Source organism: Stenotrophomonas lacuserhaii (assembly GCF_014836545.1).
GTDB lineage: Bacteria > Pseudomonadota > Gammaproteobacteria > Xanthomonadales > Xanthomonadaceae > Stenotrophomonas > Stenotrophomonas lacuserhaii.
Genome location: NZ_JACSQS010000002.1, coordinates 237,632 through 295,141, shown reverse-complemented (window position 1 = coordinate 295,141; position 57,510 = coordinate 237,632). Strand labels below are relative to the sequence as shown.

General features: G+C 66.0%; 50 protein-coding genes. 30 read left to right on the top strand and 20 right to left on the bottom strand.

Going from position 1 to position 57,510, the window contains the following annotated elements; translation table 11 throughout:
- Positions 1-33: 33 nt before the first annotated feature.
- Genes recD through recC form a run of 3 tightly spaced genes read right to left on the bottom strand, consistent with a single transcriptional unit; the run spans position 34 to position 8,872 of the window.
- A complete protein-coding gene (recD, locus tag H9654_RS04155; protein WP_191769248.1) occupies positions 34-1,881 on the bottom strand; it encodes an exodeoxyribonuclease V subunit alpha in 1,848 nt (615 codons plus the stop codon).
- Positions 1,878-5,528, bottom strand: coding sequence for a UvrD-helicase domain-containing protein (locus tag H9654_RS04150; RefSeq protein ID WP_225211860.1), 3,651 nt, complete (start codon positions 5,526-5,528; stop codon positions 1,878-1,880). Before H9654_RS04150 ends, recD begins: the two co-directional genes overlap by 4 nt.
- Positions 5,525-8,872: an exodeoxyribonuclease V subunit gamma gene (gene recC, locus H9654_RS04145; protein ID WP_191769246.1), complete on the bottom strand. Its 3,348-nt coding sequence runs from the start codon at positions 8,870-8,872 to the stop codon at positions 5,525-5,527. Before recC ends, H9654_RS04150 begins: the two co-directional genes overlap by 4 nt.
- A 217-nt stretch (positions 8,873-9,089) precedes the next feature.
- On the opposite strand from recC, the gene H9654_RS04140 reads away from it, so the two are divergent.
- The 6 genes from H9654_RS04140 (at position 9,090) to H9654_RS04115 (ending at position 13,223) form a co-directional block, all read left to right on the top strand.
- Positions 9,090-9,878, top strand: a complete 789-nt coding sequence (locus tag H9654_RS04140; protein ID WP_042612193.1) for an ABC transporter ATP-binding protein — start codon at positions 9,090-9,092, stop codon at positions 9,876-9,878.
- Positions 9,878-10,627, top strand: coding sequence for an MlaE family lipid ABC transporter permease subunit (locus tag H9654_RS04135; protein WP_042612164.1), 750 nt, complete (start codon positions 9,878-9,880; stop codon positions 10,625-10,627). Before H9654_RS04140 ends, H9654_RS04135 begins: the two co-directional genes overlap by 1 nt.
- 99 nt (positions 10,628-10,726) lie before the next feature.
- Positions 10,727-11,260, top strand: coding sequence for an outer membrane lipid asymmetry maintenance protein MlaD (gene mlaD / locus H9654_RS04130; RefSeq protein WP_191769293.1), 534 nt, complete (start codon positions 10,727-10,729; stop codon positions 11,258-11,260).
- Positions 11,257-11,916: an MlaC/ttg2D family ABC transporter substrate-binding protein gene (locus tag H9654_RS04125; RefSeq protein ID WP_191769243.1), complete on the top strand. Its 660-nt coding sequence runs from the start codon at positions 11,257-11,259 to the stop codon at positions 11,914-11,916. The genes mlaD and H9654_RS04125 overlap by 4 nt, the downstream gene beginning before the upstream one ends.
- On the top strand, positions 11,906-12,220 hold the full coding sequence (locus tag H9654_RS04120; protein WP_182656608.1) for an STAS domain-containing protein: 315 nt from the start codon (positions 11,906-11,908) through the stop codon (positions 12,218-12,220). Before H9654_RS04125 ends, H9654_RS04120 begins: the two co-directional genes overlap by 11 nt.
- Position 12,221: 1 nt before the next feature.
- A complete protein-coding gene (locus tag H9654_RS04115; RefSeq protein WP_191769242.1) occupies positions 12,222-13,223 on the top strand; it encodes an MlaA family lipoprotein in 1,002 nt (333 codons plus the stop codon).
- 562 nt (positions 13,224-13,785) lie between these two features.
- Here the strand turns inward: H9654_RS04115 and H9654_RS04110 are convergent.
- From H9654_RS04110 to H9654_RS04095, 4 genes are all read right to left on the bottom strand, one after another.
- Positions 13,786-14,328: a glutathione peroxidase gene (locus H9654_RS04110; protein ID WP_101116046.1), complete on the bottom strand. Its 543-nt coding sequence runs from the start codon at positions 14,326-14,328 to the stop codon at positions 13,786-13,788.
- 63 nt (positions 14,329-14,391) lie between these two features.
- The gene (locus tag H9654_RS04105) at positions 14,392-14,775 is read right to left on the bottom strand and encodes a hypothetical protein (protein ID WP_191769240.1); all 384 of its coding nucleotides are present in this window, start codon (positions 14,773-14,775) and stop codon (positions 14,392-14,394) included.
- A 54-nt stretch (positions 14,776-14,829) separates the two neighbouring features.
- A complete protein-coding gene (gene rmuC / locus H9654_RS04100; RefSeq protein WP_191769238.1) occupies positions 14,830-16,392 on the bottom strand; it encodes a DNA recombination protein RmuC in 1,563 nt (520 codons plus the stop codon).
- A gap of 314 nt (positions 16,393-16,706) precedes the next feature.
- Positions 16,707-17,714, bottom strand: coding sequence for a zinc-binding alcohol dehydrogenase family protein (locus H9654_RS04095; protein ID WP_191769237.1), 1,008 nt, complete (start codon positions 17,712-17,714; stop codon positions 16,707-16,709).
- Between the two features lie 93 nt (positions 17,715-17,807).
- On the opposite strand from H9654_RS04095, the gene H9654_RS04090 reads away from it, so the two are divergent.
- From H9654_RS04090 to H9654_RS04080, 3 genes are all read left to right on the top strand, one after another.
- Positions 17,808-18,728: a LysR family transcriptional regulator gene (locus H9654_RS04090; RefSeq protein ID WP_191769235.1), complete on the top strand. Its 921-nt coding sequence runs from the start codon at positions 17,808-17,810 to the stop codon at positions 18,726-18,728.
- Positions 18,729-18,865: 137 nt separating this feature from the next.
- Positions 18,866-19,498 (top strand): leucine efflux protein LeuE, encoded by a 633-nt coding sequence (leuE, locus tag H9654_RS04085; RefSeq protein WP_191769233.1) that lies wholly within the window; start codon positions 18,866-18,868, stop codon positions 19,496-19,498.
- Positions 19,499-19,634: 136 nt separating this feature from the next.
- A complete protein-coding gene (locus H9654_RS04080; protein ID WP_191769231.1) occupies positions 19,635-21,062 on the top strand; it encodes an amino acid permease in 1,428 nt (475 codons plus the stop codon).
- Between the two features lie 59 nt (positions 21,063-21,121).
- On the opposite strand, the gene H9654_RS04075 is transcribed toward H9654_RS04080, so the two are convergent.
- Both H9654_RS04075 and H9654_RS04070 read right to left on the bottom strand, forming a co-directional pair.
- Complete coding sequence (locus H9654_RS04075) at positions 21,122-22,351, bottom strand: dipeptidase (RefSeq protein ID WP_191769229.1); 1,230 nt, start codon at positions 22,349-22,351, stop codon at positions 21,122-21,124.
- Positions 22,352-22,526: 175 nt separating this feature from the next.
- Positions 22,527-23,693: a class I SAM-dependent rRNA methyltransferase gene (locus H9654_RS04070; RefSeq protein WP_191769227.1), complete on the bottom strand. Its 1,167-nt coding sequence runs from the start codon at positions 23,691-23,693 to the stop codon at positions 22,527-22,529.
- Positions 23,694-24,045: 352 nt separating this feature from the next.
- Here H9654_RS04070 and H9654_RS04065 point away from each other — a divergent pair, with 352 nt between their 5' ends.
- The 3 genes from H9654_RS04065 (at position 24,046) to H9654_RS04055 (ending at position 26,377) form a co-directional block, all read left to right on the top strand.
- On the top strand, positions 24,046-25,002 hold the full coding sequence (locus tag H9654_RS04065) for a TerC family protein (RefSeq protein WP_191769225.1): 957 nt from the start codon (positions 24,046-24,048) through the stop codon (positions 25,000-25,002).
- A 136-nt stretch (positions 25,003-25,138) separates the two neighbouring features.
- Positions 25,139-25,915: a rhomboid family intramembrane serine protease gene (locus H9654_RS04060; protein WP_191769223.1), complete on the top strand. Its 777-nt coding sequence runs from the start codon at positions 25,139-25,141 to the stop codon at positions 25,913-25,915.
- Positions 25,916-26,212: 297 nt separating this feature from the next.
- The gene (locus H9654_RS04055; protein ID WP_225211858.1) at positions 26,213-26,377 is read left to right on the top strand and encodes a hypothetical protein; all 165 of its coding nucleotides are present in this window, start codon (positions 26,213-26,215) and stop codon (positions 26,375-26,377) included.
- Positions 26,378-26,381: 4 nt separating this feature from the next.
- Here H9654_RS04055 and H9654_RS04050 read toward each other — a convergent pair whose 3' ends face one another.
- From H9654_RS04050 to rpmH, 7 genes are all read right to left on the bottom strand, one after another.
- Positions 26,382-27,473, bottom strand: coding sequence for a glycerophosphodiester phosphodiesterase (locus H9654_RS04050; protein ID WP_191769219.1), 1,092 nt, complete (start codon positions 27,471-27,473; stop codon positions 26,382-26,384).
- Between the two features lie 71 nt (positions 27,474-27,544).
- Positions 27,545-27,727 carry a hypothetical protein gene (locus tag H9654_RS17755; protein ID WP_406833452.1) on the bottom strand — a complete coding sequence of 61 codons (183 nt, stop codon included), beginning with the start codon at positions 27,725-27,727 and terminating at the stop codon, positions 27,545-27,547.
- On the bottom strand, positions 27,702-27,905 hold the full coding sequence (locus H9654_RS17970) for a DUF1016 N-terminal domain-containing protein (protein WP_225211871.1): 204 nt from the start codon (positions 27,903-27,905) through the stop codon (positions 27,702-27,704). Before H9654_RS17970 ends, H9654_RS17755 begins: the two co-directional genes overlap by 26 nt.
- A 169-nt stretch (positions 27,906-28,074) precedes the next feature.
- A complete protein-coding gene (gene mnmE / locus H9654_RS04040) occupies positions 28,075-29,436 on the bottom strand; it encodes a tRNA uridine-5-carboxymethylaminomethyl(34) synthesis GTPase MnmE (protein ID WP_406833451.1) in 1,362 nt (453 codons plus the stop codon).
- A 66-nt stretch (positions 29,437-29,502) separates the two neighbouring features.
- Positions 29,503-31,200 carry a membrane protein insertase YidC gene (gene yidC, locus H9654_RS04035; RefSeq protein WP_191769215.1) on the bottom strand — a complete coding sequence of 566 codons (1,698 nt, stop codon included), beginning with the start codon at positions 31,198-31,200 and terminating at the stop codon, positions 29,503-29,505.
- Positions 31,200-31,694: a ribonuclease P protein component gene (rnpA, locus tag H9654_RS04030; protein WP_083492029.1), complete on the bottom strand. Its 495-nt coding sequence runs from the start codon at positions 31,692-31,694 to the stop codon at positions 31,200-31,202. Before rnpA ends, yidC begins: the two co-directional genes overlap by 1 nt.
- A 5-nt stretch (positions 31,695-31,699) precedes the next feature.
- Positions 31,700-31,840, bottom strand: a complete 141-nt coding sequence (gene rpmH / locus H9654_RS04025; protein WP_006404565.1) for a 50S ribosomal protein L34 — start codon at positions 31,838-31,840, stop codon at positions 31,700-31,702.
- A gap of 254 nt (positions 31,841-32,094) precedes the next feature.
- On the opposite strand from rpmH, the gene dnaA reads away from it, so the two are divergent.
- The 16 genes from dnaA to H9654_RS03945 all read left to right on the top strand — a co-directional run bounded on the left by dnaA (position 32,095) and on the right by H9654_RS03945 (position 50,628).
- Positions 32,095-33,450, top strand: coding sequence for a chromosomal replication initiator protein DnaA (gene dnaA / locus H9654_RS04020; RefSeq protein ID WP_042612144.1), 1,356 nt, complete (start codon positions 32,095-32,097; stop codon positions 33,448-33,450).
- Positions 33,451-33,725: 275 nt separating this feature from the next.
- Positions 33,726-34,826 (top strand): DNA polymerase III subunit beta, encoded by a 1,101-nt coding sequence (gene dnaN, locus H9654_RS04015; RefSeq protein ID WP_191769213.1) that lies wholly within the window; start codon positions 33,726-33,728, stop codon positions 34,824-34,826.
- Between the two features lie 792 nt (positions 34,827-35,618).
- Positions 35,619-36,713, top strand: a complete 1,095-nt coding sequence (gene recF, locus H9654_RS04010; protein ID WP_191769211.1) for a DNA replication/repair protein RecF — start codon at positions 35,619-35,621, stop codon at positions 36,711-36,713.
- Positions 36,714-36,822: 109 nt separating this feature from the next.
- Entirely contained in the window at positions 36,823-39,282 is a 2,460-nt protein-coding gene (gene gyrB, locus H9654_RS04005) for a DNA topoisomerase (ATP-hydrolyzing) subunit B (RefSeq protein ID WP_182656596.1), read from the top strand.
- A 69-nt stretch (positions 39,283-39,351) separates the two neighbouring features.
- On the top strand, positions 39,352-40,200 hold the full coding sequence (locus H9654_RS04000; protein ID WP_191769209.1) for a CPBP family intramembrane glutamic endopeptidase: 849 nt from the start codon (positions 39,352-39,354) through the stop codon (positions 40,198-40,200).
- Between the two features lie 106 nt (positions 40,201-40,306).
- On the top strand, positions 40,307-41,113 hold the full coding sequence (locus tag H9654_RS03995) for a M48 family metallopeptidase (RefSeq protein ID WP_191769207.1): 807 nt from the start codon (positions 40,307-40,309) through the stop codon (positions 41,111-41,113).
- Positions 41,114-41,246: 133 nt separating this feature from the next.
- Positions 41,247-42,464, top strand: a complete 1,218-nt coding sequence (locus H9654_RS03990; protein ID WP_191769205.1) for a tetratricopeptide repeat protein — start codon at positions 41,247-41,249, stop codon at positions 42,462-42,464.
- A 144-nt stretch (positions 42,465-42,608) separates the two neighbouring features.
- Positions 42,609-43,277, top strand: a complete 669-nt coding sequence (locus H9654_RS03985; RefSeq protein ID WP_455233756.1) for an energy transducer TonB — start codon at positions 42,609-42,611, stop codon at positions 43,275-43,277.
- A gap of 88 nt (positions 43,278-43,365) precedes the next feature.
- Positions 43,366-44,124 (top strand): TonB-system energizer ExbB, encoded by a 759-nt coding sequence (gene exbB, locus H9654_RS03980; RefSeq protein WP_042612136.1) that lies wholly within the window; start codon positions 43,366-43,368, stop codon positions 44,122-44,124.
- Between the two features lie 55 nt (positions 44,125-44,179).
- Complete coding sequence (locus H9654_RS03975; protein ID WP_042612135.1) at positions 44,180-44,605, top strand: ExbD/TolR family protein; 426 nt, start codon at positions 44,180-44,182, stop codon at positions 44,603-44,605.
- A gap of 3 nt (positions 44,606-44,608) precedes the next feature.
- Entirely contained in the window at positions 44,609-45,022 is a 414-nt protein-coding gene (locus tag H9654_RS03970) for an ExbD/TolR family protein (protein ID WP_057509018.1), read from the top strand.
- Positions 45,023-45,130: 108 nt separating this feature from the next.
- Positions 45,131-46,591 carry a cardiolipin synthase gene (gene cls, locus H9654_RS03965; RefSeq protein WP_191769289.1) on the top strand — a complete coding sequence of 487 codons (1,461 nt, stop codon included), beginning with the start codon at positions 45,131-45,133 and terminating at the stop codon, positions 46,589-46,591.
- A 46-nt stretch (positions 46,592-46,637) separates the two neighbouring features.
- Complete coding sequence (locus tag H9654_RS03960; protein WP_191769203.1) at positions 46,638-47,381, top strand: pyridoxine 5'-phosphate synthase; 744 nt, start codon at positions 46,638-46,640, stop codon at positions 47,379-47,381.
- Between the two features lie 357 nt (positions 47,382-47,738).
- On the top strand, positions 47,739-48,851 hold the full coding sequence (locus H9654_RS03955) for a PA0069 family radical SAM protein (protein WP_191769201.1): 1,113 nt from the start codon (positions 47,739-47,741) through the stop codon (positions 48,849-48,851).
- Positions 48,852-49,230: 379 nt separating this feature from the next.
- Complete coding sequence (locus tag H9654_RS03950) at positions 49,231-49,935, top strand: hypothetical protein (RefSeq protein ID WP_191769199.1); 705 nt, start codon at positions 49,231-49,233, stop codon at positions 49,933-49,935.
- A 375-nt stretch (positions 49,936-50,310) separates the two neighbouring features.
- On the top strand, positions 50,311-50,628 hold the full coding sequence (locus tag H9654_RS03945) for a helix-turn-helix domain-containing protein (RefSeq protein WP_191769197.1): 318 nt from the start codon (positions 50,311-50,313) through the stop codon (positions 50,626-50,628).
- A gap of 315 nt (positions 50,629-50,943) precedes the next feature.
- Here the strand turns inward: H9654_RS03945 and H9654_RS03940 are convergent, their stop codons facing one another.
- The 3 genes from H9654_RS03940 to H9654_RS03930 form a co-directional block, all read right to left on the bottom strand.
- A complete protein-coding gene (locus tag H9654_RS03940; RefSeq protein ID WP_191769195.1) occupies positions 50,944-51,651 on the bottom strand; it encodes a 2OG-Fe(II) oxygenase family protein in 708 nt (235 codons plus the stop codon).
- Positions 51,652-51,776: 125 nt separating this feature from the next.
- The gene (locus H9654_RS03935; RefSeq protein WP_191769193.1) at positions 51,777-52,793 is read right to left on the bottom strand and encodes a class 1 fructose-bisphosphatase; all 1,017 of its coding nucleotides are present in this window, start codon (positions 52,791-52,793) and stop codon (positions 51,777-51,779) included.
- Positions 52,794-52,929: 136 nt separating this feature from the next.
- A complete protein-coding gene (locus H9654_RS03930) occupies positions 52,930-54,132 on the bottom strand; it encodes an amino acid aminotransferase (RefSeq protein ID WP_191769192.1) in 1,203 nt (400 codons plus the stop codon).
- 164 nt (positions 54,133-54,296) lie between these two features.
- Here H9654_RS03930 and H9654_RS03925 point away from each other — a divergent pair, with 164 nt between their 5' ends.
- Positions 54,297-56,417 (top strand): TonB-dependent receptor family protein, encoded by a 2,121-nt coding sequence (locus H9654_RS03925; RefSeq protein ID WP_191769190.1) that lies wholly within the window; start codon positions 54,297-54,299, stop codon positions 56,415-56,417.
- Positions 56,418-56,506: 89 nt separating this feature from the next.
- On the opposite strand, the gene H9654_RS03920 is transcribed toward H9654_RS03925, so the two are convergent.
- On the bottom strand, positions 56,507-56,872 hold the full coding sequence (locus tag H9654_RS03920) for a hypothetical protein (RefSeq protein ID WP_191769188.1): 366 nt from the start codon (positions 56,870-56,872) through the stop codon (positions 56,507-56,509).
- A gap of 144 nt (positions 56,873-57,016) precedes the next feature.
- Between H9654_RS03920 and H9654_RS03915 the strand changes: the two genes are divergently transcribed.
- Complete coding sequence (locus tag H9654_RS03915) at positions 57,017-57,421, top strand: hypothetical protein (RefSeq protein WP_191769186.1); 405 nt, start codon at positions 57,017-57,019, stop codon at positions 57,419-57,421.
- The last annotated feature ends 89 nt before the right edge of the window (positions 57,422-57,510 follow it).

Here is a 57,510-nt window from a genome sequence, read left to right as displayed (position 1 = left end):
AGCGCCGGGCCATGCTCGGCGTGCATGAAGGCGTTACAGCGGCAGTTCGCCCTGCACCGCCTGTGCGCCCAGCCGCCATGCCAGCCCGGACAACCGGCTGGCGTGGCGCTGCAGGGCCTTCTCCAACACCTCCGCAGGCCCCGCCAGGTGCAGCCGCGTACGCGCCCGGGTCAGCCCGGTGTAGACCAGTTCGCGCGACAGCACCCGGCTGTCATGCCGTGGCAGCTGCAGCCACACTTCGTCGAATTCCGAACCCTGCGCCTTGTGCACGGTCATCGCGAATGCGCTTTCGTGCGCCGGCAGGGCCGCCGGGTGGAACGCGCGCGGATTCGCCAGGTCATCGCCCGGGAACCAGGCGGCAAGACCGCCGTCGGCATCGCGCAGGCAGATTCCCACGTCGCCGTTGAACAGGCGGTGGCGGTAGCTGTTCTCGGTCACCAGCAGCAGCCTGCCGTGGAAGTAGCCGGCGTTTGCCCCGGCCAACAGGGTTTCGATGCGATGGTTGAGCCCGCGCGCGCCCTGCGGTCCTTCGCGCAGCGCGGTCAGCACCCGCAGCCGGCCGGCCTGGGCCAGCGCGGTCGCCGGATCACCGCTGTCGGCAAGCGCGCGCCACTGCGCCAGCAGGTGCTCACGCTGCTCCAGCAGGGGATCCAGCAGGCCTTCGTGGAAGCTGACACCGGCCAGCGTGCCCTGCCGCAGCAACGTCAGCGCCGACACGCTGTCACCCTCGCGTACCGCCGTGGCCAAGGGGGCGAGGTCCAGCGCATCGCTCTGCCGGTAGCCGCGCTGCAACTGCACCCGGCGGCCGGCAAACGGGGTGGGCGGTGCTTCCGGTCGCAGCGTGGCCGCCGCCAGCAACGGCTGCAGCGCGCGTGCATCGTCATGCCGCGTGCCCTCGCCGTCGCCGCTGGCACGCAGGATGGCGCTGAGCACATCGCCCGCCTCCACCGAAGGCAGCTGGTCCGGATCGCCGAGCAGGATCAGCCGCGTCCCGCTGCCGATGGCCTCCACCAGCTTGGCCATCATCGGCAGGTCGATCATCGACGCTTCATCGACCACCACCACATCGAACGGTAGCGGATTGTCGGAATGGTGGCGGAAGCGCGGGGAATCCGGGATCACGCCGAGCAGCCGGTGCAGGGTGGTGCCACTGCTGGGCAGGGCCGTGCACAGCCCAGGCGCCAGGCCTTCGGCCTGCAGCCGCCGCACCGCCAGACGCAGGCTTTCAGCCATCCGTTCGGCGGCGCGCCCGGTCGGTGCGGCCAGCGCCACGCGCGGCGCCGGTTGGCCCGCCTGCACGGCGTGCGCGACCAGCAGCAGCAACAGCCGCGCGATGGTGGTGGTCTTGCCGGTACCCGGTCCGCCGGTCACCAAGGCCAGCGGGTGGCGCAGGCTCACCACCGCAGCGCGCGCCTGATGGTCGACACGGGCGGCGGCCTGCGGGAACAACTGCGCGAACAGCGGCGCGATCGCCTCCAGCGCCACCGCCGGCAACGGGTGCCGGCCGATGCGCTGCAGCCCTTCGGCCAGCTGCCTTTCATATTCGCGGTAGCGGCGCAGATAGACCAGGCCGTTTTCCAGCACCAGCGGCGCGTCAACGCTGATCGCATCGGCCTGCTCCGGGCGTGACACCCACGGCGAGTCGTGCAGCTCCTGCAACCACTGGCCGGGGCCCGGCCAGGTGAAACTGCCTTCTACCAGCCGCTGCGGTTGCCCCGGATCGAAGCCGGCGTGTCCCTGCGACACCGCCAGCGACGCCAGCGCGGCGGCGACCAGGATGGAAGGCGGGGTCTCCGGCCGCAGCCGCCCGAGGCTGAGCGCCAGCGCATGGTCCAGCGTGCGCAGCTGGCCGGCGTTCTTCAGTTCGACCAGCAGGCTCATGCCACGCCCCCCACCACGCGGGCGACCAAGGCCGCTTGGGCGGCGTCACCGCCGGCGAACAGGGCGTCCAGTGCATCCACCAGTGCAGGCTCGAAACGCGCTGCATGCACGCCCTCGCCGTCCACGCCCAGCCCGCGACAGAACAGGTAGCGGATGCCGCCCATGTCGCGCGCGTAGTCGTAGCGGCTGCCCAGCCGGAAACGCAGCCAGCGATGCAGGGCGAGGGTGTAGATCAAGGCCTGCAGGTCGTATTCGCTGTGGCGCATGGCTGCGCGCAGCAGCTCCGGCGTATAGCCCGGCAAACGGTTGGATTTGTAATCGAGCACGTACCAACGCCCTTCGCGCACGTAGGTCAGGTCGATCTTGCCGGTCATCAGCCCTTCCAGCTGGCGGCGCAGGCCGAAGCCCCGGCGCGCCGGCACGATGCCGAAGCGATGCAGCAGCTGCAGCAGGGCGGGCACCGCGGTGGGCTGCATGGCGAAGTGGAACTCGATTTCCGCGCGGCGCTGGGCAGCCGGAAGATCGTGCAGGGCACCGCCCTCGGGCAAGGGCACGGTCAGGGTGTGGCCGACCAGCGGTACCAGTACCTCGACGCCGTCGTCGAGGTCGGCATCGGCGTAGCCTTCCTCGCGCAGCGCCTTGCGCAGCACCGCAGCCTGGCCTTCCGGCGCCTGCTGGCCCGGCTGCCAGCCGCCCCAAGCGGCGAAGTCGGTGTTCTCCAGCGCGTCGTGCAGCACGTTGCCGAAGCGGCTGCCCATGAAACGCGGATCCACCGCGATGGTGTCCGGCTCACTGCCGGCCGGCAACGCCGGTTCCAGGGGAAGTTCGGCACCGGCCGGTTCGTCGGCGGCGGGCGCGGGCACTTCGGTGGCGGCCGCATCGATCTCCTGGCCGGCATCGGCGTTGGCCAGCTGGGTGAAGCTGTACACCCACCAGTCGTGTGGCACCCGCCGTTCGATCGAACGCACCGGCGGCAGCTCGCCTTCGTCTTCCATCGCCAGCTGCGCAGGCCGGGTTGCCGGCGCGCGTTCATCGACCAGGATATCGGCGTGGGTCGCCAACGCCGACAGGTCGCCCAGCATCGGCGCCAGCCGGGTCTTCGCCAGCCCGGCCAGGTCGCCGACGGCGATCCACAGCGCTTGCTCGGCGCGGGTCAGTCCCACGTACAGCAGGCGCGCATCCTCGGCGCGCTGCTCCTGGTCGCGCAGCGAGGTGGCCGCGTCCCAGGCCGCGTCCTTGTCCAGCTTCCAGTGCAGTACGCGGCGATCCTGCGCGTGCACGGTGCAGTTGCTGGCGGTGTTCGGCGCGCCGCCGTCGATGCCGACGAACGGCAGGTAGACCAGCGGGTATTCCAGGCCCTTGCTCTTGTGCAGGGTGATGATCTGTACCCGGCGCGCGTCCGATTCCAGCCGCAGCAGCTGCTGTTCGTCGTTCTGGTCGGCATGCGCCATCTGGCCCTGCAGCCAGTCCAGCAGGCCGTGCATGCCCAGCGCCTGGGCCGACGCCTCCTGCAGCAGCTCGCCCAGCTGCAGGTAATTGGTCAAGCGGCGTTCGCCATCCAGCAGCGCCAGCAGGCGTTCGGCCTGGCCGGCGCAGGCATCGGCGATCACCGCGAACGGTCCGCCGCGGGTCCAGCGTTCGCGCCACTGCAACAGCTGCGCCTGGTAGCCGCGCTGCACATCGCCGTCGCGTTCCATGCCGGCGATCGCTGCGGCGTCCTGGCCCAGCAGCACCGTCGCCAGTGCAGCGCGCAGGCGCCCTTCATCGGCCGGCTGCAGCAGGGCCATCAGCAGCGCGCGCAGGTCCTGCGCTTCGGTGGTGGCAAACAGGCTCTGCTTGCCCGCGGCAACGGCGGGAATACCGGCCGCGGCCAGTCCCCGCTGCACCAGGGTGGCTTCGCGGTGCGAACGCACCAGCACCGCGATGTCGCCCGGCTGTACCGGGCGACCGCGCAGTTCGGCGCGTCCGGCGCGTGCGTCCACCAGCACCTGGTGGATGTCGGCCACGCAGGCGGCGCAGGCCACCTCGCGTGAGGGATCGGCGTTGAACGGGCGCCCGCCTTCGTTGCGCAGCACGCGCAGGGTCAGGCCCGGTGCCGGCTGGCCATCGCGCAGGTAGTCCGCGTCGATGCGCACGCCACCGGCGGCCACCGGTTCGAACGGGATGCCCTCGTCCAGGAAAGCGGTGGGCCCGGCGTTGTCGTACAGCGACTGCAGCGCACGCAGCACGCTGGGGCGCGACCGGAAATTGCGGTCCAGCGCCGGCGCGACCTGCGCCCCGCGCTTGGCCTTGAGATAGGTGTGGATGTCACCGCCGCGGAACCCGTAGATCGCCTGCTTGGGGTCCCCGATCAGGAACAACGCGGGCGCCAGCCCGGCCTCGCGCGTTGCGGCGCTGTCGCCGAACACGGTATGGAAGATGCCCCATTGGCGATCATCGGTGTCCTGGAATTCGTCGACCAGCGCGATGCGGTACTGGCTGCGCAGCTGCCGCACCAGAGTGTCGCGGTGCGGGCCGGCGAGCGCGTTGGCCACCCCATCGATCAGGTCGTCATAGGTCTGCACGCGACGTACGCGCTTGAGCGCATCCAGCCGCTGGCGCGCTTGCGCACGCAGGCCGTGCAGGAAATTGATCGCGCGGCCACGCAGCCAGTCCAGCCGCGCCTGACGGGCCTGCAGGTAGTCCTGCAGCGCAGGCTGCAATGGCGATGCCGGCGTGCGGCCGGCATGCGCCTTGTTGGTCTTGCCTTCCAGCGCCGCGGGCAGCAGCGCAGCCAGGCGTTCGCTGTCGAGCACCGTGGCCGGCCCGTCGTGCAGCGCCCAGTCGCGCAGCTGCGAACACAGCGGCTGCAGCCAGGTCAGTCTGTAGGAGGCGCCGTTGAGCCACTTGGCATCCACCGCTTCGCACAACGCTGCGAAGAAGGCATCACCGTGATCGGTGATGGCCTGGCGCAGCGCATCGGTTACCTGTTGCAGCCGCGGCGTCGGATCCTCACCGATCACGGCCGCTGGCGGCAGCAGCGGCAACGGCTTCAACAGGTCAGGCAGGTCACCGGCCAGGGCTTCGGGGTTCTTCCACAACCAGGTCAGCGCGTCGATCGCGGTGGCATCACTGGCATGCACGCGCCACAGGTCGGCGGCCAGCTCTTCCAGCAGCGCACGCTCGCTGGCCAGCAGCTCGGGGGGGTCGAAGGTATGCCCGCTTTCCAGCGCATGCTCGCGCAGCACGCGGGTGCAGAAGCCGTGGATGGTGAAGATCGCGGCGAGGTCGATCTCATCGGCGGCAACCTGCAGGCGGCGCTGCAGCGCCGCGGCGCTTTCAGTCCCGGTCTCCAGGTGTCGCTGCAGCACCCAGCGGGTCAGCAGCACGTCCGGGGTATCGTCGTCGGCCGGGGCGCGGTCCACCAGCTGCGCGGCCAGCGCCAGCCGTTCCCGGATGCGCTTGCGCAGCTCCTGGGTGGCCGCATCGGTGAAGGTCACCGCCAGCACCTGGCCGATGCGCAGGCCCTGTTCCACCACCAGCCGGGTGAACAGCGTGGCCAGGGTAAACGTCTTGCCGGTGCCGGCGCTGGCTTCGATCAGCTGCACCCCGTGCAGCGGCAGCGCCAGGTACGGATCATCGTGCAGCGTGTCCATGTCGTTGTTCATGCGCCGCCCTGCCCGGCTTCATCGCGCAGCGCGCGGCCTTCGCGCACCGCGCTGAACACCACGCGGCTGATATGCAGCAGGTCGGCGAAGCTGGCCTCGTCCTTGAACGGATCCTGCCCGCGCAGTGCAAGCTGGATCGCCTCGCCCTGCGCTTCGCCCCAGCTGCGCTCCGAGCCGTGCCAGCGCTTGGCGCCTTCGCTGAACTGCTTTTCCGCAGGCGTCGTGTGCAGGGTCCAGCCGGTGTAGGGGCCGAATGGCAGCGGCTCACGCAGGCCGCGCGTGCGCAGTTGCAGCAGGCTGCGCAGTGCATCCCGTGCCTGGGCGGGCGGCAAGGCGGGCAACAGGTGCGGGCCCACGCCGTTCTCGCCTTCATCGTGGAACTGCACCAGCGGCAGTGCATCGCCGGCAGCGTTGGCCAGCAGCCAGTCCAGCCCATGGCGGATCGCCGCATTGCCGTTCAGGCTTCCGGTGCGCAGGCGCACCAGGCCTGCGGGGTGGCGGTCAGCGACCCGGCCGTGCAGGCGCACACCGTCGATGTCGACCTCGTAGCGGCGGCTTTCCAGCGGTGCATTCCCCAGCCACTCGCGCAGTGCCAGCGCGTACGGGCGCGCCTGCGCCTGCAGCGCATCGAAACCGCGCTCGCCCAGTGCACCGGACGGCAGCAGCGCACGCGCGCGCAACCGCGGGTACAACGGTACGTCGTCCTCCTGCAGCGTGGCCCGCACCACCGCCAGCTGCACGCTGCGCGCTTCGGGGCTGCGTTCGGACAGCACCAGCGGCTCCACGTCGTCGGTTTCCTGCAGGTCGCCGGGCAGGCGCAGACCCAGCGACAACGACAGGAACTGGCCGGCGGGATCGACCAGGAAGCGGCGCAGTTCATCCAGCGACAGCCGCGACTCCAGCGGTTCGGTGGTCGCCACCGGCGCGGGCAGCGGCGTGCTGATCCAGGCCGGCAACTGGCCACGGGCGCCGCCGACGGTGGCCGCGGCGGGATGCCATTGGCGGCGATAGCTGAAACGGCGCGGATCGCCGCCGCCGAACGCGGCCGGCGAGAACGGCTGCAGGGCGTGCCGCACCACGAACTGCCGGGCGGCCTCGCGCGGTTCGGCGTGGTACTGCATCGCCGCCTCGATCAGTTCACTGACCAGCACCGAGGGCTCGCGCACGCTGCCGTCGCGCGGGTCCGCGCCGAGGTAGCTCAGGTAGAACGCATCCTGCGCGGCGGCGAACAGCTGCAGGAACAGGAAGCGATCATCCTCGCGCAGCGAACGGTCGCCCGGGCGGCGGCGCGCGCTGTCCAGTTCGGCGGTGAGCTGGTTCAGTCCGGCCGCCGGGTCGCGTCGCGGGAAGTCGCCATCGTTCAGGCCCAGCACGCAGATCACCCGGAACGGCAGCAGGCGCATCGGCACCATGCGACCGAAGCTGATGCCACCGGTAAGCAGCGGCGCGCGCGTATCGGCCTCGGCCAGGGCACCGGCGAAATGCGAGCGGATCACCTCGGCCGGGACGCGGCCGTCGAATCCGGCCTTGTCCGCGTCTTCGGCGAACTGGTTGATCAGCCGACGCAGGCGTTCCAGCGCACGCTGGCTATTGGGCGAGGACGGCGGGGTCGGCAGCAGCGCGTCGAGCAGGCCCAGCAGGCGCTGCCGCCACTGCGCCGGTGACAGCGCTTCACCCAGCCGCTGCTGGTACACGGCCAACACGCGCAGCAGGCGCAGCAGCCGGTCCAGCGCCTCCAGCGCACTGCCTTCGAGTTCCGGCCACGGGGCCACGCCGGCGATGTCGCCGTCGCTGCCACTGGCGTGGCCGAGCAGCAGGCGGTCCAGCGCGAACTGCCAGGTGAAGGCATCGTCGGCCGGCGCCAGATGCTGGCGGCGGTGGTCCGCGCTGAGTCCCCAGCGCACGCCCGCCGCCTGCAGCCAGTCATGCAGGCGATCGAATGCGGCGGCATCCAGTCCGGCTGCTTCGGCCAGCGGCGCGCTGGCCAGCAGGTCCAGCACTTCGTTCAAGCCGAAGCGCGACACCGGCAGTCCCAGCAGGTGCACGAAGACATCGGCCAGCGGCTCGCCGGCCAGCGGGCTGGTGTCGGCCAGCGCATAGGGAATATGGTCTTCGCCGCCGCTGCGACCGCCGAACACCGCTTCCAGGTAGGGCACGTATGGATCGATGTCCGGTGCCAGCACGGCGATGTCGCGCGCCTGCAGCGGTGGGTCGAAGCGTGGATCCTGCAGCAGGCCCCGCAGCTGGTCATGCAGCACCTGCAGTTCGCGCAGGCGGGTATGGCAGGCATGTACCTGCAGGCTGGGATCGTCCAGCCGCAACGCCGGCAACGGCGGGCCCGAAGGCAGGCCACGGCGGTGGAAGAGGTCGCGCTGCAGCCGGTGCAGCAGGCTGTCGGACAGGCCGCCCTGGTCCATCGGCGGGCGCACGTCGTCCTCGGGATCATCGTAGGCGCCGATCTCCCCGGACGGATGCACCACTTCGTAGCTGCCCAGCACCGCCATGAAATCGCGCCCGGCCGCACCCCAGGCTTCCAGCAGGCGGTTCTCGCCGGCGGCCTCGCCGAACGGATCCGGCGCGCCGCTGCGCAGCTTTTCGCCCAGCGTCTGCAGGTCGCCCCAGTAGGCCTGCACCGGCGTGGGCAGGTAGAAATGCAGCTCGCCCACGCGCGCCTGGGTGGCCATCACCCGCAGCACGTCCGGCGAAATGTTCAGCGTGGCGAACGCGGACAGGCGCAGTGGCAGGCCCTGCGGCAACGGTTTGCCGGCGCCTTCGAACTGCTCCAGGTAGGCCTGGATGCGGCGCGCGCGGTAGCCGCGTCCCTGGGCGATGGCACGCCACAGGATCGCCTGTGGATCCTGCCGATCGGCACCGGCGTCCCAGCGCAGCAGCCAGTCGCGGCGCCACGCCTGGTATTTCTCGAACACGCCGGCCAGCTCGCCGGCCAGCGCCCACGGCTTCAGCGGATCGCCGCCGGACAGGTAGCTGTGCAGCGCGCGCATCGGCGGCTGCGCCATCAGATGCTCATCGCCAAGCGCGGCATACAGGCGCCAATGCAGGGCCGCCGCGTCCAGGTCCTCGGCCTCGCCGGGAACGTTGGCGTTCAACGCGCGCGCCACGAACTCTCCGGGGGTCAGGAACTCCAGGTTGGCGGCCACGCCGTATTCGGCCGCCAGGGTGGACTGCAACCAGCGCCGCATCGCCACCTGCGGGATCAGCACCACTTCCGGGTCCAGCAGCGGCTGGCCAGGCAGCGGCGCGCGCACGTGCCGCGCCAGCAACGCGGCCAGCACGTCCAGCGAGTTGGAATGGTAAAGACGGAAATCGCTGGAGGGGTCGCTCATTGCCTACAGTTTGCCGTAGCAGCGCGGTAAATGAATGCCCGACGCATCCGCGCTGCCGATCGCCTCCTGCGGATTGTTCCGCCGGGCTGCTTCGACTGTCCCGGAGCGGCTGCGCCCCTACCGCAACGACGCATGCGACAATACTGGACGGTCCAGTACGCTTATGTTCAGCGCCACGCCCTGATCCTTCACGTTGGAAAATTGTTAAATGGTGCCCATGCAGGCTTCCACCACTCCTCTGGTGCAGTTGACCAACGTCCGCATCGAGCGCGGCGGACGCACGATCCTGCGCGATGTGTCGCTGCAGGTCCCGCAGGGCAGCATCACCGCCGTGCTCGGTCCGTCCGGCAGTGGCAAGTCGACCCTGCTGGCCGCGCTGACCGGTGAGCTGCGTCCGGTGCAGGGCGATGTCACCCTGTTCGGCAAGCCGATCCCGACCGGCAACCGCGACCTGCTGGAAATGCGCAAGAGCGTCGGTGTGCTGCTGCAGGGCAACGGGCTGCTGACCGACCTCACCGTGGGCGAGAACGTGGCGCTGCCGCTGCGCGCGCATACCCGGCTGCCGGTCGCCGTGCGCGAGCGCCTGGTGCAGATGAAGCTGCATGCGGTGGGCCTGCTGTCGGCCGGTGATGCCTGGCCGCGTGAACTGTCCGGCGGCATGGCACGCCGCGTCGCGCTGGCCCGCGCGCTGGCACTGGACCCGCCGCTGATGATCTACGACGAGCCGCTGACCGGGCTGGACCCGATTGCCTCCGGGGTCATCATGAGCCTTATCCAGCGCCTCAACCACAGCCTGGGACTGACCAGCATCATCGTCAGCCACCACGTGCACGAAACGCTGCCGATCTGCGATCAGGTGATCGCCATCGCCAACGGTGGCGTGGTGTTCCAGGGCAGCCCGGCCGCGCTGGAAGCCAGCCAGGATCCGTTGCTGCAGCAGTTCCTGCACGGCCGTCCGGATGGCCCGATCCCGTTCGACGCCGCGCCCCGCGCGAGGACTGCCTGATGCCCTTCGTTGCCGCCACCCGCTCGCTGGGCCGCGCCGGTCTGTTTTCGTTGACCGTGCTGCGCGGCTCGCTGCCGACCGCCGATTTCCTGGCCGAACTGACCCGCGAGATCTACAAGATCGGCGCGCGCTCGCTGCCGATCATCGCCGTCGGCGGGGCCTTCGTCGGCCTGGTGCTGACCCTGCAGGGCTACCGCACGCTGACCACCTTCGGCGCTGCCGATGCACTGTCCACGCTGCTGGGCCTGTCGCTGTACCGCGAGCTGGCGCCGGTGCTGACCGCGTTGCTGTTCATCGGCCGCGCCGGCAGTTCGATCGCCGCCGAACTTGGCCTGATGCGCGCCACCGACCAGATCAAGGCGCTGGAGCTGATGGCCATCGACCCGATCGCCAAGGCCGTGGCCCCGCGCTTCTGGGCGGCGGTACTTACCGTGCCGCTGCTCACCGGGGTGTTCTGCTCGCTGGCGATCTCGGCCAGTTACTTCGAAGCGGTACACCTGCTGGGCCTGGACAACGGCGTGTTCTGGTCGGCGCTGCGCAACAGCGTGGACTTCTGGAACGACTTCGGCGTGGCGATGCTGAAATCGGCCATCTTCGGCGGCACCGCGGCGCTGGTGGCTTCGTACGTGGGCTTCCACGCCGAGCCGACCATCGAAGGCACTTCCGTCGCCACCACCCGCGCGGTGGTCAATGCCTCGCTGCTGGTGCTGATGTTCAACTTCGTGCTGTCGGCCATGCTGTTCCAATAACTGTATTCCTTCCTGGTTCCGGCGCTTGCCAGCGCGGGAACGACCTGAAACTTCCGCCCTGGATATACCGGGGCACTTGTCAAAAATGGTGAAATGAACATGGCCATCCGCGGTCCCAGACTGGAATTTTCCGTCGGCGCCTTCCTGCTGCTGGCACTGGCCTCGCTGTTGGTACTGGCGGTCGCTTCGACCAACCAGCGCTGGGGCCTGGGCGGTAGCGGCTACGAGTTGAAGGCCCGTTTCTCGCAGATCGGCCAGTTGCGCAAGCAGGCGCCGGTGAAGATCGGCGGGGTCAACGTCGGCCAGGTGGCGGCCATCGACCTGGATCCGGTCAAGTTCGACTCCATCGTCACCATCAAGATGGACGGCAAGTTCAAGGACCTGCCGGCCGACACCTCCGCCGGCATCTTCACCAGCGGCCTGCTCGGCGAGAGCTATATCGGCCTGCAACCGGGCGGCGATCCGGACGTACTGAAGGCCGGCGATGAAATCGTGTTCACCCAGCCAGCGGTAGACCTGATCCAGCTGGTCGGCAAATACATGTTCAGTGGTGGCGGCGCCGGTGGCGACGCAGCACCGTCCAACCCATCCCACGACGGCGCGCCCGCGCCCGCTACGGAAACCCAACCATGAGAATGAAACTGCTCCCGCTCCTGCTCGCTTCGACCCTGCTGGCCGCCGCTCCGCTGATCGCATCGGCGCAGGCGCCTGCCGCTGCCGCCGCCACCCAGGGCCAGGCCGGCAAGACCGTGATCGATGCCAGCACCCGCATCATGACCACCCTGCAGCAGCGCAAAGCCGAGTTCAGCAAGGACCCGACCGCGCTGCGCAACTTCATCAACAGCGAGCTCAACCGCACCTTCGACCGCGATTACGCGGCACGCCTGGTGCTGGGCGCGCATTCGCGCGGCGCCTCCGATGCGGACATCAAGCTGTTCGCCGATGCGATGGCCGACAACCTGATGCAGCGTTACGGTTCGGCCCTGCTGAACATCCAGGGCCGGCCGAGCTTCCGCCTGAAGGGCGAGAGCCCGTTGCCGGGCAACCGCGGCGTGCGCGTGGCCACCGAACTGGTGCGCTCGGGTGACCAGCCGACCCCGGTCGAGTACCTGATGCGCAACACCGATGGCCAGTGGAAGATCTTCGACGTCAACATCGAAGGCATCTCCTACGTGCAGACCTTCCGCAACCAGTTCGACGCCCCGCTGCGCCAGAAGGGCATCAAGCAGGTCGCCACCGAGCTGCGCAGCGGCACCATGCAGGCCGGAACCCCGGGCAATGGCAAGTAACAGCGCCCAGGCCCGGCTGGACCAGGGCACCCTGCATCTGTCCGGCGTGCTGGACCGCAGCGCGGTGATCGCGCTGTGGCCGCAGCTGCAGTCACTGGGCGATGCTGCACAGGCGCTGGACCTGACCGATGTGCCGCGCGTGGACAGCGCCGGCGTGGCCCTGCTGGCCGAACTTGCCGCGCGAGCGCGGCAGCAGGGACGGACGCTGGCCATCAACGGCTCGCCGGCCGGCCTGACCGAACTGGAGGCGGCCTATCGGCTGTCTGCAGACCTTGATTTCAATGCCCCTTCTGCCGCGAGCTGACATGAACGTCGTACGCATACTCCCCCTGTTCGTCCTGGTCGCCACGCTCAGTGCGTGTGCGGCCAAACCGGCCCGTGACAGCGCCCCCAGCGCCGGCACCGTGGTCCCTGCAACCCAAGCGCCGGTCGCCGATGCAGCTCCCGCCCCGGTCGTCGACGATGCGTCCGCCAGCGCCGACGCCGCGCCGGTCGCAGGGTCGCCGACGCCCGCCGCCGCGGCGCGGCCCTCGGTGGATGCCGATGGTGATGGCACGCCCGATGCCACCGAAGACGACTTCGCCGCGCTGTACGGCAGCGATGGGGTCAGCGGTGGATCCGCAGCCGCCTACGATCCGTGGGAACCGCTCAACCGCCGCGTGCACCGCTTCAACGTGGTGGTGGACAACGCCGTCGCGCGTCCACTGGCCACGGCCTACACCAACGTGGTGCCGCGCTTCGCACGCACCGGCGTGAGCAATTTCTTCAGCAACATCCGCTCGCCGGTGACCATCGTCAACCAGTTCCTGCAGGGCCGTCCGGACGATGCCTGGGACACCATGGGCCGCTTCCTGATGAACAGCACGCTGGGCATCGGCGGCCTGTTCGATCCGGCCAGCAAGGCGATGATCGCCAACCGCAAGGAAGACTTCGGCCAGACGCTCGGTGCGTGGGGCTGGCGTCCGTCGCGCTACGTGGAACTGCCGTTCTTCGGGCCGCGTACCGTGCGTGATGTGTTCGGCCTGGCCGGCGACATTCCGCTTTCGCCGATCCGCCAGATCGAAGAAGACAAGGTGCGCATCGGCCTGCAGGGCCTGCAGCTGGTTGACGCGCGTTCGCAGCTGCTGGCCGCTGATGACATCCGTTCCAGCGCCGTGGACGAGTACGCCCTGGTGCGTGATGCGTGGCTGCAGCGCCGCAACTACCAGATCGAGAACGATCTGCGCGGCAAGCATGCACGTGGCAAGGACGATCTGGATTCGCCGATCCCGGTGGATGCGATGCCGATGCCGCAGTGGGGCAACTGACGGGCATTGCAGCGAACGGCTGAGCCCCTCGTGGCGGTTCGCTTGGGGCGGTTTACGGTGTGGGGGCCGGGCAATGGGCTTGGTCGGGGGACGGCAAAAGCCGCATCCTGCGGGCCTCGTTTCACGGGTTCACGCCATCGCATTCGCGCTGCCGCTCCCACGCTTTGCTGCGCAAACCGTGGGCCCCGTCTCACCACTATCCACACCCCGCCGCTTCGCGGCCGCCCCTGACTCAGGGGCTCCCTCCACCAGAGGGGCCACGGGGACCTCCGGTAGCGCCGACCCATGGTCGGCGGAATGTTCCCGCCAACGGCCCGCTGCGCTCGCCGACCATGGGTCGGCGCTACTGCTTTTCTTTCTCTCTTCTACGTGGCGGGACGCGCGCGCGGACGGTCAGGGCCGGGTGGGAGGGGTTGGTGGGGGCGTGGAGCGCCAGGGATGGCGCGACACGAGGCCCGCAGGAGCGGCTCTTGCCGTCCCCCACCAACTCCTCCCGCCCGGGCCCAGCCCAACAAACCGCGCAGTTCGCGCCCCACCACGAGGGGCTGCGCCGTTCGCGGACTCAGGCCGCCAATGCGGCGTCCACGGCTTCGCGCACGCGTGCGTCGTCCGCGGTTACATCCGGGGCGAAACGGGCGATGACCTGGCCGTCGCGGCCGATCAGGAACTTCTCGAAATTCCACAGGATGCCCGGTGCCGGCCGGGCCAGGTCCTTGGCCGCCAGGCGTTCGCGCATCGGACCTTCGCCGATCGCCTGCGGTTGGGCGGCGATCAGCTGCTGGTACAGCGGATGCACGTCATCGCCGGCCACGCTGATCTTGGCGAACATCGGGAAACTCACGTCATAGGTCAGCTGGCAGAACTGCTGGATGTCCGCTTCGCTGCCCGGCTCCTGGCCGAGGAAGTTGTTGGCCGGGAAACCGAGGACTTCAAGGCCCTGCGCCTGCTTTTCCACGTACAGCTTCTGCAGGCCTTCGTACTGCGGGGTCAGGCCGCACTTGGAGGCGACGTTGACCACCAGCAGCACCTTGCCGCGGTAATCGGCCAGCGAGGCCGGCTGGCCTTCGATGGTGGTGACGGGAACATCCTGGATCGACTGGGTCACGGCGGACTCCTGGTTGGAGGTTGAAAGGGAGGCATCACGCAGGGGACGCGCGGCAGCGCGCGCTCAATCCACGCAGATCGTGCCCTGGGCAACGCCGCCGTCGATACGCTGGCGGCAGCCGAAGTTTTCGCTGGCATCGCGCTGGCAGACACCGGAGGCCGGCGAACCGGCAACCACCTCACCGATGGCCAGGCACTGGCCGCTGCAGTCGGCCTTGGCATTGCACGTCTTGCCGGCATCGGCATACGGCACGACGCACTGCACGCGCTGCAGGCGACCCAGCGGGCGCAGCTCGCCGCCCTTGGCGGTACAGGCGGCGGCGTCCAGCGCGGCCACGGCCGGTACCGTGTCGGCGGCCGTCGTGGCAGCACCCGGGCGGCTGCCACCGAAAGCACAACCGGCAAGGGAGGTCACCAGCAACAGGCTGGCCAGCAGGGAAAGGCGCATCGGCGGTATCCATGAGGGTGCGAGTGAGCCGCCGAGGATACCGAAGCGATGTGTCTACTCCCCGTCAGGCGCCACCAGTTGCTGCACGGTGTCCGGCTGCAGTTCAGGCGGCAACGCCTTCTTGGCCTTGCTGCCGAGCTCGGCCAATCGTCGCGCGCGGCTGATCGCCGAATGGCGCGAATCCTGCAGCCGGTTGCGCGCATTGGAGAAGGCGGCGGTGGCATCTTCGAGCTTCTTGCCGACGTTGTTGAAATCGGTCAGGAACGCCATCAGCGCGTCCAGCACCAGGCCACCGGCATCGCTGATCTGCAACGCCTGCTTCTGCACCTTGTCGCGCGTCCACAGCCGTTCGGCCACGCGCAGCAGCGCCATCAGCGTGTTGGGCGAAGCGAACACCACCTTGTTGTCGAAGGCATAGGTCTGCAGCGAAGGATCGGCCGACAGCGCCGCCGACAAGGCCCCTTCGATCGGCACGAAGGCGATGGTCACATCCAGCGTCTGTTCTTCGCCCATCGCCTTGGGATAGTTGCGTACGCCGAGGTCGCGCACATGCGCGCGCAGCGCGGTGGCATGCCGCAGCAGCGCTTCGCCGCTGGCTTCGGGGGTCACTGCGTTCATCGCTTCCTGCCACGCCACCAGATTGACCTTGCTGTCGACCACGATGCTGCGCTGGTCCGGGAAGTTCACCACCACGTCCGGGCGCAGGCGTTCGCCTTCGTCATCCACCACGTGCTGCTGGCGCTTGTAGTGCACGCCTTCTTCCAGCCCGGAGCCGCGCAGCACCGTTTCCAGCATCAGCTCGCCCCAGTCGCCGCGCACCTTCGCATTGCCCTTCAAGGCGTTGGTGAGGGCTGCGGCCTGCGAGGCCATGTCCTGGTTGAGCGTCTTCAGTTCGCCCACCGCGCCGAGCAGGCTGGCGCGTTCGCGGGCTTCTTCGGCGTACAACACGTCGACCCGGCCGCGGAACTCCTGCAGGCGTTCGGTGAAGGGTTTCAGCAGGTTCTCGATGTCCTGCCGCGACTGACCGGTGGCATGGCGTACGTTCTTCTCGAACTGTTGGCCGCGTTCTTCGAAGACCTTGCCGGCCAGTTCGGCGAAGGCGCCGCTCAGCTTCTCCTTGGCGCTGTCCAGGTAGGCGCGCAGTTCGTCACTGGCCTGCTGGGAGTGCTGCAGGTTGGCCTGCAGGCGGGTGTGCTCGCCGTGCAGCTGCTGGTAGCTTTCGCGCTGGGCCTGCAGCTGCTGCTGCGTTTCAGCCAGCTGTGCCTGCAGCTGCTGCAGGGCGTTGCCACGTTCGACCAGGCGGGTGTCACGCTCGCTGGCCAGTGCGGCGTCGCGTTCGATGCGGCCCTGTGCCGCGCTGAGTGCCTGCTGCGCTTCCAGTCCACGCCGGCGTTCGCCTTCGATGTCGTCCTGCAGCGACTGCAGGCGTCCACGCAGCTGGCCGGCGTCCACCTGCGCGGCCAGGCTGCGGTCGCGTTCTTCGGCCAGCGCCTGGCGCAATGCATCCAGCTCGTGGGTGTCGGTACCACCGCCGGAGCGGCGCAGCACCACCACCAGCAGGACAAGGATGACGGCCAGCAACAGCACGGCCAGTAGAGCAAGCGTCTGGGTTTCCATGCGCCTAGTTTAGGCGGGTGCCGTCTCATGCGCTGCGCCGGGGGGGTCGAACGGGTTGGACCCCCTCGCGGCTGGCAGCTTTCAAGCGGGATGTCGCGATCGGGCCCGGGCGGGTGGGGTTTGCAGGACACGCCGCAAGTACGTCCGTGTAGGCTGCGTCGCCGCATCCATGCGGCTCAGCGTCCTGCAAACCCCACCCGCCCGACCCGCTGACGGTTCCTGCGTGGTGCCGGCCGCGTTTGAAGAAGAAGAGAGAGGGGTCAGAGTCCTTTTGCGCGCAAAAGGACTCTGACCCCGGATGCATGGCGACGGGCTTACCAGCCTTCCAGCACGATCTTGCCCTTGGCTTTCTGGCTTTCGATCAGTGCGTGCGCGCGGCGCAGGTTGGCGGCGTTGATGCGGCCCAGGTTTTCGCCCAGCGTGGTGCGCAGTACGCCGGCATCGATCAGGCCGGCGACGCGGTTGAGCAGGGCGTGCTGCTGCTGCATGTCGGCGGTCTGGTGCAGCGGCCGGGCGAACATGAACTCCCAGTGCAGCGAGGCGCATTTGCGCTTCAGCGCCATCACGTCCAGTTGGCCGGGGTCGTCGATCAGGCCAAGCTGGCCCTGCGGTGCCAGCGCTTCGATGATCTGCGCGTAATGCTGGTCGGTGTGGGTCAGGCTGGCTACGTGCTCGACGTGCGCGATGCCAAGCCGCGCCAGGCCTTCGGACAGCGGCTGGCTGTGGTCGATGACATGGTGCGCGCCCAGCGCGTACACCCAGTCCTGGGTTTCCGGGCGCGAGGCGGTGCCGACCACGGTCAGCCTGGTCAGCTGGCGTGCCAGCTGCACCAGGATCGAGCCGACGCCGCCGGCCGCGCCGATCACCAGCAGGGTCTGGCCTTCGCCGGTGCCCTCGGCGATGCGCAGGCGGTCGAACAGCAGTTCCCAAGCGGTGATCGCGGTCAGCGGCAGCGCCGCAGCGCTGGCATCGTCCAGGCTGGACGGCTTGCGGCCGACGATGCGCTCGTCCACCAGCTGGTATTCGGCGTTGCTGCCGGCACGATCGATGGCGCCGGCGTAGTAGACCTCGTCACCGGGCTGGAACAGGGTGACCTCACTGCCCACCGCATCCACCACGCCCACGGCGTCGAAGCCGAGCACGCGCGGGCTTTCGGTGGCGGCGCTGCGGCGCACCTTGGCATCGACCGGGTTCACCGCCACTGCCTTCACTGCCACGCGCAGGTCGCGTGGGCCCGGGGTGGGGGTGTCCAGATCGATATCGACCAGCGATCTGGCGTCGTCCGGCGACAGGCCAGCGTGGGTATAGGCAACAGCGCGCATGGGGTGACTCCGCAGCGGGGGGAATACGCTCAGGATGGACGCTGCAGGTGACGCTGGAAAGGCGCAGAATCAGGCATCACTTTCTCTGTTGTGGTGAAAATGGTCCGGTTCGACGACCTGCAGCTTTTCGTGCGCACCGCGGCGCTGGGCAGTTTCAGCCGTGCAGCGCGCGAGGTCGATCTGCTGCCCGGTCAGGTGGCTGCGGCGATCGCGCGGCTGGAGCGCGAGCTCGACCTGCGGCTGTTCGTGCGCACCACCCGCAGCCTGCGCCTGACGGCTGAAGGCGCGCAGTACCTGCCTTATGCGCAGGAAGGCCTGGCAGCGCTGCGCGAAGGCCAGGCGCGGGTACAGGGTGAAGCCGCCGAACTGGCCGGCACCCTGCAGGTGGCGGCGCCATCGGACCTGGGCCGCAACGTGCTGCTGCCCTGGCTGACCGCGTTCCGCCGCGCGCATCCGCGGCTGCAGCTGCATCTGCAGCTTTCCGACCAAGTGGCCGACGTGTTCCGCGATCCGGTCGATATCGCCTTCCGGTTGGGCCGCTTCGACAACGCCAGCTATGTCGCCCTGCCGCTGCTGGCGGGCAACCGCCGCGTGCTGGTGGCGTCTGGCGCCTACCTGCAGGCGCACCCGGTACCGGACAGCCTGGATGCGCTGAAGGACCACGCCTGCCTGCTGTACCAGCTGGGCGGGCGCACCCACGACCGCTGGAGTTTCGAACAGGATGGCCGCCGCAGCGTGGTGCCGGTGCGGGGTGCGCTGCTGTGCGACGACGCCGACGTGGTGCGGCGCTGGGCGGTGGCCGGGGAAGGCATCGCCTACAAATCGTGGCTGGATGTCGGCGATGACGTGCGTGCAGGACGCCTGGAGGTGCTGCTGGACGGCCAGGGCGAGAGCCTGCCGTTGAACCTGGTCTGCCCGCACCGCAAGCAGTTTTCGCCGGCGGTGCGGCAGTTGCATGGGTTCCTGGGTGAGCGGCTGACGCCGTTGCTGCAAGGGTTGCCCACCGCCCGGTAGTGACGGCCGCTGGCCGTCACCGTGCTGCCGCTGCGCTCGCCGAGCATGGCTCGGCGCTACCGATCCCGTTGCCGCGGTAGTGACGGCCGCTGGCCGTCACTACAATGAAGCCCCCTGCGTTGAACGAGTAAGCCGCCATGCCGTGGATGGGCATCCAGGACCTGTGGACCTTCCTGGTCGCCGTTCTGGTGTTCCTGGCCCTGCCGGGTCCAGGCACCTTCACCCTGCTCACCGCCACCGGGCGCGGTGGCGTGCGGGGAGGCTACACGGCGTTGGCCGGCCTGCTGGTGGGCGACCAGATCCTGATGTGGCTGGCGTTGGCCGGCGTGGCCGCGCTGCTCAAAGCCAATCCGACCGTGTTCCATGCCGTGCAGTACCTGGGCGCGGCCTACCTTGTGTGGGTGGGCATCAGCCTGCTGCGCACGCCGAAAGCCGACGGCAGCGACCTGCCGGGCAGCGTGCGGCTGGCACCGGGCCACTATTTCCGCCAGGCGATCCTGGTCAGCCTGCTCAACCCGAAAGCCATCCTGTTCTACATGGCCTTCCTGCCGCTGTTCATCGACCCGCGCCAGCACCAGGGCGTGGCCACCTTCGCGGCACTGGCCGGGATCATCTTCGTGGTCAGCGTGGCGTACTGCTCGCTGCTGATCGGGGCAGGCAACCTGGCTCGCCGTCGGTTGATCCAGCATCCGCGCATCAGCGACTTGTTGCGGCGCGTGGCCGGGGTGTTCCTGCTGGGCTTCGGCATCCGGCTCGGACTGAATGGCTGAGGCATTGTGCCGATTCCGGCAGCGGTTGCCGGGTGCAGCGCCAAGCGGTTTGTCAATGAGCGTCCGTCAGTAGTAATGCTGCGCCGCATTCGGTCACACTCGGGCTCTTGTCGTTCCCAGTCACCACGAGGCCCGAATGTCTTTGCTCCGGCGCAAATCCCTGGATACCGTCACCGTCCATGAAGCCGGAAGGCAGCTGGTCCGCACACTGAGTTGGCCGCACCTGATCGCGCTGGGCATCGGCGCCATCGTCGGCACCGGCATCTATACGCTGATCGGTGTGGGCGCCAACCTGGCCGGCCCGGCGGTGTTGATCTCCTTCGCCATCGCCGGTGCGGTCTGCGCCTGCGCCGCGCTGTCCTATGCCGAGCTGGCAACGATGATGCCGGCCTCGGGCAGTGCCTATACCTACAGTTACACCGCGCTCGGCGAAATCTTCGCGTGGGTGGTCGGCTGGAGCCTGATCCTGGAGTACTCGCTGGTGGTGAGTACCGTGGCGGTCGGCTGGTCCGGCTACTTCGTCGGCTTCCTGGAATGGGTGAACAACCAGATGGGCATCGACATCCGCCTGCCGCTGGCGCTGTCGGCGGGTCCGCACGTGGAAGGGGGGTTGTTCAATCTGCCGGCCGTGCTGATCACCTGGCTGGTGGCGGGTGGCCTGATGCTGGGCACCAAGGAAAGCGCCACGCTCAACGCGGTGCTGGTGGTGTTGAAGATCATCGCGCTGGGCGTGTTCGTGGCGGTGGCGCTGCCCGCCTTCGACAGCGCCAACCTGCAGCCGTTCATGCCATATGGCTTCGCCAAAACGCTGGGCCCGGATGGGCTGGAGCGTGGCGTGATGGCGGCGGCGGCGATCATCTTCTTCGCTTTCTACGGCTTCGATGCGATCGCCACCGCCGCCGAAGAAACCAAGAATCCTGGCCGCGATCTGTCGATCGGCATCATTGGTTCGATGGTCGGCTGCACCATCATCTACATGCTGGTCGCGCTGGCCGCCGTCGGTGCGATGAGCTATGCGGTGTTCGGCAGCAGTGCCGAGCCGCTGGCGCTGATCATGCGCCAGCTGGGTCACCCGACCGCCGCGCTGATCATCGGCATCGTGGCCATCGTGGCCTTGCCCACCGTGCTGTTGGCTTTCATGTTCGGCCAGAGCCGGGTGTTCTTCGTCATGGGCCGCGACGGCATGCTGCCGCGCCGCCTGTCCAATGTCAGCAAGCGCACCGGCACGCCGGTGGCGACCACCTTGTTCAGTGCCCTGCTGGTATCGGCACTGGCCGGCGTGGCGCGGCTGGATGAAATCGCCGCACTGGCCAACGCCGGCACGCTGGCCGCCTTCACCGCAGTGGGCGTGTGCCTGGTGGTGATGCGCCGCCGTGAGCCGGACCGCGCACGTACCTTCCGCACGCCGCTGGCCTGGATCGTCGGCCCGGCGGCCGCGCTGGGCTGTGTGTACCTGTTCTTCAGCCTGCCGCAGAGCACGCAGTTGTATTTCCTGATCTGGAACATGATCGGGCTGGCGGTGTACTTCCTGTACAGCCGCCGCAATGCGGTGCTGGGCCGGTAGGTCATGCCGGCCGCTGGCCATCCATCCGGTGACGGCCAGCGGCCGTCACTACCGCGTGGTCAGGGGCGGGCGTAGTCCTGCGCCTGCTGCATCACCCGCAGCAGGTTGCCGCCCCAGATGCCGGCGATCTGCTTTTCGTCGTAACCGCGGCGCAGCAGCCAGGCGGTGATCTTCGGCAGCTGGCTGACATCGCGCAGGTCGGTCAGGCCGCCGCCGCCGTCCCAGTCCAGGCCGATGCCAACGTGTTCGGGGCCCACCACGTCGAGGATGTGGGCCATGTGCGCGAAGAAGTCATCCAGGCTGGCGTGGCGCATCGGGTACTGCCTGTCCAGCGCCTCTTCCCCGCGCTGCAGTTCCTCGCCCTGCGCGATGCTCATGCCTTCCCAACCGCCCAGCCGCTTGCTCAGCGCGTCTTCGGCGTCTTTGCGCTCGGGGCTTTTGCCGGGATCCACCAGATAGCCGCCATAGGCGTTCACCTGGATCACCCCGCCGGCCTTGGCCAGTTGGCGCAGGCGCGCATCGTCCAGATTTCGCGGGTGGTCGTGGATCGCCCTGGCTGAACTGTGCGACAGCACGAACGGTACCGGCATCATCGCGATGAGCTGGTCGAACACTGCATCGGACGCATGCGACTGGTCGATGACGATGCCCCGTTTCACCGCCTCGTTGACCAACGCACGGCCGGCCGGGCTCAGTCCGTTCCACTCCGGGCCCTTCGGGTTGGTGGCCGAATCGGCGAACTCGTTGGTGGCGAAGTGCACGGTGCTCAGCATGCGCAGCCCGGCCTGGTGGTAGAAGCCCAGCAGGCTGGGGTCGGCCACCAACGGACTGGCGTTTTCCATGCTGATGAACACCACGCGCTTGCCGCCGGCCTTGATCCGCACGGCATCGGCCGGGGTCAGCGCCAGCGCGAAGCGGTCGCCGTTGGCGGCCAGCATGGTGCGGATATCGAGCAACCGCTGCAGGCCGGCATCGCGGTCACGCTGATGGGCCGCGGCACTGCGGTCACCCTGGCCGGTGTAGATCGCCCAGAAGCCACCATCCAGCGCCCCTTCCACCATGCGCGGGTAATCCACCTGGGACAGCGCGTTGTGGTCATGGCGGTTGTCGATGTCGAAGCCATCGCGGGCGAAGTTGGCCGGCGTATCCAGATGGCTGTCCAGAGTCAGCAGGCGCTGCTGCAGAGACTTGGCGCGCTGCAGTTCGGCGGGGCTGAAATCGATGGCATGGACGGACAGCGGCGTGCTGAGCGCCAGGGCGAGCAGCAGCGGCAGGCGACGCAGGATCATGCAGGTCTCACCGGGGACGGGGAGACCTGACGATAGCCTGCGCGCCTCGGCGGGTCCATGTGACGACCAACGGTCGTCACCCACCGGGTTTGGTCGTCACCCACCGGGTTTGGTCGTCACCCACCGGGTTTGGTCGTCACCCACCGGCGTTGGTCGTCACCCACCGGGTTTGCGGTTACAGCACGCGGCAGAACACCGCCTTGAGGTAACGCGATTCCTGCACGTGGGCCATGAACGGATGATCAGGACCGGCGCCGGAGACCTTGAGGATCTGGATGGTGCGGCCGGAATAGAACGCCGCACGTCGCAGCATGTCCAGGAACTGGTCTTCGGCCACCAGGCCGGTGCACGAGAAGGTGGCGAACAGGCCACCCGGCTTGACCACGCCGAGCGCCAGCTTGTTCATGTCCAGGTACTTCTTCAGCGCGCTGATGACCTGGTCGCGGTCACGGGTCATCTTCGCCGGGTCCAGGATCACCACGTCGTACTGCTCGCCGCGGTTGGCCGCGTCGCGCAGCCACGGGAAGATGTCGGACTGCACGAACTTGGGCCGCAAGTTGTTGAGCTTGGCGTTGCCCTTGGCGATCTGGATCACGTCCTCGTCGATGTCGATGCCCACCACTTCACTGGCGCCGCGTGCGGCGGCGTACACCGCGAAACCGCCGGTGTTGCAGCACAGGTCGAGCACGGTCTTGCCTTCGACCTGCTGGCTCAGCCACTGGCGGTTGTCGCGCTGGTCGGCGAAGAAGCCGGTCTTGTGCGCGCCGGCCGGGTCGGCACGGAACTTCACGCCGTACTCGGTGATCACCGAGGCCTCGGTGGTGGTGTTGCCATGGAAATCGAAGCTTTCCTGCTTCTGCACGTGTTCGTCGGCGAAGCTGTGGAAGCGGCACCCCGGGAACTGTTCGCTCAGCGCCTCGTAGATCCATTCGCGGTGACGGAACATGCCGGCGGCGAAGAATTCCACCACCACCAGGTCGCCGTAACGGTCCACCACCAGCCCGGACAGGCCGTCGCCTTCGCTGTGCACCACGCGCCACGCATCGCTGACCGCATCCAGCTTCAGCACGTCACGGCGCAGTTCCACCGCCTGGGCGATCTTGCGCGAGAACCAGCCGGCGTCGACCGGCACGCGCTCGTCGGTTTCCAGGATGCGCACGGCGATGCGCGAATGCCCGTTGTAGAAGCCCCGCCCGATGAAGTCCCCTTCCACGCCGAAGACATCCACGATGGTGCCGGGCTTGGGTCGGACGGCCGGTTTTTCGACCAGTTTCTGGAAGATCCACGGGTGGCTGGAACGCCAGGCATTCTTGAGACGGACTGAGGGGGCAGAGGTATTCATCGGGCTATTGTAATCGCTGCGGTAGCGAGGGCCGCAGGCCCCGGTCGTGACGGCCGCTGTCCGACAACTGGAAATGGCGCGACTGACGGCCCGTGGCCGTCACGACCCGGTGATTGACGCGGCGTCGGGATGCCCGCAGAATCGGCCCCAGAAGGGGAGTAGCTCCCAACGTTGTCGCCGTCAATTCGAGCCCGCAGGCTCCGGTGCAACGGCAGTCCCACCACATCGGGGCTGCGAGCGAGACCTTCGCCGTACCGGCGAAGCTCTGTCCCTGGATCCCCCTCCCGATCCTCCGTTGCAGATCCTCGCCGTCCGGCTTGAGGCTTTTTTCTTTTTCCCAACGGACAAACCCATGCAGACGATCGGTAATTTGTGGTTATGGCTCGGCTTCGGCGCGGTGGTGATCATCGCGCTGCTGGTCGATCTGGTGTTGATGCGCCACGGCGGCCCGCACAAGGTCACCTTCAAGGAGGCCCTGTGGTGGTCGATCGGCTGGGTGCTGCTCGCCCTGGCCTTCAACGGTGGCCTCTGGTACTACCTGAACGAGACCGCCGGACAGGTGGTGGCCAACAAGGTCGGCCTGGAGTTCCTCACCGGCTATCTGGTCGAAAAGGCGCTGGCGGTCGACAACATCTTTGTCTTCCTGATGATCATGGGCTACTTCGCGGTGCCTGAGGAACAGCGGCAGAAGGTGCTGATCATCGGCATCCTGGGCGCAATCGTGCTGCGAACGATCATGATCTTCGCCGGCAGCGTGCTGATCACCAAGTTCCATTGGCTGCTTTACGTGTTTGGTGCCTTCCTGCTGTTCACCGGCTGGAAGATGTGGTTCTCGGCCGGTCAGGAGCCGGACCTGGAGACCAACCCGGCGCTGCGCTGGATGCGCAAGCACCTGCGCCTGCTGCCGGACTACGCCGGTAATGCGATGAGCGTCATGCGCGATGGCAAGCGCTGGTACACCCCGCTGTTCGCGGTGCTGATCCTGATCGCGGTGACCGACGTGATCTTCGCGGTGGACAGCATTCCGGCCATCTTCGCCATCACTACCGACCCGTTCATCGTGCTGACCTCGAACGTGTTCGCAGTGCTGGGCCTGCGCGCGATGTTCTTCCTGCTGGCCGGCATGGCTGATCGCTTCCACCTGCTGCCGTACGGTCTGGCGCTGGTGCTGGGCTTCATCGGCATCAAGATGATGATCATCGACCTGTTCAAGATCCCGACCCCGATCTCGCTGGGCGTGGTCGCGGTGATCATCGCCATCACCGTGGTGCTGAGCCTGAAGATCCCGCCGAAGCACGACAAGGCCTGATCGATCGCGTTACCGGCCCTGCGGGGCCGGCAGCGCGCGCTGCAGCAACGGGTCGGCCGGGATTGTCCCGCCGGCCCGTTCTATTTTCCCACCCCGCCGGGGTTGGTTTCGCCCCCGCCACCGCCATTGCTTGGATATGAACGCCAACGCACCCGTGCCCGCCGGCGCCGACCCGGCCCCACCCCCCGACCGCCTGCGCATCCTGCGTGCCTTCAACCTGAGCCTCGGCGCGGTGGTGCTGCTGGTCGCGGTGTTCGCGCTGCAGGACTACTTCGACTGGCGGCCATGGGCCGTGGCACCGTTGGAAGTGGCCGGGCTGCTGGGCCTGCTCGGTGCGCCGCTGCTGCATGGATCGGTGGAACACATCGCCGCCAACAGCGTGGCTCTGCTGATCCTCGGCACGCTGGCGGGCAGCGTCTATCCGAAGGCGACCCTGCGCGCGCTGCCGCTGCTGTGGATCGGCTCCGGCGTCGGCGCCTGGCTGCTGGGCGACCCGGGCAGCCGTCACCTCGGTGCCAGTGGCGTCACCCACGGCCTGATGTTCCTGCTGGCCAGCCTGGGCCTGCTGCGCCGCGACCGCGCCGCCATCGCCACCGGGCTGATCGGCATGCTGTTCTACGGCGGCATGTTGATGACCGTGCTGCCGCATACCCCGGGGGTGTCCTGGCAGTCGCACATGGGCGGCGCATTTGCCGGCATCATCGCCGCGCTGCTGTTCCGCAACAGCGACCCGATGGCAGCCCGCCCACGCTACAGCTGGGAAGACGAAGAAGATGCCATCGAAGCGCTGCCCGACGACGAGCTGGAGCCGCCCTCGCCGCGCCAGGTGCCGGTGCTGTGGCAGCCACGCGAAGGCCACGACTACGTGGTGCTGCCGTTCCGGCGTCCTGGCCAGGATGACGCACCGCGCTGATCTCCGGACGGCCTTTGCTGGTGGGTGACGACCGCGGGCTGCTTCTGGTGGGTGACGACCGTTGGTCGTCACGCTCCTCCACTTTCAAATTTCCGTCATAGACGCGGCTTGACCGCCTTGTCCACCATGTACCGGCTGGAGCCCACAGGCCCAGCCGGGTTTGGCGTCCCGTTTCTATTGACCTGGAGCGCCGGCACGCCAACCCGCACCGTCCGCCACCGCGCTGCATGCACGTGGCCAGCTGCGAGGAAACACCGCATGGGAGCCTTCCCGCCCTTTGGCACATCGATCGAGGCCATGCTGCTGTATCTGGTGATTGGCGGCCTGCTGCTGGTCGTGGGCCTGCTGGTGTTGCATATCGCGTCGCGCGATCCCGTGGCCAGTCGCTGCTGCCGATGTGGCGACCCGCATCGCTGTCCATTGCGCCGCGGCCGCGGCTCCAGCCTGTCTGCCGGCAAGTAGCGGCTCAGCGACCGTCGACGGCCTTGCGCCCCAGCGCCGGATCATCAGTGAAGAACGCATCGATGCCGGTGGCGAGGTAGGCGCGCATTTCAGCGATGGAGCCATCAGGGTTGCGTGCGTTGGCGTCACCGCTGCGCAGGTTGGCGGCGATGAAAAGATTCTCCGGGCGGAAGGTATAGGGAACCACCATCAATCCCGCCGCATGCGCATCTCGTACCAGCGTGGTCGGCTCACCCAGGGCACCCTTGGCGTCCAGCGGAATGATCGAACGCAGCTCCGGCCCGATGCCGTCAGCGTAGGTCGCGATGTCCGCCAGACCGGCAGGCGTCAGCATCCGTGCATAGGTCAGCGCGCCGCCCGCCCTGGCCACATCGGCCGGCTTGGCGTCGCCCTTCCAGGTCAGCTGCAGCAGGCGGATGTTGCTGGCGCGGCCGATCTTGCCGCGCAGGTAGCGCAGGTTGGCGGTCTCGAAGGACTGCAGCGTCACCGGACCCACCTTGGTATACGGGTTGGCCTGCAGCGCGGCCAGCACTTTGTCTTCCATCGGCAGGCCGATGGACTGGAAGTAGCTGGGGTGCTTGATCTCCGGTACCAGCCCGATGCCCCGGTTGGCACGGCCGGCCTGCTGCACCAGGAAGGCCAGGATTTCATCGAAGCTGGCAATGCGGAACTGCCCGTCGAAGGCGGTGCTGCGCTGCTGCGGCAAGCGTTCGCGAGCGTAGAGCGTCTTCAGTTCGGCCAGGGTGAAGTCTTCGGTGAACCAGCCCTCGACCTGTTCACCGTCGATGGTCCTGGTGGTCCGGCGATCGGCGAACTCCTCGCGGGAAGCGACGTCGGTGGTCCCGCCGATCTCGTTCTCGTGGCGGGCCACCAGCTGCCCGTCCTTGGTCATCACCAGGTCCGGCTCGATGTAATCGGCGCCATCGGTGATGGCCTGTGCATAGGCCGCCAAGGTGTGTTCGGGCAGCAGCGCACTGGCCCCGCGGTGGGCATAGACCGAGGCCTTGCCCGGTGCAGCTGATGAAGATTCGGCGCTCATGGCCAACGATGGTGCCACGGCCAGCGACAACAGCACTGCACAACCCCACGACTTCACGGACTATCCCCTTGGTGGATGACGAATGCGGCGAGTATGCGTCTGCAATATGACAGGGGGAGGTAGCTCGGTCACCCGGCCCGGGTCGGGTCGTCTGCAAGCTCTTTCTCGAGCTGTTCGATGCTGGGCAGGCTTGTCTGCAGCGGTTCGGGCAGCGGTCCCAGCACCCTGTACTCGGCAACCCCCATCGGTTGCACGTTCTCACTCAAGGCGTACTCCGCCATGACTTTATTGCGCTCCTTGCACAACAGCAATCCGAGGGTTGGTCAGTTGGTGATACCACGGTAATTGTGCAAGCAGCTCTTGCACAAATGCCGGGTCCGGCCAGGCGTCGGCGAAGGCACGCATGTACTTGAGGTTTCGCGGCGAGAAGCCCTTTGCGTGGGGGTGACCAGCGCGATGGGGGGTTGTGTCATGGCAGTCTTCCGGCAGTCACACCGGCGTGTGCTGCGAGGAAGGGTCGGACCATGCGTTTATCTTCAACTGATCATTGTTGTTACTGAAGATTGCGGACGAATTCCCGTCGTCCGCTTGTCGTCGGATGTCGTTGTGCCATTGCAAGGCAGCCGACTGAAGTCGGCTCTACCAGGCGGCTCCCACCCTACTTGCCGATGCAGAAACTGGAGAAGATCCGGCCGAGCAGGTCATCGGCGCTCATCGCACCGGTGATCTCGCCCAGCGCCTCGTGCGCCAGCCGCAGTTCTTCGGCGGCCAGTTCCAGGTGCTCGTGCGCCAGCTCGCCGTCGGCCTGCAGTGCATGTTCCTGCGCGCGCTCGATGGCGTCGACGTGCCGGGTGCGCGCGGAGAACTCGCCGTCCACCTGTTCGCCCGCACCGGCGCTGGCGATCGAACGCAGGCGCGCATGCAGGCCGTCCAGGCCGGCACCTGTCGCGGCTGACACGAACACCCGGTCCGGATCATCGCTGCCCTGCCCCGTGCCGGCCGGCAGCAGGTCGGATTTGTTGTGGATGTAGACCTTGTGCGGCACGTCCAGCACCGACGCGCCGATCGCTGCTTCGCCGGCGGCGGGATCGCGCGCATCCAGCACGATCAGCGCAAGATCCGTGCGCTCCATCTCCACCCGCGCACGACGCATGCCTTCGCGTTCAATCGCATCACCGCCATCGCGCAGGCCGGCGGTATCCACCAGGGTCAGCTCCAGGCCGTCCAGGCGGATGGTCTCGCGAAGGGTGTCGCGGGTGGTGCCGGCGATGTCGGTGACGATCGCCCGCTCGCTGCCGGCCAGCGCGTTGAGCAACGAACTCTTGCCGGCATTCGGCGGGCCGACCAGCACCGCATGCAGGCCATCGCGCAGGCGGCGGCCGCGTTCGGCATCGCGGCGAAGCAGCGCCAAGGTTTCACGTGCCTGCAGCAGGCCACGCCGCACCTGCTCACCGCCCAGCGTATCCAGCGGTTCGTCGGCGAAATCGATGGCGGCCTCGACGTGGATGCGCAACCTGACCAGTTGTTCGGCCACCTCGTCGACGCGGCGCGAGAACACCCCGTCCAATGAGCGGCGTGCAGCGCGTGCGGCGCGGTGGTCACCGGCGGCGATCAGGTCGGCGATTGCCTCGGCCTGGGCAAGGTCCAATTTTCCATTCAGAAATGCGCGTTCGCTGAACTCGCCCGGTCGCGCCTGACGCGCACCGAGTGCGATGCAACGCGCAACCAACTGCTGCAGCACCACCGGGCTGCCATGTCCCTGCAGTTCCACCACTTCTTCGCCGGTGAAGCTGTTCGGTGCCGGGAACCACAGCACGATGCCATCGTCGATCACCTCATTGTGCGCATCGCGCAGGCGCGCGTAGTGCGCGTGGCGCGGCCGCAGCATCGGTGCGCCGAGCAGGTGGGCGATGGTCGCCGAGCGCGGCCCGGAAAGGCGCAGCATGCCCACGCCGCCGGCACCGGCAGCGGTGGCGATGGCAACGATGGTGTCGGTTGCAGTGGTATCCATGGCGTGCATTGTGCGGCGTTGCTTCGCGGGGAGCCAGAAGCAGGAAACCCGCCTTTCGGCGGGTTCCTGTGTGGCTTACTTCTTGGTGGCGATGGCCGGGACCGGATCGCCGCCATGGCGCTTGGTCATCCACCACTGCTGCAGCAGGCCCAGGCCGCCGTTGACTACCCAGTACAGCACCAGGCCGGACGGCATGAAGGCCATCATGACGCCGAACACGATCGGCATCATCTGCATCATCTTCTGCTGCATCGGGTCCATGCCCGGTGCCGGGGTCAGCTTCTGCGTGGCCCACATCACCGCCACGTTGATCACCGGCAGGATGAAGTACGGATCGCGCGCGGTCAGGTCCTGGATCCAGCCCAGCCACGGCGCCTGGCGCAGTTCGACCGACTCCACCAGCACCCAGTACAGGGCGAAGAAGATCGGCATCTGGATGAGGATCGGCAGGCAGCCGCCCATCGGATTGATCTTTTCCTTCTTGTACAGCTCCATCATCGCGGTCTGGAACTTCTGGCGGTCATCGCCATAGCGTTCCTTCAGCTGCGCGATGCGCGGCTGGAAGCGACGCATCTTCGCACCACTCTTGTACTGCACCGCCGACAGCGGATACAGCACCATCTTCAGCAGCACCACCAGGCCGACGATCGCCCAGCCCCAGTTGTTGACCAGCTTGTGCACCTGGTTCAACACCCAGAACAGACCCTGGCCGATCACCGCCATCAGCGAGAAGCGGCTGTAGTCGACCACGCGGTCCAGGCCCTTCACGTCTTCCTTGGCGATCAGGTTGACCAGCTTCGGGCCCACCCACAGGCGGGCTTCGCTGCTGACCTGCTGGCCGGGGGCGACAGTGAACGCCGGGCCACGCGCTTCGATCTGGTCACGACCGTTGTTCTGCGACAGCACGTAGTGCGCGACCTGGTCGGACTGCGGGATCCACGCGGTGAAGAAGTGGTGCTGCAGCATCGCCAGCCAGCCGCCGGTGATGTTCTTGTTCAGCGCACCGTCGTCCATGTAATCAGCGAAGGCACGACGCTCGTAGCCGCCTTCGGTGCTGAACCAGGTGGCGCCGTTGAAGCTGAAGGAATCCGGGTTGGTCATGCTGCGCGACAGGATGGTCGGGCTGCGGTCCAGCGTGCGGTAGACGAAGCCGTTCCACGGCGCCGTGCCCTGGTTGCGGACCACATCCTTGACCTTGATCGCGTACTCGTTGCGCGACAGGGTCAGGGTGCGGTCGATCACCACGCCGTTCGGGCCATTCCAGACGAACGGGATCTGCAGTTCCTTCTGGCCGTCGGCCAGCACGAACTCGCGCTGGTCACCGACCAGCTTGAAGCCATCGGCGCCCGGGACCGGCACGCTCTTGTCTTCGCTGGCCCAGCCGCTGATCGCGCTGTACGGATGCGCGGCGTCTTCGGTCAGCAGGCGCACCGGCGGGCTGTTGTCGGCCTTGGTCTGCGGGAACTGCAGCAGCTCGGCGTCCAGCACACGGCCGCCATCAAGCACCAGGCGCAGCACGTCGGTGGTGACGGTCACGCGCTGAGCGGCGGGGGTAGCGGTCGCCTGGGCGGTGGTCGCCGCCGCAGTGGCGCCGGGTACCTGTGCACCGGGCACGCCGCCGGGCGTGGCGCCGGGGACGGCCTGGGTGGCAGCAGCCACGGCGGTGGTGGTCTGCGTGACCGGCGGTGCGGCCTTTTCGCGGCCCCACTCCATCCACAACAGCACGGCCACCATCAGCCAGGCAAAGATAAGGAAAATACGGGTCTGGTTCATCAGCGGACAGGCTCTGCGGTGCCGGGGCGTGGTGCCGGCTCGTTCGAAGAAGGCGATGCGACGCCGTCGGAAGGCGGCATTGTGCCGTCCACGACCGGGGCGGGCAATGCTCCAAGGCGTCGCAACAGGCGCAGGAAGGCCTGGCGGATCTCATCGTTGCTGGCGGCACGCGCAGCACTACGTGCCACGACGACAATGTCGCCCGGCAGCAGGTCAGCGCGGCAATGTCGCAAGGCGTCGCGCAGGACGCGCTTGATCCGGTTACGCCCTACGGCGTGCGGATCCACCTTGCGTGAAACGGCCAGACCCATCCTGGCCGGCCGGTCTTCTGGCAGCCAGTGAAGGGTCATCAGCGGTTCGGACACCCGGCGGGCGCCGTTGAAGACCGTAGAATATTCGGCACGCGTGCGAACCCGCGCAGAGCGAGGGAATCGCTTGCGCGGGTCAGCAGTACTCACTATCGGAAGGATTGCGTCTGCCGCGGAGAGCGGCATGGCAATCAGGCGCTCAGGACTTTGCGGCCCTTGGCGCGGCGACGCGACAGGATCTTGCGGCCGTCAGCGGTCTTCATACGGGCACGGAAACCGTGGTCGCGCTTACGCTTGAGGTTGCTGGGCTGGAAAGTGCGCTTGGTGGCCATGTTGGGCCTCTCGTATGAAATGGACGGAAAGAACCGGAAATTCTAGAGGTACATACCCCCTCGCGTCAAGTCCTTGTGACTACGCGATTTCATGGGGCTGTGCAATAGCTGTGGATGATTTTGTGAATAACTGTGGGACAACCATTCCAGAGGCCGCCCGGCGATGGTAGTCTGAGTCATCCTTTTCCCCCTTTCCGGCCTGTCGGGACGGTGCTTTCAAGCGCCTGACCACCGGCCCAAGATGATTATTGCCGATGGATGCCTGGTCCCGTTGTCTGGAACGCCTTGAAGCGGAGTTCCCGCCTGAAGACGTTCACACCTGGCTGAAGCCGCTGCAGGCTGATCTGCGCGCTGACGCCTTGATCCTCTTCGCCCCCAATGCCTTCATCGTCGACCAGGTGCGCTCGCTGTACCTGCCGAGGATCCGCGAACTGCTGACCCACTTCGCCGGTTTTGGCGACGTTTTTCTTGAAATCGGCTCGCGTCCGCGCCCCATGGAGACGCAGATCGCGTCGAATCCGGGGCTGTTCAGCGGTGGTGCCTCGCCGGCGCTGCCGCCGGCTGCCAGCGCGCCGGTGGTGCCGTTCGCCGGCAACATGGATTCGCACTACACCTTCGCCAACTTCGTCGAAGGGCGCAGCAACCAGCTGGGCCTGGCGGCGGCGTTCCAGGCCGCGCAGCGTCCGGGTGACCGTGCGCACAATCCGCTGCTGCTGTACGGCGGCACCGGGCTGGGCAAGACCCACCTGATGTTCGCGGCCGGCAACGCAATGCGCGAAGCCAACCCGCATGCCAAGGTGCTCTACCTGCGTTCGGAACAGTTCTTCAGCGCGATGATCAGGGCCCTGCAGGAAAAGACCATGGATCAGTTCAAGCGCCAGTTCCAGCAGGTCGACGCGCTGTTGATCGATGACATCCAGTTCTTCGCCGGCAAGGACCGCACGCAGGAAGAGTTCTTCCACACCTTCAATGCGCTGTTCGACGGCAAGCAGCAGATCATCCTGACCTGCGACCGGTATCCGCGCGAAGTCGAAGGCCTGGAAGCGCGCCTGAAGTCGCGACTTGCCTGGGGCCTGTCGGTTGCCATCGAGCCGCCGGACTTCGAGACCCGCGCCGCCATCGTGCTGGCCAAGGCACGCGAGCGTGGCGCTGAGATCCCCGACGATGTGGCGTTCCTGATTGCCAAGAAGATGCGCTCCAACGTGCGCGACCTCGAGGGCGCGCTGAATACCCTGACCGCGCGGGCCAATTTCACTGGCCGCGCGATCACCACGGAGTTCGCCCAGGAAACCCTGCGCGATCTGCTTCGGGCCCAGCAGCAGGCCATCAGCATTCCCAACATCCAAAAAACCGTTGCCGACTATTACGGCCTGCAGATCAAGGATCTGCTGTCCAAGCGTCGGACCCGGTCGCTGGCCCGTCCACGCCAGGTCGCGATGGCCCTGACCAAGGAACTGACCGAGCACAGCCTGCCCGAGATCGGCGACGCCTTCGCTGGGCGGGACCACACCACGGTGCTGCATGGCTGCCGCCAGATCCGGACGTTGATGGAAACCGACGGCAAGCTGCGGGAAGACTGGGACAAGCTCATTCGCAAGCTGAGCGAATGATGCACCCACGCCGTTGAGGCGTCATCGCACAAAACGGTGCAGAATCCGGGGGCAAGCACGGGGCATGTTGTGGATAAAAAAGGCGTTCCAGATCCAGGGAATTCCATCCACAGCTTTCCCCCCCCTTTGAAGGGCGGTATTCCATAGGGTTTCGAGGCATTAAAACCCTTTGTATTCAAATACTTGAGTGTGTTTTCCCTGAATTCTGGCTCTACCATCACCACCAAGCTTTTGATTTATTCCATATTTTTTAAAGCATAGGGGCACGGAACCACATGCGTTTCACACTGCAGCGCGAAGCCTTTCTCAAGCCGTTGGCGCAAGTCGTCAATGTGGTCGAACGCCGCCAGACCTTGCCGGTTCTGGCCAACTTCCTCGTACAGGTGCAGGACGGGCAGCTTTCGCTGACCGGTACCGACCTGGAAGTGGAAATGGTGTCGCGGATCGCAGTTGAAGACGCCGAAAACGGCGAAACCACCATTCCCGCCCGCAAGCTCTTCGAGATCATCCGCGCCCTGCCCGATGGCAGCCGGATCACCGTCTCGCAGACCGGTGACAAGATCACCGTGCAGGCCGGGCGCAGCCGTTTCACCCTGGCAACCCTGCCGGCCAACGACTTCCCGTCGGTGGATGAAGTGGAAGCCACCGAGCGCGTTTCCATCGGTGAGGCCACCCTGAAGGAACTGATCGAACGCACCGCGTTCGCCATGGCCCAGCAGGACGTGCGCTACTACCTCAACGGCCTGCTGTTCGACCTTCGCGGCGATACGCTGCGCACCGTTGCCACTGATGGGCACCGCCTGGCGCTGTGCGAAACCGATCTGGCCAAGCCCAGCGGTTCCAAGCGCCAGATCATCGTGCCGCGCAAAGGCGTCACCGAGCTGCAGCGTCTGCTGGAAAGCGGTGATCGTGAGATCGAGCTGGAAGTCGGCCGCAGCCACGTGCGGGTCAAGCGCGATGATGTGACCTTTACCTCGAAGCTGATCGATGGTCGTTTTCCGGACTACGAGGCCGTGATTCCGATCGGTGCCGACCGTGAGGTCAAGGTGGATCGTGAAGCGTTGCGTGCCTCGCTGCAACGTGCGGCGATCTTGTCCAACGAGAAGTACCGCGGCATCCGCGTGGAAGTCTCGCCGGGCAACCTGAAGATCAGCGCGCACAACCCGGAACAGGAAGAAGCCCAGGAAGAGATCGAGGCCGAGACCACCGTCAGCGACCTCGCTATCGGCTTCAACGTGAACTACGTGCTGGATGCGCTTTCGGCACTGCGCGATGAGTTCGTCATCGTGCAGCTGCGCGATTCGAACTCCTCGGCGCTGGTGCGTGAAGCGAGCAGCGAAAAGTCGCGTCACGTGGTGATGCCGCTGCGTCTCTGACGCTCGGTTCCACGTGGAACAGGAGACGCCCGACTTGTTCGGGCGTTTTTTTTGTTCCACGTGGAGCATCGTCCTTGGAATCGGTCGCCGGGCATGAGACGTTCAACCGTTCAGCCGTCTGATTCGACGCAGAGGCCAATTAGCGCCGGTCGGCCGCCGGCAAGAGATCCGGATTTCTCAGTAACTCTGCTGCGTCATTGCCGCTTGCTTCGCCCTGCACTGTGGGCGCTATCCACACCCCTCCCGGGCCTGCTCGGGGAGGCTGCCAAGCTTTTAAATCTGGGTATAAATCTAAAGCATGGTGGTGATGGTAGGGCCAGATTTCATGTATAACTAGGCTATCTATATGATTTGAAAGCTTTTATTGGCCTCGAAACCCCCCCTCAAATCGGGGGTCGGGCTGGGGGAATACCTGTGGATAGATTTCAGGCCTACTTCAACTTCCTTTTTTATCCACAGATTGCCCAGTGGTTGTGTATAAGTCATCCAGAGGGTTTTCCGGCCTGCTTCGGGAATGCCCCTGATTCTTTGAAATCTGAGACGGGCCGTGGGCTGGGGCCCGGCAGAATTCAAGGATTTCGGCGCCACCACGTGGAACCGTCTCGGGGACCTGCCTGGATTTCTTGAAATCTGGTGAGCGTCGCGGCCTCAGACCCGTAGAATGCAGCCCACTTCGGCCTCCACAGAGCGCGCCTTGGCCTCACTCCGCCGTCTGAGGGGTGCACTTGACCGATGCAGTAAGCTGGTAGATCGCTCAACTTTCCGCACCGTCGGTTCCGGCCGCGTCCCTCCATGCAGATCCGCCGTCTTTCCCTACACCAGATCCGTCGATTCGACACGGCAGAACTGTTGCCGCAGCCCGGCATCAACCTGTTGACCGGCGAAAACGGCGCCGGGAAGACCAGCGTGCTGGAAGCCCTGCACCTGATGGCCTATGGGCGCAGCTTCCGCGGCCGCGTTCGCGACGGTTTGATCCGCCAGGGACAGGAATCGCTGGAAATCTTCGTGGAATGGGACGAATCGAATGCCGAGGGCAGCGAAATACGCCGCCGTGCCGGTCTTCGTCACTCCGGGCAGGACTGGAAAGGCCGTCTGGACGGTGAAGATGTGGCGCAGCTGGGAAATCTGTGCGCGGCCTTGGCTGTGGTGACCTTTGAACCCGGCAGCCACGCCTTGGTCAGCGGCGGGGGCGAACCCCGTCGCCGATTCCTGGATTGGGGGTTGTTCCACGTGGAACCGGACTTCCTTTCCCTGTGGCGACGCTATTCGCGGGCCCTGAAGCAGCGCAATGCCCTGCTCAAGCAAGGCGGCTCGCCGCGGATGCTGGACACCTGGGACCACGAGCTGTCCGAAGCCGGCGAACCCTTGACCAGCCGCCGTCTGCATTACCTGGAGCGGCTACAGGTGCGGGCCGTGGAACTTGCCGCCGCCCTCGCCCCCCAGCTGGACGTCCAGTGGCTGACGCTCAGCCCCGGCTGGCGGCGGCACGAGGTTTCGCTGGCCGATGCGCTGCTGCTCGCACGCGAACGTGACCGGCAGGCTGGCTATACCTCGGTTGGCCCGCACCGCGCGGACTGGAGCGTCGCCTTTGGGAGCATCCCCGGACGAGATGCGCTGTCCCGCGGGCAAGCAAAGCTCACCGCCCTCACCTGCCTGCTGGCGCAGGCCGAAGACTATGCGGTCGAGCGCGGGCATTGGCCAGTGATCGCGCTGGATGATCTGGGGTCGGAACTGGATCGCAACCATCAAGGCCGGGTACTGGACCGCCTGCTGGCAGGCCCGGCGCAGATATTCATCACCGCCACCGAGACCCCCGTGCCGCTGCTGGACCGCACCGATATCGCGCGGTTCCACGTGGAACATGGCCATGTCACGGGTGTGCCATAGTGGTCCCCGGGGTACACCTGCCCGGCTGGTATAATTCAGGTTGGAACACCCCCCCTTTCTCGGCGCGCCATTCGTTGGCGCCCGACCTGCGGAGCCTACGGCGAGCGCAATGACTGACGAACAGAACACCCCTGCAAACAGTGGCACCTACGACGCCAACAGCATTACGGCGCTGGAAGGCCTGGAGGCCGTCCGCAAGCGCCCCGGCATGTACATCGGCGATGTCCACGACGGCACCGGCCTGCACCACATGGTGTTCGAAGTCGTCGACAACTCGATCGATGAGGCGCTCGCGGGCCATGCCGACCATGTTTCGGTGACGATCCATGCAGACGGCTCGGTCGGCGTGTCGGATAACGGGCGTGGTATCCCGACCGGCAAGCATGAGCAGATGAGCAGGAAGCTGGATCGCGAAGTCTCGGCAGCCGAGGTCGTGATGACGGTCCTGCACGCCGGCGGCAAGTTCGACGACAACAGCTACAAAGTGTCCGGCGGCCTGCACGGTGTGGGCGTCAGCGTGGTCAACGCGCTGTCGCAGAAGCTGACCCTGGATATCTACCAGGGCGGTTTCCACTACCACCAGGAATATGCCGACGGCGCCGCCGTGATGCCGCTGCAGCAGGTTGAAGCCAGCACCAAGCGCGGTACCACGCTGCGATTCTGGCCCTCGACCAAGGCATTCCACGACAACGTCGAGTTCCACTACGACATCCTGGCCCGTCGCCTGCGCGAACTCTCGTTCCTGAACTCCGGCGTCAAGATCGTCCTGATCGACCAGCGCGGAGAAGGTCGTCGCGATGATTTCCACTACGAAGGCGGCATCGCCAGCTTCGTGGAGCATCTGGCCCAGCTGAAAACCCCCCTGCACCCGCACGTGATCTCGGTCGTGGGCGAACACAGCGGCATCACCGTGGAAGTGGCGCTGCAGTGGACCGATTCCTACCAGGAAACGATGTACTGCTTCACCAACAATATTCCGCAGAAGGATGGTGGCACCCATCTGGCCGGGTTCCGCGGCGCGCTGACGCGCGTGCTCAACAACTACATCGAACAGAACGGTATCGCCAAGCAGGCCAAGATCAACCTGACCGGCGATGACATGCGCGAAGGCATGATCGCGGTGCTGTCGGTCAAGGTGCCCGATCCGAGCTTCTCCAGCCAGACCAAGGAAAAGCTGGTCAGCTCGGACGTCCGTCCGGCGGTGGAAAACGCGTTCGGCCAGCGTCTGGAAGCGTTCCTGCAGGAAAACCCGAACGAAGCCAAGGCCATCGCCGGCAAGATCGTCGACGCCGCGCGTGCGCGCGAAGCCGCGCGCAAGGCCCGCGACCTGACCCGCCGCAAGGGCGCGCTGGACATCGCCGGCCTGCCGGGCAAGCTCGCCGACTGCCAGGAGAAGGATCCGGCACTGTCCGAACTGTTCATCGTCGAGGGTGACTCGGCAGGTGGCTCGGCCAAGCAGGGTCGCAACCGCAAGAACCAGGCCGTGCTGCCGCTGCGCGGCAAGATCCTCAACGTGGAACGCGCTCGCTTCGACCGCATGCTGGCCTCCGACCAGGTCGGCACGCTGATCACCGCGCTGGGCACGGGCATCGGCCGGGACGAGTACAACCCGGACAAGCTGCGTTACCACAAGATCATCATCATGACCGACGCCGACGTCGACGGCGCGCACATCCGTACGCTGCTGTTGACGTTCTTCTACCGTCAGATGCCTGAGTTGATCGAACGCGGCTATGTCTATATCGGCCTGCCGCCGCTGTACAAGATCAAGCAGGGCAAGACCGAGCTGTACCTGAAAGACGACCCGGCACTGGACAGTTACCTGGCCAGCAGCGCGGTGGAAAATGCCGCGCTGGTGCCCGCTGCCGGCGAACCGCCGATCGACGGCGTCCATCTGGAAAAACTGCTGCTGAGCTATGCCGGCGCACTCGAAGCGATTTCGCGCAACGCGCACCGCTACGATCGCCAGCTGCTGGAATCGCTCGTCGATTTCATTCCGATGGACCTGGAGCACCTGCGCAACGCACCGGCCGGTGAAGGCCTGGATGCACTGGCTGCCCGCCTCAACCAGGGCAGCCTGGGTTCGGCGCGCTTCAGCCTGGAACTGCAGGAACCAAACGACCAGCGTCCGGCAGCCGTGCTGGTGACCCGTCGCCACATGGGCGAAGAGCACATCCAGGTGCTGCCGCTTGCCGCGTTCGACGGCGGCGAACTGCGCGCGCTTTACCAGGCGGCCAACCTGCTGCATGGCCTGGTCCGCGAAGGTGCCACCATCAATCGCGGTGCCAAATCGATCGAAGTGACCAGCTTTGCCCAGGCACAGGCGTGGTTGCTCGAGGAAGCCAAACGCGGCCGCCAGATCCAGCGCTTCAAGGGCCTGGGCGAAATGAATCCCGAGCAGCTGTGGGACACCACGGTCAACCCGGATACCCGTCGCCTGCTGCAGGTACGCATCGAAGATGCGGTTGCTGCGGACCAGATCTTCAGCACCCTGATGGGTGACGTGGTTGAACCGCGTCGCGACTTCATCGAAGACAACGCGCTGAAAGTCGCCAATCTGGATATCTGACACAATCGAAGGTTGCCGGTGCCCGGATCAACGTGGCGCCGGCGTATCTCCTTCTGCTGCAGGATGCGCATGTCGACAGTCACCCCGGTACCACCGCCGCCGCTTCCCGGCGCCTCCGCGCCCCAACCGCGTGCCGCCGGCTCACCGGTGGCCGGCTTCCTGATCGACCTGGGACTGGCGGCGCTCATCCTGTTCGGGCTGAGCCTGCTTGCCGGACTGCTGTGGGGCGCGGTGCAGGGCATGCTGGTCGGTGCGGAACTGGCCGCCAACGGTGCGCCAGCGCCGAGTCCGGACACCATCGCCACGCAGCTCGGCCAACCCGGCGCGCTGGCACAGATCCTGATGGCCCTGTTCGCCACCGGCGGCGCAGCGCTGGTCCTGTACTTCTGGCGTCGTCGCGCCACGCCCGCCGAACGTGAAACCTCCAAGCGCGCTCTGGGCCGGCCGTCCACCTGGGGTTGGACCCTGTGGGTGGCGGCACTGGTCATCATCGGCAGCAACGGCATCGGCTTTCTCGCCAAGCGGGCCGGCATCGAGCCGGTACCGACCAACCTCGAGTTGATGAGCAGCGCAGCAGCGCAGTTCCCGGTGTTCCTGGCGTTGTTCGCCGTGGTGCTGGCACCGGCGTACGAGGAACTGTTGTTCCGCCGCGTGTTGTTCGGCCGTCTATGGCAGGCCGGAAAGCCGTGGCTCGGCGTGCTTCTAAGCAGCCTTGCGTTCGCACTGGTCCATGAGATTCCCGGCACCAGCGGCAACGGGCCGGCTGAAATCGCGCAACTGTGGCTCATCTACGGCGGCATGGGTGCCGCATTCTGCTGGCTGTACCAGCGCACCGGCACGCTATGGGCACCGATCGGTGCGCATGCCTTGAACAACGCAGTTGCAATGACGTTGTTGATGGTTTTCGGCGCGACCTGAAAACGTGCCGCAATCCACAGCGCATGCGCGACATGCGCTGACTGGATTGACGAAAACTTAAGCCGTTTGAGTGGACACTCCCTGTATGAACACGGGGATCCGATCCATGAAACGACTGCTGCTGGCTTTTACGATTACCGCCTTGCTGAGCGCATGCGCCACGACCACCTCGCCCACCGGGCGCCGCCAGGTCGTCGGCGGGGTTTCGCAGGCCCAGCTGGACCAGTTGGGCGCACAAGCCTTCGCTGAAACCAAGCAGAAGGAAAAGATCAGCACCGACGCCAGGCAGATCGCCTACGTGCAATGCGTGGTCAATGCCCTGGTCGCACAACTGCCCTCGCAGTACCAGGGCGTGCGTTGGGAAACGGCGGTGTTCGCAGACAGCGAACCCAACGCCTTCGCATTGCCGGGCGGCAAGGTCGGGGTGAACTCGGGCATCTTCACCGTGGCCAAGAACCAGGACCAGCTGGCGGCCGTCATCGGCCATGAAATCGGCCACGTCATCGCGCGCCACCATGAAGAGCGCATTACCCGGCAGATGGGAGCGCAGACCGGCTTGTCGGTGGTTGGCGCCCTGGCCGGTGCGGCCTACGGCGAAACGGCGGCCAGCGCGGTGAACCAGTTCGGCGGCATGGGAGCACAGACGCTGTTCCTGCTGCCCGGTTCGCGTACCCAGGAAAGCGAAGCTGACGTGGTTGGCCAGAAACTGATGGCCGAGGCTGGATTCGATCCCGCCCAGGCGGTGAACCTGTGGCAGAACATGATGGCCGCCAGCGGTGGCCGCAGCCCGCAATGGCTGTCTACCCATCCGGATCCGGCCAATCGGATCCGCGAACTTCAGCGCGATGCACCCGGCCTGCAAGGCGTGTTCCAACAAGCGCAGGCGGCAGGACGTAAACCACGCTGTAGCTGAATATCCGTTAATTTGCTGTGATGCAGCACAGGAAACGATTTCTCAGGTCGCATAATTCTGATACGTTTGGCGGCTCAGATTTTTCTGACGTCCGTCATTGCTGCCGCTACGCGGTCTGATCGAGGTGAAAGATATGCTCCGTAACCCCAAGCAAGCCCTGCTGACCATGCTGATTGCAACCACTGTCAGCGGTGCCGTGATCGCCGAGGCCACCGCGCAGACGCGTTCGGCCGACCGTACGGAACAGCGCGAGCGCCGTGGCAGCAGCAAGGCCGCTGCGGCCGAAGTGCTGTTCCCCAACGCTACCCGCAAAGAGCCGGGCATGAAGTCCTCGCCCAAGCTCGGCAAGCAGCTGCAGAAGCTGATAGACAGCTACAACGAGCAGAAGTTCCCGGAAACGCTGACCGAGGCCACTGCGATCCTGGGTAACAGCGCCGCCAACGAATACGACAAGGCGCTCGCCGCCCAGCTCGCTTCGCAGGCTGCCTACCAGCAGGACGACGTCGCCGCTTCCAAGCGTTACCTGCAGCAGGTGCTGGACGCCAACGCGCTGGACAACAACGGTCACTTCCAGTCGATGCTGATGCTGGCCCAGCTGCAGCTGCAGGATGACGACAAGGCCGTGCAGGCCCAGGGCCTGACCCTGATCGACAAGTATTTCGCTGAAAGCGGTTCGAAGAAGCCCGAGGAACTGGTTTCCAAGGGCCAGGCGCTGTACCAGCTGGAGCGCTATCAGGAAGCGATCCCGGTGCTGAAGGAAGCGATCGCTGCCTCGTCCGAGCCGAAGGACCAGTGGAACCAGCTGCTGATGGCCGCCTACGCCGAAGCCGGCCAGACCGGTGAAGCCGTGAGTGCCGCCGAGGCCGTCGCCGCCAGGAATCCGAATGACAAGAAGGCGCAGCTCAACCTGGCGAACATGTACATGCAGGCCGACCAGATGGACAAGGCCGCCGGTGTCATGGACAAGCTGCGTGCTTCGGGCCAGTTGACCGACGAGCGCGAATACAAGCAGTTGTATTCGATCTACGCCAATACCGAGAACAAGGAAAAGGAAGTAATCTCGGTGATCAACGAAGGTCTCGAGAAGGGCATACTGAAGCCGGACCATCAGGTTTACCTGGCACTGGCCCAGTCCTACTACTACTCAGAACCGCAGCAGGTGGACAAGGCGATCGAGGCGTGGCAGAAAGCCGCTCCGATGTCGCCCACCGGCGAAACCTACCTGAATCTGGCACGTGTCCTGCACAGCGAGGGCAAGATTCCCCAGGCCAAGGAAGCAGCGCGTCAGGCCAAGGCCAAGGGTGGCCTGAAGAACGCCGCGGATGCGGACAAAATCATCAACCTGAAGTAAGTAGGAATAACGCCTGAATGCCTGCGCGAAGCGTGCGCAGGCACTCAGGATTGGTATAAGCTTGGAGGTTCCTGCGGTGTCATGCACCGCTGATCAGGGATCCCGCCCCCGGGCATCCCGGCCCCACAATCGAGCTCTTGGCGCATGACGGAACAACTAGTCTTTCACCGCTACGAAGAAACTGAAGAGAAGGGCCTGAGCTGGCCCCGCATCTTCGGCATCGCGTTTGTTATCGCACTGCATCTGGCTGCCTTCATGATGCTCCTCATTCCTGCCGTCGCCCCCAAGGCCGCTGCAGAGAAGGAGCGCAACGTGATGGTGACCATCGTCGATGCACCGCCGCCGCCGCCTCCGCCGCCGCCGCCGCCGCCGCCGGATGAGACGCCGCCGCCGCCGGTGAAGAACCTGTCGCCGCCGAAGCCGTCGCCGGTTCCGCCGCCGCCGCAGGCGCCGATCGTCGACGTGCCGGAACCGCGCCCGAACGATATCGTCACCCCGCCGACGCCGCCCGCGCCGCCGGCACCGCCGACCTCCATCGAGGCCAGCGTCGATATCTCGTCCAAGAACATGAATCCCCCGCGTTACCCGCCGGCCGCATTCCGCGCTGGTATCCAGGGTGAAGTGATCCTGATCATCGATGTCGATGCCCAAGGCAACGTCACCAATGTCACGGTCGAGAAATCCAGCCGTAACCGCGACCTGGATCGCGCTGCAATGGAAGCTGCACGCAAGTGGCGCTTCAACGCAGCCGAGTCGGGCGGCAAGAAAGCCGCGGGCCGCGTACGCGTACCGGTCAATTTTGCTCTGAGCTGATGCACCGGGTGGCCGCCGTGCCACCTCCGCTGATGGCTCTTATGATTAGCTACACCCTTCAACACCACACACAACAAAGGTAAGCGTCATGCTGCAGGAAATTTTCATCGCCGCTGCTGCCGGGGGCAACTCCAACGCCCTGTCGCAGATGGGCTTCGAGCACCTCATCCATGAAATGACCAGCCAGCCGGGCGACTTCGCAGTCTCCTGGGTGGTTCTGATCACCCTGATCGTGATGTCGGCCATGTCCTGGTACTGGACCGTGATCAACATCTTCCGCGCCAGCCGCCTGAAGGCTGCTGCCGACAAGGTCACCAGCCTGTTCTGGGATACCCCGAACGCGCAGGACGCCATCCGTGCGATGGAAGAACAGCCGGCTTCGGAGCCCTTCTCGAAGATCGCCCTGGACGCCGCACAGGCTGCCGCCCACCACCAGCGTGCCGAAGGCGGCGCAACCGGTGGCCTGGGTGAGACCCTGAGCCGTTCGGAGTTCGTCGACCGCGCCCTGCGTCAGGCCGTGACCCGCGAAAGCAACAAGCTGCAGTCGGGCATGACCCTGCTGGCCACCGTCGGTGCAACCGCTCCGTTCGTCGGTCTGCTGGGTACCGTGTGGGGCATCTACGGCGCGCTGATCAAGATCGGTGCAACCGGCTCGGCCTCCATCGACGCCGTCGCCGGCCCGGTGGGTGAAGCGCTGATCATGACCGCGATCGGCCTGTTCGTGGCTATCCCGGCCGTGTTCGCCTTCAACTTCTTCAGCAAGATCAACAGCGCGACCATCAGCCGTTTCGATACCTTCGCGCACGACCTGCACGACTTCTTCGCTACCGGTTCGCGCGTCCGCTAAGGACGCGCTGTACCCGGCACGAAGGTAGTTCACACCGATCTAGACGGAGCCCGTTATGGCTTTCAGTAGTGGTAACAGCGGCGGCCCCATGGCCGACATCAACGTTACGCCCCTCGTGGACGTGATGCTGGTGCTGCTGATCATCTTCATCATCACGGCGCCTCTGATGTCCCACAAGGTCAAGGTCGAGCTGCCCGAAGCCAACCTGATCCAGAACCCGGACGATGCCAATGATCGTAAGGGTCCGATCACGCTGGCAGTGAAGGAAGACGGTTCGATTTTCTGGAACGATGAGGAAATCGACCGTGGGACGCTTGAGTCCCGCCTTTCCACCGCGGCCCAGCAGACCCCGCAGCCGCCGTTGAACCTGCGTGGTGACCGCACGACCAAGATGCGCGTCATCAATGAGCTGACCAAGGTCGCGCAGGAACAGGGCATGCTGGACGTCGGCTTCGTTGCGACCAAAGAGAAGGGGCAGTAAGCCATGGCATTCAGTTCTGGTGGTGGCAAAGGCCCCATGGCGGATATCAACGTCACGCCCCTCGTGGACGTGATGCTGGTCCTGCTGATCATCTTCATCGTGACCGCGCCGATCATGACCTACCCGATCGCCGTGGATCTGCCGCAGCGGGTGCTCAACCCGCCCCCGGTGACGGTTGAACCGCCGCCGCCGGTCGAGTTGCGCGTCGATGCAAGCAACCAGGTGTTCTGGAACAACAGCCCGGTCGCCGTGGGCGAACTGCAGCAGCGGATGGAACAGGAGGTCCAGCGTGACCCGACGAACCAGCCGGAACTGCGGATCGACGCGAGCCCGGACTCGGAGTACGACGTGATGGCCAAGATCCTGGCCGCCTCGAAGAACGCCCAGATGAAGAAGATCGGTTTCGTACAGCAGTAAACGCTACACGCAGTCCGCACTCATGACGCGACTGGAAAACGCCCTCGGAAACGGGGGCGTTTTTTTATGCGTGCTATCGGCCCACGCATGCTCGCGTATCATCCGGCGATGATTGCCTTCTTCGACGCCCTGCGACACGGGCTTGATGCCATTCCCCACCTCGGCAAGGGGATGGCGATTGCCTACGTGCTGTACCTGATCGGCCTGACCGGCTGGATCATGCTGCAGAAACGCGAGCCGGTGGCCACGCTCAGCTGGATACTCTCGCTGGCCGCGCTGCCGTATATCGGACTTTTCATTTACTACCTGCTGGGCCCGCAGAAAGTAAAACGGCAACGCCTGCGCCGCGGCCGTTCGCGATCCGGCATGGAGCACTACAGCAGCGTCTGCCCGCCCGATGCGGACTGTACCGAACTGGCCGCCATCGGCCAGGCCACCACCGGCCTGGCGCCGAGCAGCGCCACCGAAGTGGAATGGCTGGTGGATGGCGCGGCGACCTATGCCGCCCTGCTGGAGGGCATCAACCAGGCACGCGACCACGTGAACCTGGAGTACTACATCTTCGAACCGGACCACACCGGCACCGCCGTGCGCGATGCGCTGGTGGCTGCGGCACAGCGCGGGGTGCAGGTCCGGCTGCTGCTGGATGCGGTGGGCGCCGGCAACATCCGCGCAGCGTTCCTTAAGCCGCTGCTGGAGGCCGGTGGCGAGGCCGTGTGGTTCCATCCGCGGCAGCTGCTCAAGCCGTTCAAGCGGCCGTGGCTGAACCTGCGCACGCACCGCAAGCTGGTGGTCATCGATGGCCTGCTGGCGTTCACCGGTGGCATCAACATCACCGACGAAGAGAACGAACAGCGCGACCCGAACGCCTACCGCGACCTGCACATGCGGTTGCGTGGCCACGTGGTGCGCAGCCTGCAGCTGGTCTTCATGGAAGACTGGTTGTACGCCAGCGGACAAGACGCCCAGCGGTTCGACCAGGCGCGGCTGTGGCCACGTGAAACGCCGACCCGCGAGGACGGCAGCATCAATGCGCAGGTGCTGGTGTCCGGCCCGGATTCCGGTTGGGAAACCATCCATCGCCTGCACGTGGCGGCGATCCACGAAGCCAAGCACCGCGTGTGGCTGGTGACGCCCTACTTCGTGCCCGGCGAAGCCGCCCGCATGGCGCTGACATCGGCCGCGCTGGGCGGGCTGGAAGTGCGCCTGCTGGTGCCGAAGATGAGCGACTCCTGGTTCGTCACCCAGGCTGCGCGTTCCTACTTCGACGAGCTGCTCCAGGCGGGGGTGAAGATCTACGAGTACGGCCCGCGCATGCTGCACACCAAGGCCTTCATCGCCGACGACGAGGTCTGCATCGTCGGCACGGCGAACTTCGACCACCGCAGTTTCCGGCTCAACTTCGAACTGTCCATGCTGCTGCGGGACAAGGACCGCGTGGCCGAGCTGGCCGGCATCCTGGACCATGAATTCGACAGCGCTACCCGCGTCCACAACGAACGCAACCGCGGCCTGTGGCGGCACCGCCTGCCTGAAGCCTTCGCACGGCTGGCCTCGCCGCTGTTGTGACAGCGGCGCTACACTGCGCGCTTCTGTCACCGTCCTGCCTGCCGTCATGACCCGTCTCAGCGTCAACGTCAACAAGATCGCCGTGCTGCGCAACTCGCGTGGTGGCCACGACCCCGATGTACTGTGTGCCGCGCAGGCCTGCCTGGACGCCGGTGCACACGGCATCACCGTGCACCCGCGCCCGGACCGCCGCCACATCACGGCCGAAGACGTACACGCGCTGTCCGCGCTGACCACCGCGCGCGGGGTCGAGTTCAACATCGAAGGCAACCCGTTCGCCCCGCCGCGCCAGGGCTACCCAGGCCTGCTGCCGCTGTGCGAGGCCACCCGCCCTGCACAGGCCACGCTGGTGCCCGATGGCGATGGCCAGCTCACATCCGACCACGGCTTCGACTTCGCCGCCGACAGCGAGCGCCTGCGTCCGCTGGTGGCCTCGCTGAACGCGATGGGCTGCCGGGTCAGCCTGTTCGTGGACGCCGGAAACCCGCTGCTGGAACGCGCGGCCGACGTCGGTGCCGACCGCATCGAGCTGTACACCGGGCCGTATGCCCAAGCGCACGCCGCCGGCGATGCCACTGCGATGCTGGACCTGTTCGCCACCGCCGCGCGCCGCGCACAGGCGGTGGGCCTGGGTGTCAACGCCGGCCATGACCTGTCGCAGGCCAACCTGCGCGCCTTCCTGACCGGCGTACCCGGTGTGCTGGAAGTCTCGATCGGCCACGCCCTGATCAGTGAAGCCCTGTACGACGGCTTGGACGCTACGGTCCGCAGCTACATCAGCCTGCTGTAACTGGTAGCGCCGACCCATGGTCGGCGGAAACCATCCGCCCCGTGAAATCCGACACCCGGTAGTGACGGCCGCTGGCCGTCAACCCAACCCCCCGGTGGGTGACGACCGTTGGTCGTCACAGCTTTTACCCCGCCCACTGTCGCACCCCCTGAGACCCCGATCCCCTACCCTGCGCTGCGCACAGCGTGGCTTCCAATGTCCTGCGCCCTGTCCCGATCTGACCGTATGTCCTGTGGATAACCATGGGGGCAAGGCAAACCCCCATCCTCCTCCACGCCTACAGCCACCTGAATTCCAGCACATTGCATACGCTGTGGTTAGCAATAATACTAATCGCACTTCCAGCAGAAGATTCCCATGGGTCGCCCCGATTCCATCCCCCACCCCGCCATCAAAGGCCGCGGCAGCACCACCCACATCGCCGGTCGCTTCGAAAGCACGGTCAGCGAAGCGGTGGACGATGGCTGGGAAGCCGAAGAAAGCGAAGAGTTCCTGGCGCCGCGCCTGCGCACCGAAGTGCGCGCCGAGACCGCACGCAGCATCATCAGCCGCAACAATTCACCGGACGTCGGTTTCAGCCAATCGGTGAACCCGTATCGCGGCTGCGAACATGGCTGCTCGTACTGCTTCGCCCGGCCCTCGCACGCGTATCTGAATCTCTCGCCCGGACTGGATTTCGAGACCAAGCTGTTCGCCAAGACCAACGCAGCGCAGCTGCTGCGCAAGGAGCTTTCCAAACCCAGTTACGTGCCGCAGCCGATCGCTTTGGGCATCAACACCGATTCCTACCAGCCGATCGAACGCAAGTTCAAACTGACCCGCCAGCTGATCGAAGTGATGCTGGAAACCCGCCATCCGTTCTCGCTGATCACCAAGAACGCACTGGTCGAGCGCGATATCGACCTGCTGGCGCCGCTGGCCGAACAGAACCTGGTGAGCGTGCATTTCTCGGTGACTTCGCTGGATCCGCATCTGTCTTCAAAACTCGAACCACGCGCGGCCGCACCGCATGCACGGCTGCGTGCGATGCGCCGACTGCACGAGGCCGGCATTCCGGTCGGGGTGATGGTGGCGCCGGTGATTCCGTGGATCAACGATGCCGAACTGGAAGCCGTGCTGGAGGCCGCGCGCGATGCCGGTGCATCCAGTGCCGGCTATGTGCTGCTGCGCCTGCCACTGGAAGTGGCGCCGCTGTTCCGCGATTGGCTGGAGACGCATTACCCGGACCGCGCCACGCACGTGATGAGCACCATCAACCAGCTGCGCGGCGGCAAGGATTACGACAGCCAGTTCGGCACCCGCATGCGCGGCCAGGGCGTGTATGCGGACCTGCTGTCGAACCGCTTCAAGCTGGCGCGCAGGCGACTGGGATTCGATGCGCAGAACAGCCACTGGCCGAAGCTGGATTGCACCAAGTTCGAGCGGCCGGCGCCGCCGAAGGCGGATTCGCCGCAGGGGTCATTGTTCTGAAAATTCCGAAATCAGTCTCAAGACCTGAGCGGCTATTAACGAAGTACAGTCAACGAGCAAGGCAAATAACTCACACTATCCCAACAGCGACGAAAATCCTGCGAGTCGAGGCTTCAATAGCTAAAAATGCCGTACATGAAATCGAGAATAAGCACCGAATCCACAAGCTAGTTATTAAGATCCAGTCACGTAAAACATAGATTAAAATAGCGATGAACCTGGTTTCGTGCCAAAGGTTGTTCCAAGAATCGGGGGGTAGCACTTGATACACCATTATACTAGTGTCAATTCACTTGAAGCCATTCTTAGGTCAGGCAAGATACGCTTCACAAGGCTGGACCGGTTTGATGACGTCTTGGAGGCACAAGAGGTCTCAGGAATGAACTTCGGACAGCAGCTATTTGCGAGCTCTTGGGTGAAGCAAGATGGCGAAGACATCGTCCAGTGGAGCATGTATGGAGACGACAAACGCGGCGTCCGAATATCTCTCCCCGATGATCCTTTTCAGTGGCATATGCTCGACGGAAGTTACGGCATTCCGGGTACAGATATCAAGTGGACTTTTGATAACGTCGAAGCACCTTATTCGGCTGAGGATGTCTTTGGAGATGGTTATCTGCTTATGCCTTCCATTAATCGTGCAGAGTTCTTGAAAGAGGTTTCCTACGTCGAAGATGTCGCTCAGGCGTATCAACACCACGTTCGCCAAGAAGGTGACATGATTTCAATCAGTGGCCACCCGACGCAACTAGCCCGGTTTAAATGGGACCGTTGGAAGTTTCAAAAGGAGCACCGATTTGTTATTAGTGCAATCCGAGGCCCTCAAAAAACCAACGACCCAATGGAATACGGCGAGAAATACCGTGAGTTAGTGCGTGACGAACATTGGCATAAAAAGGGAGCCTTGAGCACCTTCATCGACCTCATGGTTGAGCCCGAAATAATGGAAAGTATTGCGATAACACTTGGACCAATGTGCTCGGAAGAGGATAGGGAAAGAATAACCAAGCTTTGTAAAAGCTACGCCAAAAAAGCGAGGGTTTGCCAAAGCGATCTGACAGGAAAAATTCGATCAAAAATTTAATGATCAAAGTCGCTTGCTTAACCTAGACGAAAACCAATATTCGGGTAGGGGTTGAGGCTTGCGAAGGCGGGCACGTGAAATTTCACTTCCGATGTAGTCATCGTTGCCGCACTTCACAGTTTTTCTCATAGACGCAGGTGCACACCGCTATGCACGATGACCGGGCTGGTGTCGAACGTGCCAGCCGGGATTGGCGTCCTGTTACCACTTGAGAGCAATTACCTCTGTTGCAGCCCTCGGGCACGGCGGAGAATGCACTGTACGGCCGGTCATACGGCGGGCGGTGCGCGGGGATCCCGATCCGCCGGTTTTGAGCTCTCAGGTAGTCCGGTACGCCATGCAGGCGTCCCTCTTTCTGATCAAAAGGCTGGTCCGATGAAGGTCGGTCGCGCACCACTGTCCTATGCGGAAATGGAAGCGGCAGGTCACTTCGACCGGCCCTGCACACCGCAGGCGGTGATCGATTACTTGAACGCGTGCATCGGCGAAAGCCAAGGTGATGCAGAGATCCTCGCCGAGGCGATTGCTTACCTCGCCGGTGAGGAAGATCTGCGTGCCATCCCGCGTCAATGCAGGCTGCCTGTCGAGGTGGTGCGTCGCCAGTTGTCCGGCCGACGCACGTTGACATTGCGCACGATGATGGGCGCGCTGCCCGCATTGGGATTGCAGCTGCGCGTGGACGTGGCAGGGTAGCGCCTAGCCATGCTCGGCGAGCGCAGCGGTCTGGCTGGACCAACGGTCGTCACCCACCCGGCAACCCGGCAGCGCTCGATGAGCGTTTTCTGGAAGGCAGTTCGCGTCGTGTCCCGGAAGATAGGCGTCGTGCAGAGGCAACGCCAATCAATATCGACTCCATCAATCGAATTGAGGACGCAACGCCCCACGGAAGGCGGGCCCATGAGCAGGACGCTCGCTGCCAAGCATCCTCATCTCCCCGGGCGTAGCTGCACATGTCGGCCAAGGGAAAGGTGGACACGTGTGCGTTCAGCGCCCGGGGAGAGGGGGACCTCAGCCGCCGTAAAGCTTCTGCGCGGACTGGAACAGGATCCAGCTGGTGGCGATGACCTTGTCGCCGCCCTGCGGACGATTGCCGCGATGGGTATGGGTGAAGGCGGTCGGCGCGATCAGCAGGCTGCCGGTGCGCGGGGTGACCTTGCGCTGCTGGAAATGAAACTCCGTCTCACCCTCTTCGAATTCATCGTTGAGGTAGAGCGTCCACAGCAGGTGGCGGTGCAGGGTTTCCGCCTTCTCGTCCTTCGGATACAGCTCGCAATGCCAGTAGGGGTAACCGCCCTCGCCTGCTGCGTACCATTGCAGGTTGATCGCACCCGGCCGCAGGCAGGTGCGCGCAAGATCCGACAGCGCGGCCGGGCTCATGTCGGGGAAGTCTTCCGCCGTGAGGCGCTTGGGCTGGCCGTTGCTGTCCTGGATCTGCAACATCAGCGGCGCGATCAGTGCCTGTGGATAACGGCGTAGATAAGTCAAAAGCCCGTTGAAAACGGCCTGCTGCAGGACGTTTTCAACATCCGCCCAGTCGGCCAGCCCGCTGATGCGGAGATCCTTGCTGCGCTTGAGTTCAGGGAATACGCCACTACCTACCGCACCCGGTTGCAGGCGGTCACTTGCGCGCAGTCGCGCCGCGATCGCCGCGCACACATCGGCGGGCACGGCGTTGTGGATCACTTCAATGAAATCAACAGGGTCCTGCGTCTGCATGCCTGGATCCTTCGCCAGCGGGCCCTTGATGTTGCCCACTGGCGCAGGGGTTGTCACGCCACGGACATGCGCGACGGCTTGCCTGACGGCCAGGCAACGGCCAGGCGAGCAAGCTCGCCTGCTACTCAGTTCGCGGACGCGTCGTGCTGCTGGTGGTACTCCACCGCGGCGGCGACTTCATCGCGCGAGCCGAGGAAGACCGGCACGCGCTGGTGCAGCTGATCCGGCTGGATGTCCAGGATCCGCGCACGCCCGGTCGAGGCGGCGCCGCCGGCCTGTTCTACCAGCAGGCCCATCGGGTTGGCTTCGTACATCAGGCGCAGCTTGCCGGCCTTGGACGGATCCTTCTTGTCCCACGGGTAGATGAAGATGCCACCGCGGGTCAGGATGCGATGCACGTCGGCCACCATGCTGGCGATCCAGCGCATGTTGAAATCCTTGCCGCGCGCGCCTTCCTTGCCTTCCAGCAGATCGGCCACGTAGGCCTGCATCGGGGCTTCCCAATGCCGCTGGTTGGACATGTTGATGGCGAACTCCTGGGTGGCCGCCGGGATCTGCATGCCCTGGGTGGTGAGCACGAACTCGCCGGTTTCGCGGTCCAGGGTGAAGGCGTGGGTGCCGTGGCCGACGGTCAGCACCATCTGGGTGCTGGGCCCGTAGATGCAGTAACCGGCGGCGATCTGCGCCGTACCCGGCTGCAGGAAGCTTTCGTCACTGGGGCATTCGACGTCCTTCGGGCAGCGCAGCACGGAGAAAATGGTGCCCACGGACACGTTCACGTCGATGTTGGAGCTGCCATCGAGGGGATCGAACAGCAACAGGAAATCACCGCGCGGATAGATGTCCGGCACCGGCTGCGAATGGTCCATCTCCTCCGACGCGCAGGCGGCCAGGTGACCGCCCCACGCATTGGCTTCCAGCAGGATCTCGTTGCTGATCACATCCAGTTTCTTCTGCGCTTCACCCTGCACGTTGCCGGTGCCGGCTTCGCCGAGCACGCCGCCCAGCGCGCCCTTGCTGACCGCGATGGAGATGTTGGTGCAGGCACGCCCGACCACGGCGATCAGCTGGCGCAGGTCGGCATTGATGCGGCCGGCATGCTGTTCCTGGATGAGATACCGGGTCAACGACGTACGGGACATGGGCAGGGCTCGAGCGACGGAAAGATGCGTCTATTGTCGCCGCCCGGATGCAAAAAAGGGGACGGAGGGGATTAAGTCGCTATCAGCTCATGCGAGCCGATAGCGACTTAATCCCCTCCGTCCCCTTTTTGTCGGGTCAGGCCTTGGCGACGTTGGCCACGGCCTGGGCGACGTAGTCCAGGTTGTTCTGGCTCAGCGCGGCCACGCAGATGCGGCCGGTGCCGACGGCGTAGATGCCGTACTCATCGCGCAGCTTTTCCACCTGCACCCGGCTCAGGCCGGAGTAGGAGAACATGCCGGCCTGGTCGTTGATGAAGGCGAATTCCGGCGCGCCCAGAGCGGCCAGGCGGTCCACCAGCCCATGCCGCAGGGCGTGGATGCGCTCGCGCATCTCGGTCAGTTCGGCTTCCCACAGCGCGCGCAGCTCCGGGCTGTTCAACACACCGGCCACCAGCGCGGCGCCGTGGTTGGACGGGCTGGAGTAGATCGTGCGGATGATCCGCTTGATCTGCGACTGCACGGCCTTGGCTTCGGTGGCGTTGGGGGCGACGATCGACAGCGCACCCACGCGCTCGCCATACAGCGAGAACGACTTGGAGTACGAGTTGGCGACCACGAAGCTGTCGATCCCGGCTTCGGCGATGATGCGCACGGCCGCGCCATCCTGCTCGATGCCCTTGTCGAAGCCCTGGTAGGCCATGTCGATGAACGGGAACAGCTGCTGTTCCTTCAGGACTTCAGCCACCTGCTTCCACTGGTCCACGGTCAGGTCGGCACCGGTGGGGTTGTGGCAGCAGGCGTGCAGCAGCACCACGGTGCCCGGCTGCAGGTTCTGCAGGTCGGCCAGCATCGCCGGGAAGTCCACGCCGTGCGTCTGTGCGTCGAAGTAGCTGTACTCCACCACGTCGAAACCGGCCGCACCGAACACGGCGCGATGGTTTTCCCAGCTCGGGTTGCTGATGGCGATGGTGGCGTGCGGCAGCAGCGTCCTCAACAGCTCGGCGCCCACGCGCAGCGCACCGCTGCCGCCCACGGTCTGGGTGGTGGCGACGCGGCCTGCGGCCAGCAGCGGTGATTCCTTGCCGAACACCAGTTCGCGGGTGGCCTGGGTATAGGCCGGCAGTCCATCAATGGGCAGGTAGCCGCGCGGTTTGGCTTCGGTGGCGAGCTGCTGCTCGATCTGCTTGACGGCGCGAAGCAGCGGAATGCGGCCGCTTTCGTCGTAGTAGATGCCCACACCCAGGTTGACCTTGGTCGGACGGCTGTCGGCGTTGTACGCCTCGGTCAGGCCCAGGATCGGGTCACCGGGGACCAGTTCCACGTTTGCAAAGAAGGACACGGCGGTACTCATTCGGTAAGGGGGAGGAAGAAAGCACGCAGCAGCGCCACCGCCCACCGGGCGGGGACCACGCCATCGTAACAAAGCGTGCCGATGGCGCGGCATTCCTCATCACGCCGTGGCCGGTACCATGGCGCGTTCATGCTTGCTGTTGAACCTGAATGATGAACCTGCCCCCGGCCCGTCGCCACCTGTCCCTGGCCTGCGCCCTGCTGCTGCCCGGCCTCGCCTTCGCCCAGTCGCCCCCGGCCACGCGCAGTCTGCCTGTGGTGGAAGTCGAGGCCGCCCGGGTGACCGGCATCGACCCGTTCGCGCTGCCGTCCAGTTCGGACACGGTGTGGATCGATGACGACCGCAGTGGTCCGCAGGCCCAGCTGGCCGAGGCGCTGGGGGGTATCCCGGGCGTACTGGCACGTGATCGCCAGAACCTCGCGCAGGACACCCAGTTGTCGATCCGTGGCTTCGGTGCGCGCTCCACCTTCGGCGTGCGCGGCGTGCGCGTGCTGGTGGACGGGGTGCCGGCGACCATGCCCGATGGCCAGGGCCAGCTTTCGCACGCCAGCCTGCTTGGTGCCGAGCGCATCGAGGTGCTGCGCGGGCCGTTTTCGGCGCTGTACGGCAATTCCTCCGGTGGGGTGCTGCAGGTGCATACCGCGCAGGGCCGCGAAGGTGATCCATGGCGGCTGAGGTTGAATGCCGGTGCGGACAACACGCTGAGCGTGGGTGCCCACCTGCGCGGCGTGCAGGGCCCGGTGGACTACAACGTCGCCGCTAATCACTTCCGTACCGATGGCTGGCGCGACCACAGCGCGGCCCGCCGTGAATCGCTGAACGCGCGACTGGGTACGGCCGTGGGCGAGGACCGGCTGGAGCTGCTGGTGAACTACCTGGATGCGCCCAACGCGCAGGATCCGCTCGGCCTGACCCGTGCGCAGGTGGCTGCCGATCCGCGCCAGGCCACGGCGGTGGCGCACCAGTACAACACCCGTAAATCGGTCCGGCAGTCGCAGGCAGGGCTAGTCTACAGCGGGCAGCGCGCCGCCCACCGCTTCCGCCTGACCGGCTATGCCGGCCAGCGTGAGGTGACCCAGTTCCTGGCCATCCCGCCGGGTCCGCAGGCCAATCCGCTGCACGCCGGTGGGGTGATCGGACTGGATGGCGATTTCGGCGGGCTGGACGCGCGCTGGGGCTGGAACGGTGAGCTGGCCGGGCGCGCGCTGGATGTCACCGCCGGGGTCAACGCCGACCGCCAGCGCCAGCACCGCACCGGACATGAAAACTTCGTCGGCGACCAACTGGGCGTGCGCGGCCGGCTGCGCCGTGACCAGCGCGACACGGTGTCCAACGTGGACCAGTTCGTGCAGGCCTGGTGGCAGTGGAGCCCGCGCTGGTCGTTGCTGGCCGGGGCGCGCCACAGCAGTGTCCGCTTCCGTTCGGAAGACCATTACATCGTCGGCCGCAACCCGGACGACAGCGGCAGCCGCCGCTACCAGGCGACCACGCCGGTGGCCGGGGTCAGCTTCGAAGTGACTCCGCAGTGGCGGCTGCACGCTGCAGTCGGCCGTGGCTTTGAAACCCCCACCTTCAACGAACTCGGCTATCGCGCCGATGGCCAGGCCGGGCTGGCGCTGGGCCTGTCCGCCGCCCGCAGCCGCAATGTGGAAATCGGCAGCAAATGGCAGGCCCAGGACGGTCGCCGGCTGGAGGTGAGCCTGTTCCGCGCCGATACCGACGACGAACTGGCGGTGGCCAGCAACACCAATGGCCGCAGTACCTACCGCAACATCGGGCGGACCCGTCGCCAGGGTGCGGAGCTGTCATGGCACCAGCCGCTGGCGCAGGACCTGGACCTGCAGGTGGCCTGGACCTGGCTGCAGGCTGAAGTGCGCAGCGCCTACCTGGCCTGCGCCGGCAGCGGCTGCGCGGTGCCGGACACGCCCGTTGCCGCCGGCAGCCGGTTGCCCGGCGTGCCGCGCCAGCAGGCCTTCGCGCGCCTGGAATGGCAGCCGCGCGACTGGCTGTGGGCAGCTGAAGTCACCGGCAGCAGCGACACGGTGGTCAATGACCTGGCCACCGAGCGTGCCCCGGGCTACGCGGTGATGAACGTAGAAGCCGCCCGCCGCTGGACCCTGCGCGGCGGCGACCTGCGGGTATTCGCCCGTGTGGACAACCTGCTGGGCCAGGGCTACATCGGCTCGGTGATCGTCAACGACGGCAACGGCCGCTACTACGAACCCGGCCCGGACCGCCGTGGCAGCCTCGGCGTCCAATGGTCCTGGCGGTGAGCGCAGCCGGTGGGTGACGGACGCCCTTGGTGGGTGACGACTGCCCCAGGTGCGTGACGACCGTTGGTCGTCACAATCCCTCCGACCCCTCAATCCGGCGCCTTGGCCGGCACGAACGGTGACGTGGGATCGCTCGCCGGGAACGTCTCCTCCAGCGCCTCGTCCTGGTTGTCACTGGCGTGCTGCTTGCGTTCGCGACGCTTGAGCGGGCTTTCCTGGCCACCACGATGGCGGTCACCGCAGTCCTTGCGGTCCTGTGCAGCCTGGTCGCTGACATGCCGCACCGGCAGGTGCGCGTCGTCGATGGCGTCTGTGGTGGCCGCAGTCTCCGCATCGACGAACGGCGCGCCGGTGCCGCGCTCTTCGGCGTCCATGTTGTCGTGCTTGCCGCGCTGTTCGCCGGGCACGGGGGGAGTGGCTTGGCGCAGTGGGTCGCGCGAGGTGTCTCTGTTCATGGCGGCTCTCCTCGATGAGGCCCCTACTACAGCCCCTCAGAGGTAAAGCCACTGCGAATCCCGCGTCATCAACACATCGATCACGACTGGATAACGGCGCGGTGGTTACATCTGGCCGCCCGCCCTGCAAGCAGGAGCCGCGCCATGAACCGCCCGGAACGCCCCGCGCCCTCGGTCTTCAATTCCCGGCGCGACCCGCTGGCCGGCAGCCCTGCCCAGCGCCGCGCCCGCCGCCAGCAGCGCGAAGATCCGCAGGCCGTCGCGCAGGATTACCTGCAGTACATGCTGAACGACTACGACGACCGGCGCCGGCAGGCCCACCGCAGTTGGCGTGACCTGTGCCCGGCGTACGCCTTCGCGCTGACCACCCACGCGGCGAACTGGCCGCGCGGCGGCGGCGAGGAAACCGAGGGCGAACTGGCCGCGCAGTGGGAGCTGATGCGCGGCGAATCGCGGCTGCGCTGGCCCAAGGCCCGCGAGGTGGTCGAAGATGCCTGGCTGGCGCTGGACCACATGCCTGCCCCGGCCGTACGCCCGCTGCTGCAGTGACCTGTGAAAGGGGTCAGAGTCCGGGGTCAGAGTCCTTTTCCCGGAAAAGCAGAGTCCGGGGTCAGAGTCCTTTTCCCGGAAAAGGACTC

Bases quoted from the DNA above. Each gene is read 5' to 3' on its own strand.
- mlaD (WP_191769293.1), top strand. From the start codon at position 10,727: ATGGCCATCCGCGGTCCCAGACTGGAATTTTCCGTCGGCGCCTTCCTG.
- H9654_RS03945 (WP_191769197.1), top strand. From the start codon at position 50,311: ATGAAGGTCGGTCGCGCACCACTGTCCTATGCGGAAATGGAAGCGGCA.
- H9654_RS04135 (WP_042612164.1), top strand. From the start codon at position 9,878: ATGCCCTTCGTTGCCGCCACCCGCTCGCTGGGCCGCGCCGGTCTGTTT.
- H9654_RS03920 (WP_191769188.1), bottom strand. From the start codon at position 56,872: ATGAACAGAGACACCTCGCGCGACCCACTGCGCCAAGCCACTCCCCCC.
- mnmE (WP_406833451.1), bottom strand. From the start codon at position 29,436: ATGCACGCCATGGATACCACTGCAACCGACACCATCGTTGCCATCGCC.
- H9654_RS03960 (WP_191769203.1), top strand. From the start codon at position 46,638: ATGACCCGTCTCAGCGTCAACGTCAACAAGATCGCCGTGCTGCGCAAC.
- H9654_RS03970 (WP_057509018.1), top strand. From the start codon at position 44,609: ATGGCATTCAGTTCTGGTGGTGGCAAAGGCCCCATGGCGGATATCAAC.
- H9654_RS03925 (WP_191769190.1), top strand. From the start codon at position 54,297: ATGAACCTGCCCCCGGCCCGTCGCCACCTGTCCCTGGCCTGCGCCCTG.
- H9654_RS04140 (WP_042612193.1), top strand. From the start codon at position 9,090: ATGCAGGCTTCCACCACTCCTCTGGTGCAGTTGACCAACGTCCGCATC.
- H9654_RS04065 (WP_191769225.1), top strand. From the start codon at position 24,046: ATGCAGACGATCGGTAATTTGTGGTTATGGCTCGGCTTCGGCGCGGTG.
- H9654_RS03950 (WP_191769199.1), top strand. From the start codon at position 49,231: ATGAACTTCGGACAGCAGCTATTTGCGAGCTCTTGGGTGAAGCAAGAT.
- recD (WP_191769248.1), bottom strand. From the start codon at position 1,881: ATGAGCCTGCTGGTCGAACTGAAGAACGCCGGCCAGCTGCGCACGCTG.
- H9654_RS03975 (WP_042612135.1), top strand. From the start codon at position 44,180: ATGGCTTTCAGTAGTGGTAACAGCGGCGGCCCCATGGCCGACATCAAC.
- rmuC (WP_191769238.1), bottom strand. From the start codon at position 16,392: ATGGAAACCCAGACGCTTGCTCTACTGGCCGTGCTGTTGCTGGCCGTC.
- H9654_RS03940 (WP_191769195.1), bottom strand. From the start codon at position 51,651: ATGCAGACGCAGGACCCTGTTGATTTCATTGAAGTGATCCACAACGCC.
- H9654_RS03955 (WP_191769201.1), top strand. From the start codon at position 47,739: ATGGGTCGCCCCGATTCCATCCCCCACCCCGCCATCAAAGGCCGCGGC.
- H9654_RS04115 (WP_191769242.1), top strand. From the start codon at position 12,222: ATGAACGTCGTACGCATACTCCCCCTGTTCGTCCTGGTCGCCACGCTC.
- yidC (WP_191769215.1), bottom strand. From the start codon at position 31,200: ATGAACCAGACCCGTATTTTCCTTATCTTTGCCTGGCTGATGGTGGCC.
- H9654_RS03995 (WP_191769207.1), top strand. From the start codon at position 40,307: ATGAAACGACTGCTGCTGGCTTTTACGATTACCGCCTTGCTGAGCGCA.
- H9654_RS03985 (WP_455233756.1), top strand. From the start codon at position 42,609: ATGACGGAACAACTAGTCTTTCACCGCTACGAAGAAACTGAAGAGAAG.
- dnaA (WP_042612144.1), top strand. From the start codon at position 32,095: ATGGATGCCTGGTCCCGTTGTCTGGAACGCCTTGAAGCGGAGTTCCCG.
- H9654_RS04075 (WP_191769229.1), bottom strand. From the start codon at position 22,351: ATGATCCTGCGTCGCCTGCCGCTGCTGCTCGCCCTGGCGCTCAGCACG.
- recC (WP_191769246.1), bottom strand. From the start codon at position 8,872: ATGAGCGACCCCTCCAGCGATTTCCGTCTTTACCATTCCAACTCGCTG.
- H9654_RS03990 (WP_191769205.1), top strand. From the start codon at position 41,247: ATGCTCCGTAACCCCAAGCAAGCCCTGCTGACCATGCTGATTGCAACC.
- exbB (WP_042612136.1), top strand. From the start codon at position 43,366: ATGCTGCAGGAAATTTTCATCGCCGCTGCTGCCGGGGGCAACTCCAAC.
- leuE (WP_191769233.1), top strand. From the start codon at position 18,866: ATGCCGTGGATGGGCATCCAGGACCTGTGGACCTTCCTGGTCGCCGTT.
- cls (WP_191769289.1), top strand. From the start codon at position 45,131: ATGATTGCCTTCTTCGACGCCCTGCGACACGGGCTTGATGCCATTCCC.
- H9654_RS04105 (WP_191769240.1), bottom strand. From the start codon at position 14,775: ATGCGCCTTTCCCTGCTGGCCAGCCTGTTGCTGGTGACCTCCCTTGCC.
- H9654_RS04070 (WP_191769227.1), bottom strand. From the start codon at position 23,693: ATGAATACCTCTGCCCCCTCAGTCCGTCTCAAGAATGCCTGGCGTTCC.
- gyrB (WP_182656596.1), top strand. From the start codon at position 36,823: ATGACTGACGAACAGAACACCCCTGCAAACAGTGGCACCTACGACGCC.
- recF (WP_191769211.1), top strand. From the start codon at position 35,619: ATGCAGATCCGCCGTCTTTCCCTACACCAGATCCGTCGATTCGACACG.
- H9654_RS04150 (WP_225211860.1), bottom strand. From the start codon at position 5,528: ATGAACAACGACATGGACACGCTGCACGATGATCCGTACCTGGCGCTG.
- H9654_RS03915 (WP_191769186.1), top strand. From the start codon at position 57,017: ATGAACCGCCCGGAACGCCCCGCGCCCTCGGTCTTCAATTCCCGGCGC.
- H9654_RS04060 (WP_191769223.1), top strand. From the start codon at position 25,139: ATGAACGCCAACGCACCCGTGCCCGCCGGCGCCGACCCGGCCCCACCC.
- dnaN (WP_191769213.1), top strand. From the start codon at position 33,726: ATGCGTTTCACACTGCAGCGCGAAGCCTTTCTCAAGCCGTTGGCGCAA.
- H9654_RS04000 (WP_191769209.1), top strand. From the start codon at position 39,352: ATGTCGACAGTCACCCCGGTACCACCGCCGCCGCTTCCCGGCGCCTCC.
- rnpA (WP_083492029.1), bottom strand. From the start codon at position 31,694: ATGCCGCTCTCCGCGGCAGACGCAATCCTTCCGATAGTGAGTACTGCT.
- rpmH (WP_006404565.1), bottom strand. From the start codon at position 31,840: ATGGCCACCAAGCGCACTTTCCAGCCCAGCAACCTCAAGCGTAAGCGC.
- H9654_RS04080 (WP_191769231.1), top strand. From the start codon at position 19,635: ATGTCTTTGCTCCGGCGCAAATCCCTGGATACCGTCACCGTCCATGAA.
- H9654_RS04095 (WP_191769237.1), bottom strand. From the start codon at position 17,714: ATGCGCGCTGTTGCCTATACCCACGCTGGCCTGTCGCCGGACGACGCC.
- H9654_RS04055 (WP_225211858.1), top strand. From the start codon at position 26,213: ATGCTGCTGTATCTGGTGATTGGCGGCCTGCTGCTGGTCGTGGGCCTG.
- H9654_RS03935 (WP_191769193.1), bottom strand. From the start codon at position 52,793: ATGTCCCGTACGTCGTTGACCCGGTATCTCATCCAGGAACAGCATGCC.
- H9654_RS04120 (WP_182656608.1), top strand. From the start codon at position 11,906: ATGGCAAGTAACAGCGCCCAGGCCCGGCTGGACCAGGGCACCCTGCAT.
- H9654_RS04125 (WP_191769243.1), top strand. From the start codon at position 11,257: ATGAGAATGAAACTGCTCCCGCTCCTGCTCGCTTCGACCCTGCTGGCC.